A 57,671-nucleotide genomic window follows, 5' to 3' on the forward strand; every position below is an offset into this window, starting at 1 on the left:
GTTGCTCACGCCTTCACCGAACTGTTGCCAGCTTGAAGAAAAAGTGAGTTTTGTGAGCCACCTACCCGCCACAATGCAGGATCAAAATCACTTCAGGGACGTTGATAAGAAAGCCACTATATTAGGGAGACCCCGATGAAGAGATTTGCATCTTCCTTTTTCGCAGCGTGTCTATCGCTAGGCATAGGCGTGCCTGCCTTCACCGCAGGCGCAAATGCTGCCCAACCAACAACACTTATCGCCCCAGCTGTCAGCCCAGGTGCACAGGCTCCGGTCGAGAATGTTCAATATTACGATTATCGTGGAGAGCGCCGTGGATGGCGTGACCATCACCCGCATTATCGGGATGGATACAGGCCGCATTACCGGAATTGGGGACCTCCACCGCCACGCTACCGTCATCACCCACCGCGCTATCGCCCGGCACCAGTCTATCGCGGCGGCGGCAATGCGCATGTGCGCTGGTGCTATAATCGCTATCGGTCATATCGGGCTTATGACAATACATTCCAGCCCAATTATGGCCCGCGCCGCCAGTGCTATTCACCTTATATTTAAACAAAAAAGCCCCGGTAATCCGGGGCTTTTGCATAAGTATATGCCACGAAAATCAGGTTACGAAAGCACCGATCGAAGCTGCGACCAGACCGATGGCTACAGCGATCATCACACCATAGACGCGAGGCTTGTCGAAAAGCACGGCAAAAGCAGAAAACCAGCCAACCACCGCCGCACCCAGTGCGAAAAGAAAACCGGGTTTGTCACCATGGTAAAGATTGGCCGCCATCAGTGCACCGACGATCAGCGCACCAAAAACGATCATCAGCCCTGTGGCATAGCGTTCGTAATCGTCCATCTAAATTTCCTCGTTCCGATCACATCAAACACGCACCGGAAGATATCTTTCAATCATTTGGCCATTTGAAGACATGACTGTTGGTCGCGCTCATGGCGGTTGTTTCCACACAATCACTATTTGCTGCGTTCTTCAACCATTTCGCAACACCATCCGCAGCAATTGTTGCGAATTATGCTATATTACTCCTCATGGATTCGACCGGTATCAACATATTCGACACGCCTATCGGCCAGTGTGGCATCGCCTGGCAAGGCGGCAAAATTATCGGCGTCGAGATTGGCGATGCTGATGAGAAAGAAACGCGTTATCGGCTTCAGTCACGCTTTTCGGACACAGGAGCATCGACCCCACCCACCTATGTCAGTGAAGCGATAGACAAGGTTTGCCTACTGCTTGAGGGCGGAAGTCCTGATTTCTTGCAAACGCCGCTGGCGCTTGATGAGGTGCCGGAACTCCACCGAAAAGTCTATGAAATCCTTCTCGAGCTGAAGGCGGGTGAGACCATCACCTATGGCGCAATCGCACGCAGGCTTGGAGATGTCACTCTTTCGCAGGCAGTGGGCTATGCGCTTGGCAAAAATCCATTTCCGATCATTGTCCCCTGCCATCGGGTTTTAGGCTCGAATGGCAAGGTAGGCGGTTTTTCGGCTGCGGGAGGCACAGCAACCAAGCTGCGTTTGCTCAACATCGAACGTGCCAGAACATCATCTGAGCCGGATTTATTCGGTGGCCTGCCATTGCAGGCCGCTCCATTGGACTGAATAATCAGCCTTTGTTGGTTACGACATCGGCAGAAAAACGCAGTTCACGCATCGGGCGAACATATTGGGTAGCCGCATCGTATGTCGGATGGTTTTTATAAGCGAAAAGCGCTTCTTCATCCTTGAACTCGGCATAGACAACGAGATCAATCGCGTTGCCCATCGGATCGACCTTGGAATTCGGCAGAACCTCAAACACATCGGAATAAGGAATGGTACCCAGCTGCTCTAGGCCCTTGCGGACGACATCAATATCCTGATCTGGCTTGACGCTGAAGAAAACAATGTGGCGGATCACGTCTCGTCTCCAAAAATCGATGCGGCGTATCTACCCCATCTAGTCGACAAGCAAAACCACAAAACGCTTATGCCTGCGATTTAACGCGCCGCCAGGCGAATCCACCCTCCTGCGGCACCGAACCGCGACCGGGCTGATAATAGCCGGGCGTATCGACAAGTCGCTGCTCACCAAGGCGGCTTTGCGCCACCTTGTTGGTAACCTGAAGGCTGTCAAAACCGGTGCGCAGCATAAGTGCTGCCTGATCGATCAACACGTCGCCCGTTGCACGCAATTCACCCGCAAAACCTGCGCGACGCAGTATTTCTGCCTTTGAATAGGAACGCCCATCGTTGAAGGCTGGAAATTGCAGGGCAATCACCGGCAAGCCTGCGAGATGATCAAGCAATGGCTCAATCTTCTCACCCGAGGCCACAGACACACCGATGCGACGATTGGAAGAACGACGCAGTTCTGCATCAATCCCAAGCCAGACGGCGAGAGGAATGATAATTGCCGGCGCATCGCCTGCACTTTCCAGATCATCGGCAAAAATATATTCATCTTCTCGAAAGCCTTGCTCAGACCAGAGCTTCGTTTCAGGTGTTGTCTCACTCATTTCTGGTCCAAAGCTCCTAGATTACTTTCTTTCACGCGCATCTTACCCGAAAGCCGCTACACAGTTTTCGGGATGCGCTTTAGGCTATCAGCAAGGCCGGACAAATGGATGCCGCATTCGGTCTTTTCCGATCCTGCCCAACGTCCGGCACGCTGATCCTCATCATCGCTGACCGGACGCGTGCAGGGCATACAGCCGATTGACCGGTATCCCTGCTCTGTCAGTGGATGCACAGGAAGATCATGTGTTTTCGCATAGGAGCGCAAATCGTCCGCACTCATATGGGCAAGCGGGTTGATGCGAATACGCGGGCCAACTGATTCAAAAACCGGCAAAGCATTGCGGGTCGAGGCCTGAAACTGCTTCCGGCCCGTCATCCATGCACGATAGGGGGCGACCGCGCGCGCCATCGGTTCCACCTTGCGAATGAAGCAACAGCGGTCCTTATCGGTCATAGACAAAGCGCCGAACGGATCATCGGCTTTCACGTTTTCCTCAAGCGGCAGAATATCCTGCACATCGAGAAGACCCAGTCGATCCACGAGATCATGCCGATAGTCGAGCGTTGCGCGGAAATGCTTGCCGGTATCGAGAAACAGAACCGGCGTTGCCGGATCGATCTCAGAAATCATGTGCAGCAGCACAGCCGATTCAGCGCCAAACGATGAAACGACAGCGATGCGCCCATCAAAGAGTTCGCGCGTGCTCAGCGCAATCACCTCCTGCGGGGTGGAAGCGCCATGACTTCCCTCGAGCAGACGCGCTTGCGCCTCAACCCTCTGGTCTTCACTTAGATCGGAAGTGAGATCAGCTTCAGGCCGCACGGCTCACTTCTCCATAAAGCGCGCGTTTGAACGGCTCCATGCCGACCCTTCGATAGGCAGCAAGGAAAGTCTCTTCGTTGTTTTCGCGCAGACCGAGATAGGTATCGACAACGGTTTCAATGGCATCGACTACTTCTTCGGATGAAAATCCGCGTCCGGTAATGTCGCCAATCGACGTATGCTCATCGCCGGAGCCGCCAAGCGTGATCTGATAGAGTTCCTCACCCTTCTTCTCAACGCCAAGAATACCGATATGGCCGACATGATGATGGCCGCAGGCATTGATGCAACCGGAAATCTTGATCTTGAGATCACCAATTTCAAGCTGGCGCTGCTGGTCGCCAAAGCGTTCTGAAATGCGTTGCGCAACCGGGATCGACCGCGCATTGGCAAGCGCGCAATAATCGAGGCCCGGGCACGCAATGATATCGGTAATCAGACCGGCATTTGCCGTCACCAGACCATCCGATTGCAACAGATCATAAACCGCCGGAAGATCGGCCTTGGCCACATGCGGCAGAACCAGATTCTGCTCATGGCTGACGCGGATTTCATCGAAAGAATAAGTCTCGGCGATATCTGCCACCAGTTCCATCTGCTCCGCGCTAGCGTCGCCCGGAATCCCGCCGATGGGTTTTAGCGAAATCGTGACAACGGCATAATCCGGGTTCTTGTGTGGCGTAACATTGCGCTTGGTCCATGCCGCAAAATCAGCGTCGGATTTTTGCGTTACAGCCAAAATTTCCCAGCCTTCGGGACGCTGCGGCAGATCCGGCATCCGGAAATAGCTTTCGATAGCATCGATATCGCGCTGCGGCAGTTTCAGATCACCGTAACGGATCTGTTCCCACTCGGCATCAATTTCTTTCACCAGCGCGTCCACACCGGTTTCATGCACGAGGATCTTGATGCGCGCCTTATATTTGTTATCGCGACGTCCATAGAGATTATAGACGCGGACGATAGCTGTCACATAGGTCAGCATATCTTCGACAGGCAGAAAATCGCGGATTTTCTTGGCAACCATCGGCGTGCGCCCCTGCCCGCCGCCAATATAGACGGCAAGGCCGAGTTCACCCGCTTCATTCTTCTTAAGCTGCAAACCGATGTCATGCACCTGAATGGCCGCACGATCATGCTCGGAGCCGACAATCGCAATCTTGAACTTGCGCGGCAGATAGGAAAATTCCGGATGCAGCGACGACCACTGACGCAGAATTTCTGCAAAGGGGCGAGGATCGGCAACTTCGTCGGCGGCAGCACCCGCAAAATGATCAGCGGTCACATTACGAATGCAATTGCCGGAAGTCTGGATTGCGTGCATTTCGACTTCGGCGAGCTCTTCGAGAATTTGCGGCACATCTTTCAGCGCTGGCCAGTTGTATTGAATGTTCTGACGCGTCGTGAAATGGGCAAAACCCCGATCATAATCACGCGCAATGGAGCCAAGCTTGCGCAACTGGCGGCTCGACAATGTGCCGTAGGGGATCGCAACACGCAGCATATAGGCATGTAATTGCAGATAGAGACCGTTCATCAACCGCAGCGGCTTGAACTGGTCTTCCGTCAATTCGCCAGCAAGGCGACGCCCAACCTGATCCTTGAACTGTGCAACGCGGGCCGCAACAAAATCGCGGTCAAATTCATCATAACGATACATATTTACTTCCGATATTCAGATCAGGAGGCCTGCTTCAAAATTGATTGACCAAGCGTAATGATGGTCGGTCCGGACAATCGAATGCGTTCGCGCAACCGAATGGGATATAGCCCTTCGTCACGCTCTTCGACATCGATGACATTCACGTCGACAACCAGATTGGCTTTCGCAGCAACCTTGCCCGCTTCCTCAAGCGCGACTACCGCTTCCGCGTGGCGGGCAACAAGCGCACCATCAATGGTTTCCTGCCATGATCCGTCAGCGCCAAGCCACACAGCCTGTCCATCGATGAGCCGGTTTGCGGTAAGAACTTTTACAGCCATTTTCCCAATCCCTGATTAAGCAGCAACGGACACAGGCTTTCGAGCCAGTGCTTCAGCTTTATCGATAGCAGCGCCTGCAACAGCATCGCCGATGATAACCATCACCGGACCCAAGAGCTCTTTGCGCTCTTCCAGAGACGGCAGATCTTTCAATGTTCCATGGAACAGCCGCTTATCCTTGCGGCTCGCATTCTCAACAACCGCGACAGCCGTATCTTCATGCAGACCGGCAGAGATCAGACGGCTTGCGACCGAGGCCGCAACCGTTGCTCCCATATAAACGGCAATTGTTGCCCCGGAGACGGCAAGCTTGGCCCAGCCCGGCAGCACATCGCCTGCCATGTCGTGGCCCGTCGTAAACACCAGCGAGGAAGCAACACCACGCAAAGTCAGCGGCAGTTCCATATCGGCGGCGGCTGCGAAAGCAGACGTTATGCCCGGCACGATCTCAAAGCCGATGCCGGCTGAACGCAAGGCCGCCATTTCTTCGCCCGCACGGCCAAACACCAGCGGATCGCCTGCTTTGAGACGCACTACACGCTTGCCTTCGCGACCGAGCTTCACCAGCAGATCATTGATCTCGCTCTGGCTCTTGGAATGGCAACCCTTGCGCTTGCCAACCGAAAGACGCTCGGCATCACGACGACCCATGGCAATCACGCCTTCCGGCACGAGCGCGTCATGCACGATAACGTCGGCTTCCATCAGAACGCGATGCGCGCGCAGGGTCAGAAGGTCTTCTGCACCCGGACCAGCACCAACCAACCAGACATAACCCGCAGCATGTTCTCTTTGCTCGATTAATTCATTTGCAGCTTTGTATGCTGCTTCGCGATTTCCATTTTCAACAGCACGCGCTACGGATCCGGAGAAAAACCCACGCCAGAAGCTGCGGCGTGCCAAGCCTTTTGGCAAAAGCTTTTCGACCATCGGACGCCAGCTTTCGGCATAATGTGCAAGCTCACCAAGGCGGGGCGAGAAGGCCGCATCAATGCGCGCCCGCACCATCTGCGCCAGAACCGGGGCCGAACCTTCGGTGCCAATGGCAATTGCAATTGGTGCGCGGTTGACGATGGCAGGGGTCAGGAAATCGCAGAGTGCAGGACGGTCGACAACATTGACCGGAATTTTCTGCGCTTTGGCCGATGCTGCGATCACACGATCCTGATCTTCATCACCCGTGGCAACAAAAACCAGCTTCGCGCCTTCGAGAAGATCGGCGCTGAAAGATTGCGAAATATGTTGGGCGCTATGGCTTTCGATGAAGCTCGCCAAGGCTGGTTCGAGTTCTCGCGCAATGATGCGCAAACGAGCGGAGGTCTGGGCCACGAGCCGTGCTTTGTTGAGTGCTTCCTCGCCACCGCCGACAATAACCACCACCTCTTCCGAAACACGGAAGAAGGCGGGAAAATCAGCCAGAAGTCGTTGAGACGAAAGAGCCACAGCAGTATCCTTTTGAAGACTGCTGGCATTATCCCCGGACTGGCGAAATTTTATAAGAAACGGGCTTGCGTGCGCAAATCACGCGGAGCATCACTTTTTCTCAAAAAACAGATTTTGAGGATTTTAATTCCTAAAATCTGCAAATTATATCCCATAATTTTTGTAGGATTATTATTTGAGCGCCGTGCGTCCTATTGGACGCACAAAGGACGCTCAAACACTAAAAATGCGCATCGAGCTTTCCAAAAATCGATTCCGATTTTTGGGCCGATGCGTGGCTAGCGGTAATTTCCAGAAGTGAAAAATGCTGGCACATGCTTTGGCCAGCGACGTGGCAACACAGCCACGAGGTCAAAACGCAGAGACAGTTTCGCGTAATCCTTTTGCCGTTGCAGCCACATATCGGCAGCTGCCTCAATCCGGCGCATGGCCTGCGGCGTGACAGCAAGCTGCGCTGCTTCAACGCTTGTCCTTGCTTTGACTTCAACAATAAGAACAAGATTTCCGCGCCGCGCGATCAGATCAATTTCACCAAGCCGCGTGCGATACCGGCGTGCCACGATGCGAAAGCCTTTGAGCATGAGCGCAAAAGCGGCAAGACGCTCGGCACTGTGTCCGCGAAAGAAAGCCATACGCTTTTTCTCGCGAAACTCGCTGCTCATCAGCCCTGCGCCTTCAACTGCATCAAGCGCTGATATAGCACTGATTTCTGCCCGCCAGTCATCTTGGCGGCCTCGCCTGCAGCTTTTGATGGCGGCAATTCCTGCGATAATGACAGCAACAGCTTGTCGATATCCTCTTCGCTCTGCGGACCGGCTTCCCCTGTTGGCGGACCAACCAGCAACACGACTTCACCGCGAATACGATCTTCGCCATCAAATTGCTGTTTCAACTCACCGAGCGTCGCCGTTACGATGGTTTCATAGGCTTTGGTCAGCTCACGGCAAAGGGCTGCTTCACGCCCATCGCCAAAAACCTCAGCCATATCGGCCAGCGTTGTCGCCGTGCGGTTGGGCGATTCATAGAATACAAGCGTTGCTTCGATATTCTTGAGGCTTTCGAGCTTTGCAGTCTTCTGACCATGCTTGACCGGCAGAAAGCCGCAAAACATGAAAGCATCAGTCGGAAGTCCGGAAGCAGCGAGCGCCGCAAGAAGCGCAGACGCCCCGGGCACTGGCACCACACGAATGCCTGCCTCACGGGCCTCGCCAACAAGACGAAAGCCCGGATCGGACACAAGCGGTGTGCCCGCATCAGACACCAACGCCACGCTCTTTCCGCTTTCAAGGGCGGTGATCAGCTTTGCGCCTGCCTCGGCAGCATTATGCTCATGATAGCTGATCGGACGGCGCGAAATGCCATAACGATCCAGCAAAACGCGCGTCACACGCGTATCTTCACAGGCCACAATGTCGGCACTCGCAAGCACTTCCAGCCCGCGCAGTGTCATGTCGCCGAGATTGCCAATCGGGGTCGAGACGATATAGAGCGCAGGTTCGATCGGACGTGCACGCTGGGCGGTGCCACCGACAACAAATTCGCGTTTCTGTTCGTCCAAAAATTCACTCATTACCTGTCCTTATTGCCGCATGTCGTTATCGGGAAACCGGTTCCCACTTTCCCGCGACATGCGCTAAGCCGCCAGATCAGCCACCAGCGCATCAAGCACCAGCGCGCCATCTGGCGTTGCACGGATGAAGCTTCCATCCATTTTTTCGATCATGCCCGATGCGACCAGCCTTTCAAGGCGCTTGCGATCGATATCGTGGCCCGTCAAACGCTGATAACGCGCAAGATCAATGCCTTCGCGCAACCGCAATCCCATCATCAGAAACTCGTCGCCCTGCGGTTCACCGTCGAGATGCTCTTCCTCGACAATACCGTGGCCATGGGTTGCCACTTTTTCCAGCCATGTTTCAGGATGCTTCTCGGTCATAGTGACCGTGCGCAGGCCGTTTTCGACAAAACGTCCATGTGCGCCGGGACCAATCCCGACATATTGTCCATAGCGCCAGTAAACCAGATTGTGTTGCGATTCTCGCCCCGGCACGGCATGGTTTGAAATCTCATAGGCCGGAAGACCATGCTCCGCTGTGATCTTTTGCGTCTCTTCATAAAGAGCGGCAGCGTGATCCGGGTCCGGTGTGGTGAGCTTGCCCGCCTTCCAGAGATTATAGAATTGCGTGCCTTCTTCAATCGTCAGCTGGTACAGGGAGAGATGATCGGCGGCAAGACCGATGGCTTCTTTCAGCTCTTCGCGCCAGGCTTCAATGGTCTGATTGGGACGCGCGTAGATGAGATCGAACGACAGACGCGGGAAAATTTCACGCGCAAGCCGGATTGCCGCCTTGGCTTCTTCAACCGAATGCATACGACCCAGACGGCGCAGATCAGGATCGTTCAGCGCCTGGATGCCAAGCGAGACGCGATTGACGCCCGCTGCACGATAACCACGGAAACGATCAGCCTCCACGCTTGTCGGATTGGCTTCCAGTGTCACTTCAATATCGGGCGCGACAGTCCAGCGCGACGCAATACCATCAAGCAGACTGCCAACCGTCGAGGGCTGCATCAGCGACGGCGTACCGCCGCCCAAAAAGATGCTGGTGACGGTGCGCGGGCCTGTGCGGGCGCGCAATGTGTCCATCTCGCGGTTGAAAGCTTCCGCAAAGCGCGGCTGATCAACCGGCTGATGACGCACGTGGCTGTTGAAGTCGCAATAAGGACATTTTGCCAGACAGAACGGCCAGTGCAGATAAACGCCAAACGCCGTTTCTCCATCTGCACGCGCAATCGGCAGAATATTCGCTGAAGCGTCAGGTGGAGAAAAATGATGGTTCATCCGAGCGTATCCGAAACAACACCAAGCGCCTTTTCAGCAAAGAGCTTGAAGGCACGCGCACGATGCGAAAGCGCAGACGCATCGCCCGGCGTCCAGCCGTGCTTCTCGTCAGCAGTCATTTCACCAAAAGTCTTTTCATAGCCATCCGGCTTGAAGACCGGATCATAACCGAAGCCGATATCGCCACGCGGAGGCCAGATCAGCGTGCCTTCCACTTCGCCGCGATAATATTGTGCTTCGCCATCGGGCCATGCAAGGCAGATTACGGATACAAAGCGCGCCTTGCGCTCGGCAGGCGTGAGAGCACCCTTTTCCTGCAGAAGATCTTCGACCTTGCGCATCGCCATATTGAAATCGCGCGTGCCGTCTTTGGTCTCTGCCCAGTCAGCCGTGTAAACGCCCGGATCGCCATCCAGCGCATCAACCATCAGGCCGGAATCATCAGACAGAGACGGCAAACCAGTGCCCTTTGCCGCAGCGAGCGCTTTGATATAGGCGTTCTGCTCAAATGTCGTGCCGGTTTCTTCCGGCTCCGGCAGGCCGAGAGCTGCAACAGAACTGACCTCAAAGCCAAACGGGGCGAGCAGCCCGTCGAATTCGCGCAATTTGCCAGCATTGTGCGATGCGACGATCAGTTTGCCTTTTTCGAGGTTTCTCATTTCAGTTCTACCTTTTTACGCATGATCTTATCCGAAGTTGGCTTCCCACTTTTCGGGATCATGCTTTAGCTCCAAAGTTTCGGCTCGGCGAATTCCAGCGAATTGCCGGAGGGATCGCGAAAATAAATCGAACGCGCGCCATTGGGCCATTCGAAATCAGCCTCGATAGCAATATCGTGCTTTTCGAGATGGTTGCGCCAGTCATCGATCTCATGACGCGTGGCCGCAAAACACACGTGCCCCGGACCAGACGTTCCATGTGATGGAACCGGCAACGATCCGGATGCCACTGGTTTCAGCGTTTCTTCCGCTTTAAACAACAGCAAGATTCCGTCGCCACAGTGGAAGAATGCATTTCGTTCACTCACCTTGCCCACCGGCTCAAGCCCGATAATGTCGCGATAAAATTCAATCGCTTCGGCAACATCACGGACATAGAGCGCGGTTTCAAGAATGCGGGATGCTTGCACAGCTTCGGCCCTCTCGTGAATAAAAGAAGGCCCTAACTATCAGGCAAGAGCTGCTTTCTGCAACTCGACGAGCTGATTAATACCGTTGCGAGCAAGTTTCATGAGGGCTGCAAACTCTTCTTCAGAGAATGGTGTTCCTTCAGCCGTGCCCTGAATTTCTACAATGCCGCCCTTGCCGGTCATCACGAAATTGCTGTCGGTTTCAGCAGCCGAATCTTCAGCATAATCGAGATCAAGCACAGGCTGGCCTTCATAGATACCGCAGGAAATGGCCGCGATATGGTCTTTGAGCACTTTTTCAATGCGGATCATCTGGCGTGCTTCCATCCAACGCAGGCAATCATGCAGCGCAATGAAACCGCCAGTGATAGAAGCCGTACGCGTGCCACCGTCAGCCTGAATGACGTCGCAGTCAACCGTGATCTGATATTCGCCCAATGCCTGAAGATCAACGACAGCGCGCAATGAACGGCCAATCAGACGCTGAATTTCCTGCGTGCGACCACCCTGCTTGCCAGCCGCTGCTTCACGGCGCATACGATCGCCGGTGGAGCGTGGCAGCATGCCATATTCTGCGGTGACCCAGCCTTTGCCGGAATTGCGCATCCAGCCCGGCACCTTTTCCTCTAAGCTTGCCGTGCAAAGAACATGGGTGTCACCAAACTTCACAAGGCACGAACCTTCGGCGTGTTTGGAGACGCCGCGCTCAAAAGAGACGGCACGCATTTCATCAGCAGCGCGCTTGGATGGACGCATCGTATTTCCTCAATTCGTTTTTCGTTGCGGCTTTTTAGGCTTGTCGCGCTCGAATGGAAAGGAATTTCGCATGATCCTTCAAGAGAGATGTTGAGAGAAGTGTCATTATGAGCGCAAAGCCTTTGACGCGTTGGGTTGCTCGCTTATATTTATAGTCTGTAAATTCAAGGGTTCGCATTGAGACCATGATCAAGTCGCCGGAACATCAATTGCTTAATTCGCTTGACCAGCGGTCACGCGATATTTTCCGACTGATCGTTGACAGCTACCTCAATGATGGCGATCCGGTCGGCTCCCGCAACCTCTCGCGCCTGCTGCCGCACAGTCTTTCGCCCGCCACGATCCGTAATGTGATGAGCGATCTGGAGCAACTCGGCCTCATTTATGCTCCGCATATTTCTGCCGGACGCCTGCCGACACAGATTGGCCTGCGTTTCTTTGTCGATGCTTTCATGGAAGTGGGTGATCTGCGCCCTGATGAACGCTCTTCCATTGAAGCACAGGTGCGTTCAGCTGGCATGAACAATTCGGTCGAAAGCGTTCTGACAGAAGCCAGCCAGGTTCTCTCTGGCTTGTCGCGCGGTGCAGGCCTTGTGCTTGCCACAAAGACCGAGGGCGCGCTCAAACATATTGAATTCGTGCGTTTGGAGCCTACTCGCGCTCTGGCCGTTCTCGTGATGCAGAACGGGGATGTTGAAAACCGCGTTATCAATCTGCCGGTCGGAATTTCGACGTCGCAATTGGTCGAAGCATCAAACTTTCTCAATGCGCATATTCATGGATACACCCTGTCTGAAGCAAAATCTGAGTTGGAAAAGCTTTCGCAAGAGACACGACAGGAGCTCGACCAACTCTCACAAGAACTGGTAGAGCAAGGCATTGCTGTTTGGAGTGGTGCTGGTTCGGATCAGCCTGCCCGGCTTATCGTACGCGGTCGTGCCAATCTGCTTGAGAACATTCATGCACAGGACGACATTGAGCGGCTGCGCCATCTTTTTGATGACCTCGAAACCAAGGATGGTATGATCCAGCTGCTCGATCTGGCTGAATCGGGTTCTGGTGTGCGCATCTTTATCGGTTCCGAAAATAAATTATTTTCACTTTCGGGTTCATCGTTAGTGGTGGCACCCTATCGCGATAGTGAACAACGGGTGGTTGGTGCACTTGGCGTCATCGGCCCGACCCGACTTAATTACGCGCGTATCGTGCCAATGGTCGATTATACGGCACAAATCGTATCGCGATTGCTGCGTTAAGTTGTCAGACTTACCAAGGCCCGGAAATTAGACCTTGATTTTAACGCCGCGAAACTCGATATCCGGCCTAAACATATTTCAAGACGGAAGACACAAAATGGCTGATGAAAAAAACACACCTGAAACCCCCGATCTTGAGCAGCGCGATATCAACAATCCTCGTGATCGTGATGCGCTGAAGCGTGCTGCCGACGATTTTCTAAAAAGCCGCAAGGCTGAAGCCCGCGCTGAGGTCGAAAAAGATGAGGTTGATGCTGAGAACCTTGCTGCCAACACCATTGCAGCGCTCGAAGCAGACAATGCTGAACTGAAAGACCAGATGCTGCGTCTGGTTGCCGAAATGGAGAACCTGCGCAAACGCACCCAGCGTGATGTACAGGACGCTCGCACCTATGCAGTCACCAACTTTGCCCGTGACATGCTTTCAGTATCTGACAATTTGCGCCGCGCACAGGATGCGATTCCGGCAGATGCGCTGGAAAGTGACGCAAATCTGAAATCACTCGCCGAAGGCGTGGAAATGACCGAGCGCGCGATGCTGCAGGCATTGGAACGCCACGGCGTAACGAAGCTTGATCCGGAAGGTCAGAAGTTCGACCCGAACTTCCATCAGGCGATGTTTGAAGTTCCTAATCCGGAGCTGCCAAACAATACCGTCGTTCAGGTTGTTCAGGCAGGCTACGCGATTGGTGATCGTGTGCTGCGCCCGGCGATGGTCGGTGTTTCCAAGGGTGGCCCGAAGGTTGCAGCAGATACTACACCTGAGGGGAATGCCGAATAAAAAGACGCTTGGAGCAGCTCCGGTTAAACGGAGTCGTTGCAACCATTCCATCTTTTTGTTTTTACGCATTATCCTACGCAAAACCGCTTCGCACTTTTGCTGGAAATGCTTTGGTTCCAAACATCGGAGAAAGAGCGGCGAGCAGCCTCGCCGCTCTTTCTTTTTATGTTTATTCCTCAAATTTAAGTATAGGCTCAATAGAAGCCGGGAGGCCTGCGCGTGACGGTCTTTGATTTTGCAAATTTTGCAGGCGTTTTTGTTTTCGCTGCGACAGGCGCACTTGCTGCCTCGCGCCGTCAGCTCGATATTATCGGCTTCATCTTCCTTGCCAATATAACAGGCATCGGTGGGGGGACTATTCGCGATCTGCTTCTGGGTGCGCCAGTCTTCTGGGTTATTGAGCCTTTCTATCTGCTGGCAGGAACGTCAGCAGCAATGCTTGTTTACTTTACCGCACATCTTGTTGAATCGCGCTACCGGCTGCTGCTCTGGTTTGATGCTGTCGGCATGTCCGCCTATACGGTCGTAGGTGCAGCCAAAGGTCTGACACTCGGCTTCGGACCATCGGTTGCCATCGTCACTGGCATCTTCACCGCAACGCTTGGCGGTATTTTGCGCGATATGGTCGCGGGCGAACCGTCCGTGCTGATGCGGCGAGAAATCTATGTGAGTGCGGCACTTGCCGGAGCGTGTCTTTATGTGGTGCTGGAGCGTTTCGGGTTAGACCCGATATTCGCTGGCATTGCTGCAGCACTAACCGCCTTTGTCGTGCGCGGCGGTGCGCTTTATTTCGGCTGGAATCTGCCGGTTTACAAAAGCCGTCCCGGCCGCACCGAGGAAGAACTCAAGCGCGACCGGATTGTGCCATAACACGAATGTGTCCTGAGCCTAATGTGACGGATTTGAACCCGAAATTCGCTCCAAAACCTGCTTCAGAGTGCAACGAATTTCGGGTCGCCGTACTAGATAAGCGCGGCCTGAGCAGCAATAGCCTGAAGGTTGGCCAATGGGCGCGGGCCCATCTGCTGAATGATCATGCCTGCGGCCAGCGAGCCAAGACGTGCGCAATCTTCCAGCGAACGGTCATTGGTATAGCCATACAGGAAGCCAGCAGCATAAAGATCGCCAGCACCAGTCGTATCGATCAATTCCTGAATCTCAATCGCTGGAACTTCAAGAGTCTGATCTTCGGCGACGACTACTGCACCTTTTTCAGACCGCGTGATGATAGACAGCGCGCAATCCTTGCGGATCGCTGAGATCGCTTCATCCAGCGATTTGACCTGATAAAGTGACTTTGCCTCGTCTTCATTGGCAAACACGATATCGACCGTACCTTTACGCATCAGATCAAGAAACTCGTCGCGATAACGATCAACACAGAATGGATCGGACAACGTCATCGCAACCTTGCGGCCATGTTCATGAGCGATCTTGGAGGCCAAAACAATCGCTTCCTTGGCGCGTGGCGGATCCCACAGATAGCCTTCGAAATAGATGACTTTGGAATCTGCAACCTTGGAGGTTTCCACATCTTCCGGCCCGAGCTCAACACAGGCACCGAGATATGTGTTCATTGAACGCTCGCCATCGGGCGTTACGAAAATCATGGAACGAGCCGTTGGTGTCCCTTTTTCAAGTGGGCGCGTATCAAAGGCGACACCCTGGGCGCGAATATCATGCGCAAAAACCCGGCCAAGGTGGTCTGTTGCGACTTTGCCGAAATAGGCGGCGCGACCGCCAAAGCTTGCAACACCAGCCGCCGTATTACCCGCACTGCCACCCGACATTTCTGTAACCTGGCCTTTGATGCGGCTATAGAGCAGTTCAGCGCGGTCCCCGTCAATCAGGTTCATGGCACCCTTGATGATGCCATTTGTTTCAAGAAATGCATCTTCTGTGCGCGAAATAATATCGACAATGGCATTGCCAATGCAAAGTACGTCGAATGTAGCCATGAGCTGGTCTGGACTCCCCTTTGATCAGCTGCCAGCCTCCGTCAGACATGTTAAGATGGAACTGGCGGCAGAAATATCGGGGCCGGTTTAACGCTTTGTGGGTGCTTTGACCACCCACTTAGACTTTTGGACTGTGGGTTTGGGATATTGTGTAGCGCATTCCGCATTCCTATTTTTATGCCATGAGTTTGCAAAAAGTGGATAAAAATGATCCTTGAAGCGGCATTAAAAGCTTTAAAACGCCTTCCAACGCCGGAATTCCGCTCAGTTTTGTGGAAAACGCTCGGTCTGACGCTTTTGCTGCTGATCGGGCTATGGGTCACAATTCGTCAATTATTTTTTACCTTCGCATGGCCGTGGATGGAGCAAATCTTGCCAGGTATGCCCCAATGGGCAGGCTGGCTGGGCATAGTGGCGGCGATTGTTGCAGGACTTGGGCTGGCGCTTGTGCTTGCATTGATGATTGCGCCTGTAACAGCTCTTGTGGCCGGTATATTTCTTGATGATGTCGCGGACGTTGTCGAGCGCGAGGATTATCCGGGTGAGCCTAAAGGCACAGCCTTACCGCTTGGGCGCTCCGTCGTGACATCGCTCAAATTTTTAGGCGTCGTTATCCTCGGCAATATCATAGCGCTGTTTTTGCTCTTCATACCCGGCATCAATCTGATCGCCTTCTTTGTGATCAACGCCTATCTTCTGGGGCGGGAATTCTTCGAATTTGCCGCGATGCGCTATCGGTCGGAAGCCGACGCCAAAGCGCTGCGCTCACAATATAGTGTCACTGTCTTCGCAGCAGGACTGTTGATTGCAGGCTTTCTTGCGGTCCCGGTCGTCAATCTGCTCACACCGCTTTTTGCTGCAGCGATGATGATTCATCTGCACAAGGCGATTTCAGCAAAAGAGATTTTAAAATTGCGGCGGTAAAGGAATGAGTGCCGCCGGAACATCGCAGGTTTTTCCCGGATATTTGCAAATATCGGCGACGACACACTTCTCGCATTCAGGCTTGCGCGCCTTGCAGGTATAGCGCCCATGCAGAATAAGCCAGTGATGAGCGTGGAACAGGTATTCCTTAGGGATCACCCGCATCAGAATAGCTTCTACGGCATCTGGTGTTTTTCCCAGAGCAAGCCCCATACGATTGCCTATACGCAAAACATGGGTATCGACGGCCATGGTTGAATGTCCGAAAGCCATGCTCAGCACAACATTTGCGGTTTTGCGGCCAACACCCGGTAACTTCACCAGAGCATCGCGATCATCGGGGACTTCACCGCCATGATCGCGGATCAGTGCCTCGGACAGCAAAATGACGTTCTTCGCCTTGTTCCGCCAAAGCCCAATGGTACGGATGTAATTGCCGACTGTCTCCTCTCCCAGAGCCAGCATTTTTTGCGGCGTGTCAGCAATGGCGAAAAGCGCGCGGGTTGCCTTGTTCACGCCCTTGTCCGTCGCTTGTGCGGACAAGGCAACGGCCACCAACAGGGTGAAAGGATTAACATGCTCCAGCTCACCTTTGGGTTCCGGTCGCAAAATGGAAAAACGACGAAAAATCTCGCGAATCTCATCGGCCGTATAAAGTGTACCCGACACCCGGCGCTGACGACGAACTTGTGATGTCGCGGAGACATTCACGGGGGATTTGATTTTGGCGTTTTCCATTTTGTCTCTATACTGGCACTGGGCTTGGGAAAAAACTAAGCAGCTTGACGCAGCCCGGAGCAAACGTTCATGCAGCATCCCGATGGAGCAAATCCGGACAACTTCGATAAACCCGTCTTTGAGGCATTGCTCACCCCTTATCGCTCTTTGGGCCGGACAGGGTTTCGTATCCTCATGGCAGCGCTCATCAGTTGCTGGCTATTTGTTTGCATCCTGTTCTGGTCGATCGGAGCGTGGCCGATCATCGGCTTTTTTGGACTTGATGTGCTGGCGATCTATCTGGCTTTTCGCTGGAGTTACCGATCAGCCAATGCGCGTGAAGAAATATCCTTGTCGCGTGCAGCATTGCATATTCGCAAATATGCGCCTTCTGGCAACGTGACAGCGCATGAGTTTCATCCCTTCTGGTCACGTTTCAAAGTCGCGCGCGAGCCTGAATTCGGCATCACATCCATGCATGTGGAAAGCCGGGATAACCGGGTTCCTGTTGGTAGCTTCCTCAATCCAGAGGACCGGGAAAGCTTTGCAACTGCATTTCGCGAGGCACTTACGCGAGCCAGCCGTTAAACTTTCCCACATATGTTAACGGCTTTTGCCCCTCCCCCATCTGATTTACGATGTGACGACAGGAATCAGATTTCAGGTCTTGAAGTCGGGCTTTTCACAAGCCATATCAGTTGAGCGAAAGATACGCCGCAAGGGGTCTTTCCATAACCGGTCGCTTCAATAAGGACTGACGCAATGACGAGAATAACACCGTTTTCGAGCCCTTTACTGCTCGGATTCGACACTGTTGAAAAGACGCTGGAACGGATTGCGAAATCCGGTGAGGGCTACCCGCCCTATAATATTGAGCGCCTGCGCAGCGATACAGGATCTGAACGCCTACGAATTACACTTGCTGTTGCAGGTTTTGCCAGCGACGACCTCGAAGTCACGACCGAAGACAATCAGCTTGTCATCCGGGGACGCCAGACTGATGACACCGAGCGCGAGTTTTTGCACCGTGGTATTGCTGCGCGTCAGTTTCAGCGTGTCTTCGTTCTGGCCGATGGAATGCGGGTTGTATCCTGCGATCTGAAGAACGGCTTGCTCGCAATTGATCTCGACAGACCTGAACCCGAACGGCTGATCAAGCACATCAATATATCAGTCAGGGACTAAACTTGGTTCAGGTTCGGTTCAGTTAAATAACGCTATAGGAATTTATTAAGCTCTTAAGCGCCATGATCGCAAATGATATGCCGCGAAAACGGAGGCTACAATAATGAACAGACACATCCTCACAGACCATGAATTCGCGCATCTGGGTGAAGGCGAACTCGCCTATGTACGCAAGATCCGATCGGACGATCTCACCCGCACTTTCCCTGCGCTGCCGCCGATTGCTCCGGGTTTGGAAATCTGGGCACTGTTTGGCGCGAGCGGCGAACCGATTGTGTTGTCTGATGTTCGGGCCACCGCCCTGCAGGGCGCCCAAGAACACGAACTGCGGACGGTCACTTTGCAGTAGACCTGCCGAAGCGGCAACTCTAGTTAGAAGAAAACCGCCGTTCTTTTCGACCGGCGGTTTTTTAAATTCGAGATTCGTCAAACTCAGGCAGCGTTCGTGGCTGGCTGTGCCGTAAGAAACGAATAAAGAGCCTGCGGGTCATGCGTACCACGCAGCTTGGCCACTGTATCGGGATCGCGCAACATACGCGCAATACGGGACAGAGCTTTCAGGTGGTCAGCGCCCGCATTTTCCGGTGCCAGAAGCAGGAAAACGAGATCAACAGGCTGATCGTCCAGTGCTTCAAAATCCACTGGCGTTTCGAGGCGCGCAAAAATTCCGGCAATTTTTCCAATACTCGCCAGTTTACCGTGCGGAATGGCAATGCCATTCCCAACGCCGGTCGAACCAAGGCGTTCGCGCTGGAGAATCGTTTCAAAAACTTCACGCTCAGGGAGACCGGTCAGTTCCGCAGCCTTTTCAGACAGAATCTGCAAAAGCTGCTTTTTGGAGCTGGCTTTCAACGCAGGGATAATTGCCCCTGGTTGAATCAGATCACTAAGATCCATTCTCTCCGTTCCTTCTTCAATCAGACCAATTCAGGCCCGGTTTAGGGAAGCGCACGGCAGTATCCACAGCGTGCGCTTCAGGTTTGCCGTCAGGCGCGTGGCGCGGACTGGCGGGTCACAGTTGATGGATCAACCCAGCCAATATTTCCGTCCGCACGACGGTAGACGATATTAACTTCATCATTGCCTGCATTGCGGAAGACAAGAACCGGATTTTCAATCAGGTCGAGTTCCACAACTGCCGACGCGACCGAGAGGGTGCGAAGAGCAACAGACGATTCCGCAACAATAGTTGGCGCGTAATCCACCGGAAGGTCCTCCTCCTCTTCCGACAGCGGTGCCATAACACGATATGCCACATCATCATAGATCGCATTTGGTGCAGTGGCTGGACGCGATTTCAGGCGGCGCTTGTAACGGCGCAACCGGGTTTCAATCTTGTCAGCCGCCGCATCGAACGCAAGTTGCGGGTCCTGCGCATCTCCGGTGCTCTGAAGAGTAGCACCACTATCGAGATGCAAGGTGCAATCTGCGCTATAGCGCGATCCGGACTTGGTGACCGTTACCTGCCCGGAAAAGCCATGATCAAAATATTTGCCGACTGCATCATTAACCCGATCAATGATCCGGGTCGTAAAAGCTTCGCCGACGTCCATATGCTTTCCAGATACACGCAGAGTCATTTGGTACACCTCATTTGCGTTACACAACAGGACGTAGTCTAACCACATGGTGAGCGAAGCGCAAAGCCAACCAGCATCAAATATGCTTTTCGTCCTGTGCTTATTTTAGCTCCGCTTCACACATTCTGGAAAAGCATGTTGCGTGTCCCGGAATGTGTTCATCGCCTTGGCTGGTGGGTTGAATTTGACGTTTGAATCCCGGCCCACACATATGCTGTTTCAAACGTCAAATTCGAAAAACCCACTCGATACATATCGTTGCCCGTGGTCTTTTTGATTCCAACATTTGCTCAGCGCATGAAACGAGGGACAAAAATGTCGGAATCAGACCGCTAATCGGGTCGCTTCCCATTCATTGCCCGTGATGGTTCGCTGCACTTCGTTCTCTTATGTAACGCTGAAAACGCAGAAACGTTTCCCGAAATATTACCTTGCCTTTCGTTCAATCAGTCGGACATCGTAAACCGGCTTTTGCAGGTTCCTATCGTTATGCGAGCCGGGCTTCTATTGACTGAAACGTCAATTGTCAATTGCAACTGATGTCAGCCATTTCTTACCGGATTGATCACGCTAATCTTTAAAAAGCGGATTTCTGTAAAATCAGATTTGGCCGTGCAGGAAGTTTCAAAACAATTCCATCACGTTATAAAAGAACTTCCCGGTTGATTTCTCGCACCCGGCAATCAGAATTACCTTGCAAACAATCGGGCTTTTTTCTCACGCCTTCGCTGGACGGATGAAGCGATATTCATCGCTTCTCTGTATTTTGCGACTGTTCTGCGTGCAATATCCACACCGTCTTTTTTCAATGCTTCGACAATCGCGTCGTCAGACAAGACATCATCAGGCTTTTCCGCCTCAATCATCTGGCGGATACGATGGCGGACACTTTCGGAAGAATGCGCATCACCGCCCTCAGAAGAGGCAATGGACGCATTGAAAAAATAGCGCAGTTCAAACACACCACGCGAAGTTGCCATGAACTTATTGGCCGTCACGCGGCTGATGGTTGATTCATGCATCCCAACAGCATCCGCAACCGTGCGCAGATTCAATGGCTTGAGATGCGTAACGCCATCACGAAGAAAACCATCCTGTTGACGCACAATTTCCTGTGTCACCTTAAGAATTGTTCGCGCACGTTGATCAAGGCTTCGCACCAGCCAACTGGCCGACTGCATACAGTCAGACAGGAAAGCCTTCTCTTCCGCCTTCACTGTGGGACTGACTTCGGCATAATATTCGTTATTCACGATCAAGCGCGGCATTGCATCGGGGTTGAGCTCTATCGCCCAACCACCATCGCTCATCGGTGACACCAGCACATCAGGGGTAATCACGTCAGCAACCGAGACTTCAAACTGCGTGCCAGGCTTAGGATCAAGTGCCCTTATTTCTCCCAGCATATCGAGAAGATCAGACTGATCAACGCCACAAAGCTTTTTGAGGGCAACGAAGTCGCGGCGTGCGAGCAAGTCCAGATTGTCGATCAATACTGCCATTGCCGGATCATACCGATCTTTCAGACGAAGCTGAATCGCCAGACATTCGCGCAGATCACGTGCAAAAATGCCTGCCGGATCAAAGCTCTGGACCGCTTCCAGAACACGCTCGACCTCTAAGGGTTCAACCCCCAGATTTTGCGCAAGCAATGTTGTGTCAGCGCGCAGATAGCCACTTTCATCCAGCGCATCGGCCAGTGCTGTGGCGATAAAACGATCAATTGCATTGCTGAAGGACAAGGCAATTTGCTCTGCAACATGCTCACTCAATGACGGGCGACCTGCTGTCAGCTGATCAATATCATAGCTACCGCCCGAAGCAGCACTCTCTCCACCGCTGGTTTTCCATTGGGGATCAAGGATCGCACCGGTATCATCATTTCGACCCGGATCGTCGGGGAAAATATTTTCCAGAGAGCTATCAAAGGTCGATGACAAATTCTGCGCATCAGCAACTGTGTCGCTCTTAAACCAGTCTTCATCGGACGCCGCATCTGGCGCATCAAGGCTGTCACTGGCAGGCTCTGGCTCTGCAAAATCATCATTTGCGGCCTCTATTCTGTCGAGAAGCGGGTTTTTCTCGATCTCAATGTCGATAAACTGCTCCAGCTCGATATGCGTCATCTGCAACAGCTTGATGGACTGCATCAACTGCGGAGTCATCACCAGCGATTGCGTTTGACGAAAATCAAGCTTTGGCGACAGTGCCATTCGTTGCGTAACTCCCCCATTTCCCAGACAGCATTCTCGCTGACAAGCCGCATGTTCATGAATTGTTTTCAATTAAAGCGTGCAAGCCATCAAAACTGGTATGAACCTTGCTTGTCAATTCTGAATGTGCATTTTTTACTGAAAAGGGGAAAATAGTCGCAAAAATAACGCGACTAAGGAAACAGTCACAGCGTTCTATAAAGGAAAAAGGAAGGTGGTTTCCATAAGACTGCGGAAACCCGGAAAAATCAAAGTGTGAACTGATCGCCGAGATAGAGCCTGCGCACGTCAGGATTAGCGACAATTTCAGCCGGGCGACCATGGGTCAGTACCTGACCGGCATGGATAATATATGCACGATCAATCAGGCCGAGCGTTTCACGAACATTATGGTCGGTGATAAGCACACCAATGCCGCGGCTGGTCAAATGGCGCACAAGCTGCTGAATATCGGAAACCGCAATCGGGTCGACACCAGCGAAAGGCTCGTCCAGCAGCATGAAATTTGGACGCGAAGCAAGTGCCCGTGCAATTTCCAGACGTCGACGTTCACCACCCGACAACGAAATCGCAGCAGCCTTTCGCAGATGCGAAATGTGGAATTCCTCAAGCAGAGCGTCGAGTTCCATCGCACGCTTCTTGCGGTCCTTTTCGACAACTTCCAATACGGCCTTGATATTGTTCTCGACCGAAAGACCGCGGAAGATCGATGCTTCCTGAGGCAAATAGCCAATGCCGAGGCGCGAACGGCGATACATTGGCATCGACGTTACATCGAAACCATCAATTTCAATCGAACCGGCATCCGCTGGAACAAGACCTGTAACCATATAAAAGCAAGTGGTCTTACCGGCGCCATTTGGCCCAAGAATACCAACCGCTTCACCAGCACGAACACCAAAAGACACGCCGTTGACGACCTGACGCCCGCGATAGCTTTTGCAAAGCCCACGCGCCACCAGAGTACCCTTAAGACGATTTTCTTTGCCCGGCTGCGCCGGCATCATACCATCGACAGCCGATTCAGCAGCACTTTCAGAAACAACCATCGGCTGCTCGGCTTTCTTATTCCAGAACAATCCCACGCGCGCCCCGGTTAATTCGATTTGGGCGCGGCGCCGCCCTGCTGTTGATCCTTGGGCGACATGATAATCGAGACACGACCCTTGCTCTGTCCCTTGCAGCTTTCAAGGAAAGCCTTGCCTGTGCCCATGTTAGCCGTCAACTTGCAGCCGGTCGCGACGTTATCACCATCGGTAAGAACGACTTTCTGACCTTGCAGCACCATGACCTGACTCTTGCCGTCGTAAGTACCCGTATCGCCTGTCGCAATCTGGGTGCCAGACTTCAGATAAACTTTACCGCTGATTTCGAGACGATCAATTCCTGAACCGCTCAAACCTGCAGTTCCACCTGCCGGCTTTGTGCCGTCGCCCTGCGCATCCTTGTTATAAAAAACGATCATCTGACCAGACTTCAAAAGCGCATCACCCTGCACGACAGAGACATTTCCAGTGAAAATGGCCTTGCCTTCCTTATCGAGCATTTCGAGCTTATCGGCATCGATCTTGATCGGGTTCTTGCCATCAGAAAGCTTAAGGCTGCCGAACGGGACCTGCTGGCTATCCTGAGCCATAGCGGAAAGCGGTGCAACAATGAGACCGAGCGCCAAAGCTGCAAATCCCATCCGCAAAGAGCGGGTTTTCATGCCCTTGTTCATTTTGCCTGTCTCGCGTTCCATTGCTTTTACTTCCCCTAAAGACCCCATCCCGGGGCCAGGCCCAGCGCGATTTATATCCACCTGACGCATAAACCGTTCTGAAAGGCCGATCAACCTCTCAGAAGCACGCCTCAAGCCAGAATTAATGGCCCTGATCTTAAACATAACGCAGCCAGATAGGAATATCTGACTGCGTGTAAAACAGATCGCAATCACCCAAAAGCGCAGCACCTAAAGTGCGCCGCATTTTAGAAATTACCCGGCACGATCATTTTCAGGCGCTTTCTCACCTGAAACTGAATTACCGTCAATCACAACACGCACCTTGTTTTCAAAGATAAGCACCTTGCCGCTCTCCTTGATCTGCATGCTATCAGCACTGATCTGTGTGCTGCCATTGCGAATATCAACAGGCTTGTCTGTCGTCACCTGTCCGCTTTTGAGATTTACATCCGCATTACGCATGACGGCACGCAGGCCTTCATCGGTGATAACAGTAAAATCCTTATCAAGTTGCAAACGGCCATTCGCATTATCATAGACACCAGATGCCGCCTCAATTTTGGCACTGCCTCTAGCGCCAACAGGCAATTCAGCCGAAATGCCTTCCAGTGCAATAGATCCACTGTTTTTTGCATCCTGAACGGCTCTTGTTGCAATCATCGAATAGGGACGATTGTCTTTGGTGTAACCGTTAAGCTGCGGATTGCTCATGACGAGCTTCCCACTCTCGCCGCCATCATTCACCTCGACCTTGACCGGCGTCGCCGGCGTGGCAAGGAATGTATACCAGGAAAAAACTGCGCCAAGCGCAAGTGCTGCAACAGGTAGAGCTGTCTTGAGTACGCGCACGCGCACGGAATGGCGCTGCGCCGCCTTAAACATCGAGGCGGCCTTTTCAGACGCTCCAAAACGCATGCCCTCGACAGCGGATGCTGCGACAGCAGTGCCGTGCGAAACATGAATATGTGGTGTGTCAGCGCTCATAATACTCTTCAGCTACCCAACGATTTCTCAGTTTTGCTTTATGACATAACTGATTAAAAAATCTTCTCAGATGAATTTTTCGCCTGAGGCTATTGCGTTTTAATGTGTTTTATTTGGGGAGCCATAGCCCGACACTCAAGACAAATACACAACACAAAATACCGCACCTGCCATGAAAATTCGCAGGGACAACGCGTAAAAGGCATAAAAATCTGCGTTTTTAAGCCTTTAAGAACAGGCTCCGCCCCCGATCAAATCCTTGTTAACACAAATTTGGATTTTATTATAGCGGCAACCTTCAACAAGCTACCCTGTGCAAAATGCTTGCCGCGCAGCCCTGTTCCGGTTCATACATGCAATATATTGACTGCATTTTCAAAGTGGATGGACCGAATGGCTCAAGATGCCGAAGCCCTGATCGAAAGACGCAAACTGCGGCGAAAACTCACCGTCTGGCGCATAGCGTTTCTCCTTCTATTGGCAGTATTGATTGCCAGCATTGCCTCCTATTCCATGCGTGGCCCGAACTTCGCCGCACCCCACGTTGCGAAAGTGCGCATTGAAGGCACAATTTTTGAAAATGAGGAACTTCTCAAGCGCCTGAACAAAATTGCTGATGACGACAATGTGAAAGGCGTTATTCTTATTCTGGATTCGCCGGGTGGCACCACGGTCGGTGGAGAAACGATCTTTAATGCTGTTCGCAGGATATCCGAAAAGAAGCCAGTGGTTACGCAGGTCGGCACGCTGGCTGCTTCAGCCGGCTATATGATTGCGAGCGCGTCGGATCATATTATTGCGCATCAAACGTCAATCGTTGGATCAATTGGTGTGCTGTTCCAATATCCTGATCTGTCGAAACTGCTCGATACGATTGGGGTAAAGGTTGAAACGATCAAGTCCTCGCCGCTCAAGGCAGAGCCAAATTATTTCAGCCCGGCCAGCGAAGAAGCCAAGGCTATGATCCGCAGCATGATCATGGATTCCTATGACTGGTTCGTTGGGATTGTGCAGGAGCGCCGCTCGTTCACGCATGATCAGGCATTGGCGCTCGCCAACGGTGCTATCTTCACAGGACGACAGGCGCTTGAGAAAAAGCTGATCGATGGTCTTGGTGGAGAGCAGGAAGCGATCAACTGGCTGAGCAGCAAGGGCATATCCAAAGATTTGCCAACACTTGAGTGGAAGCCGGTCAGCAGCGACACCGGATTTTCGTTGCGTGATCTGATTATTCATGCCGGTGCGAGATTTCTGGGCTTGCCTCAGGAAGCCAATGGATTACTTAATGAAATCGCAAAGGATCGTATCTTCCTTGACGGGCTTCTTTCTGTTTGGCACGTTGACGGAGCGTCGGGTACCAAACCGGCAAATAATTGAGTCCTTTCGTCGGACAATATAGACACAGGGGTTTGAAGCCGTGATCAAATCAGAACTCGTTCAGATTATCGCCAGCCGTAATCCGCATCTTTTCCAGCGCGATGTTGAAAACATCGTTGGAGCGGTCTTTGATGAGATCACCAACGCCCTTGCTGACGGAAACCGCGTCGAGCTTCGTGGCTTTGGCGCTTTCTCCGTCAAGAACCGCCCTGCTCGCAGCGGACGCAATCCACGCACCGGCGACACAGTGGATGTTGAAGAAAAGTGGGTGCCATTCTTTAAAACTGGTAAAGAATTGCGTGACCGTCTTAATGGTGCCATCTGATCTGTCATGGTGGCAAAACGCGTCATAACGATCGTTATTCTGGTGCCGTTGGCGGTCATCCTGATCGCTCTTTCGGTTGCTAATCGCCAAACAATCGGCCTCACAATCGATCCGTTCAATCCCGGAAATCCGGCGCTGACCTATCAGGCACCGCTGTTTATCTGGCTATTCGGTGCGCTCATTCTCGGCGCACTGATCGGCGCTGCGGTGACATGGCTAACACAAGGAAAGCATCGTCGCCGGGGTCGCCACTATAAAAAGGAAGCCTCACAGCTTCTCGAACGCGCCGAATCGGCAGAAAAGCGCCACACATCAGGCGCCATATCCAAAATCTGAAAGCATCGGCCTGTTTTTCACTTTCGTTCCGGCACTATTTCGCCTACCTACAGGCCAAATAATAAACGGAGTTTCGGGTGAAGGCGCCAAAAGGAAAAGGCAAAAAGCCAACAGGCGGTAAAGAGCAGCGCGGTTCCGGCCGTGCGAAGCATGAAGAACCGCGTTCGGCGACCAGACAGGCACATAAGCCTGATGATAAGGGTTCGTTCTTCAAAAAACCGCGTCCGCAATTTTCCAAGGCTCCCGTAAAGCCCGCAGAAGAAAAGCATGTTGCCACGCCTCAGCGGGAGATAAAGCCGCTCAAAGGTGAGCGCCCCGGCCAACGTGCACCCGTCATTCTCGAAACAGAGCCATCTGACGATTATGCATTGCTCGACAGTGGCGACGGCCTCAAGCTTGAGCAATATGGTCCTTATCGGATCATTCGCCCGGAAGGTCAGGCAATCTGGCTACCGAGCCTTGCGAAAAGCGAATGGGACAAGGCTGATGCGGTTTTTACCGGCAACACCGACGAAGAAGGCATGGGACGCTGGGCTTTCCCGAAGCTGCCACTTGGTGAAACTCTGGGCGAAACATGGCCGATGCGGCATGACGGTATCGCGTTTCATGGCCGCTTCACATCGTTCCGTCATGTCGGCGTCTTCCCCGAACAGGCCGCGCACTGGTCCTATATGGACGAATTGATCCGCAACGCGGTCAAGTCGGGCCGCGCGGTAAAAGTGCTCAATCTGTTTGGCTATACTGGTGTAGCATCGCTCGTTGCAGCGCGTGCCGGTGCGGAAGTCACCCATGTTGACGCATCGAAAAAAGCAATCGTCTGGGCACGCGAAAATCAGGAAATGGCTGGTCTTTCCGACAAGCCGATCCGCTGGATTTGCGAAGATGCGATGAAGTTCGTCGCACGCGAAGAACGTCGCGGCAGCTTCTACGACATCATCCTGCTTGATCCACCCGCCTATGGTCGTGGTCCTAACGGAGAAGTCTGGCAGTTGTTTGAGCATCTGCCTGCAATGGTCGATACCTGTCGTTCCATTCTCACGCCAAATGCGCTGGCCGTCATTCTGACAGCCTATTCGATCCGCGCTTCCTTCTTCGCCATTCACGAGCTGGTGCGCGACCGTTTCACCGGTCTTGGCGGAACAGTCGAATCGGGCGAACTTATTCTTCGCGAACGTGCAAGCCAACGCGCACTTTCCACATCCATGTTCAGCCGCTGGGTAGCAAAATGAGCCGAAATGACGATTTCTCCAGAAGCGGCAACAATCAGACCGGATCGCGCGTGGGTCAGGTCAAGGAAGTCACCAGCCTCACCAATCCGATTGTCAAAGATTTGCGTTCCCTGGCGCTGAAGAAATTTCGCGATCAGCAGGGCGTGTTTCTGGCAGAAGGACTGAAGCTCGTCATCGATGCCTTTGAGCAGGACTGGCGCATCAAGACGCTGGTATTTGCCAAATCCGGCAAAGGCAACAAGATGGTTGAACAGGTTGCAGCACGCACCTTCGCCAAGGGTGGACTGGTGCTGGAAGTGACCGAAAAGATCATGGCTGCCATCACACGCCGCGATAACCCGCAGATGGTAGTCGGTGTTTTCGAGCAGCAATATCAGCAGCTTGCGAGCCTCAAGCCAAAAGGCAACGATGTGTACATCGCGCTCGACCGTGTGCGCGATCCAGGCAATCTGGGCACTGTCATCCGCACTGCCGATGCGGTTGGCGCGAAGGGTATCATCCTGATTGGTGATACCACTGACCCTTATTCGCTGGAAACCGTACGTGCCACCATGGGTTCGGTCTTCTCTATGCCTTTATACAAGACAACGGAAAGCGAATTTCTCAACTGGCGTAAAGGCTTTTCGGGTCTACTCGTGGGCACGCATCTCAAAGGTGCTGTCGATTACCGCACCATTCCTTATGCCAAAAAGCCGGTCATTCTGATGATGGGCAATGAGCAGCAGGGACTGCCAGACACACTCGCGGAAAGCTGTGACAAGCTCGCACGTATCCCGCAGGCAGGCCGCGCAGATTCGTTAAATCTGGCGATTGCAACCGGTGTCATGCTTTATGAAATTCGCCGCGAGGCACTCACTCTCGATGAAAGGTCCAGAGGATGAAGCGTCATGCGGTTTTGTCGTCGTTACTCGTTGTCATTATCGCAGTCCTGATCGATCAGGGTATCAAATATCTGGTCGAAACCCATATGGGCTATCACGAGCAGATTGATATTCTGCCGTTTCTTGCGCTTTTCCGTACACATAATGAAGGCATCGCCTTCTCGATGCTGGCATGGCTACACGACTGGGGACTGGTGGCTATCACCGCAGCCGTCATTCTTTTCGTGCTCTATCTCTGGTGGACCAATCCGGCCAATCGCGTCTTCGCCCGCTATGGATTTGCGCTTGTCGTCGGCGGCGCCATTGGCAATCTGATTGACCGCGTGATGAATGGCTATGTGGTCGATTATATCCTTTTTCACCTGCCTACATGGTCGTTTGCGGTCTTCAATCTTGCGGATGCTTTTATCACCATCGGCGCGGCGCTGATCATTCTGGAAGAGTTTCTTGGATGGCGGCGTGAACGAAAGGCCGTAAAATAGGCTGTTTCTTGCACGTAAAGCACAGCCCTTGATCGCAATGGCCCTTTGTCATAGTTTGTGTTTCAAATTTAACAGTTTTTTGAAGGGGATAAGTTCGGCTCAAACCATTTGACACATTGGTGACACGCTTCTGTCATCCTCGCGTAGCACTCAATGCTTATTGCTATGGCGGGTATGAAACAAATCATCCTTTACCGCAGCAAGCCATCAGGAATGCGTGAATAACAGGATCAGGAGCGAATCATCATGTCAACTCTGCTTGGAATGAGCCAGCAAATCATCGATGATACGATCATGTCGGGCATAGAAGCACAGCAGGCACTTTTTGAAACCAAGGGCGACCCAATAGTTCTGGGACGCATTGGTTCGCTTGAAGTCCGTCTTGCAAATTCCCGCGACGCCATAGAAGCGGCGCAGGAATTGCGCTTTCGCGTCTTCTTCGAAGAAATGGGTGCCCGCAAGGAAACCATAGAAGAAGTTGAACTGAGAGACGCAGACCGCTTCGACGCCATTTGCGATCATCTTCTTGTTTATGACACTGCCCTGCCTGTGCCCGAGCACAAACAGATCGTTGGCACCTATCGCCTGATGCGCAGCGAACAGGCCGAGAAAGCGCTCGGTTTTTATTCGGCAGACGAATATGACGTGCAGCGTCTCGCACTTTCGCGTCCCGACCTTAAGCTTCTCGAACTTGGCCGCTCTTGTGTAAAGGCGGAATATCGCTCCAAGCGCACGGTCGAGCTACTCTGGCAAGGTGCATGGGCCTATTGCCGTCGTCATTCGATTGACGTGATGTTTGGCTGTGCATCGTTCCATGGTGCCGTACCTGCCGCACATGCGCTGGGACTGTCGTTCCTGAATCAGAACTGCCGTGCAACGCCTGACTGGGATGTGCGCGCGCTGCCTCATCGCTATCAGCCCATGGACCTGATGCCAAAGGAAGCGATCAACACCAAGGTTGCACTGTTCTCAATGCCACCACTGGTGAAGGGCTACTTGCGTCTTGGTGCCATGATCGGTGATGGCGCAGTGATAGATGAAGCTTTCGGAACAACGGATGTTTTCATCATCCTCCCGATTGAGCGCATTTCCAGCCGTTACATTACCTATTACGGCGCGGACGCAAACAGGTTCGTATAAAACAAAAGGCGAAGCGCAAGCTTCGCCTTTTTACTATCACGCCCTGCCAGCCAATTCCTTCAGCTTATAAATCAGCTCGAGCGCTTCACGCGGCGTCAACTCATCCGGGCTGATTTCAGCCACGGCTTTGGCGAGTTCACTGTCTTTTGCGGCTGCCTGCGGCTTGGGTTTTTCCTGTTGCAGAACAACAGAAAACAGCGGCAGATCATCGATCAACTTGTCAGCCTTGCCCGATGTTTCACCCGCTTCGAGCTGATGCAGCACATCGCGCGCGCGATTGACGACAGCTTCCGGAAGACCTGCAAGGCGCGCAACCTGCACACCATAGGAACGGTCAGCCGCACCCTTTGCCACTTCATGCAGGAAGACGACATCATTGTCCCATTCCTTGACGCGCATGGTAACGTTGAACAACCGGTCGAGCTTTTCAGAAAGCGCCGTCATTTCATGGAAATGGGTGGCGAACAGTGCGCGGCAGCGGTTCTTCTCATGCAGATATTCAACAGCAGCCCAGGCGATGGAAAGCCCGTCAAAGGTTGCCGTGCCACGACCAATTTCATCAAGAATGACCAGCGAACGCTCGCCCGCCTGATTGAGAATGGCAGCGGTTTCAACCATTTCCACCATGAAAGTCGAACGGCCCCGCGCCAGATCATCAGACGCCCCAACGCGGCTGAAAAGCCTGTCCACGACACCGATCTGTGCGGAACCTGCAGGCACAAACGAGCCCATCTGCGCGAGAATGACAATCAAAGCGTTCTGGCGCAGGAAGGTCGATTTACCACCCATATTCGGGCCAGTGAGCAACCAGATCGCGCCATTCCCGCTGTCTGATTGCGGCGAGAGATCACAATTATTGGCCACAAACGGATTGGCCGCCTGACGGCGCAATGCCTGCTCGACAACCGGATGGCGACCAGCGACAATGTTAAACGACAAACTGTCATCAACCAGCGGACGGCAATAGCCTTGCTCTTCAGCAAGAATGGCAAGTGAGGCTGAAACGTCGAACACCGAAAGGGCGACGGCAGCCGCACGAATGCTATCGGCATGACTGACCGCTTCCGCCGTTAGTTCCTCAAAGATTGCCAGCTCAATGGAAAGCGCGCGATCAGCGGCATTGGCGATCTTGCTTTCCAGCTCGGCGAGTTCTGTGGTGGTGAAACGCATGGCATTGGCCATGGTCTGGCGATGGATAAAACGGCCCTTGGCTGCGTCCGTGTCAGTCATCGTGCCGGAATTATTGGCCGTCACTTCGATGAAATAACCTAGCACATTGTTGTGCTTGATTTTCAACGTTTTAATGCCGGTTTCCTCGATATAATCGGCCTGAAGTCCAGCAATGACGCGGCGTGACTGATCACGCAGCGCGCGCATTTCATCGAGTTCTGCATTATAGCCTTCGCGTACAAAACCGCCGTCGCGCTTCAAAAGCGGCATCTCGTCGGCAAGCGCGCGGTCGATGTGGGCCGCAAAGCTAACAGGCAATGTCTCAATTGCTTCGCGCGCATGTGCCAATTCATCCGGCAGAATGGTGCCTTCGAGAAGTGAGGCGATACCATTCGCCGCCTCAAAACCACGCTGCAAAGCACCAAGATCGCGCGGACCACCGCGACCAACTGCGAGACGCGAAAGCGCGCGCGGCATATCCGGCACGCCTTTCAACTCAAGTCGAAGCCCTTCGCAGAGCGATTGCTCACTCAGAAACCATGAAACGGCATCAAGGCGCAGCGCAATCGCCTTGGGATCGGTCAAGGGTGCCGTCAGGCGCTCTGCAAGTAAGCGCGCTCCGCCACCCGTCACCGTACGGTCGATGGCCTTGAGCAGACTGCCCTCGCGATTGCCCGACATGGTACGGGCAAGTTCGAGGCTTGCGCGGGTGGCCGGGTCAATGAAAATCGTGCCGCCTTCATGCTCGCGCTCTGGGCGCATCAAAGGCGGACGCTCGGCAATCTGTGTCTTTTCAATATAGGCAATTGCGCCGGAAATGGCGGACAGTTCCGAACGGCTGAACTGCCCGAAACCATCAAGCGTTGCGACATTGAAATAGCGCTGGATGCGCGCCTCGGCGGCACCGCTATCAAACAGCGTCGCAGGCTGTGGCATCACGGCCTTGCCGATCAGATCAAAGGTCGGGCGCAGATCAGCATCGTGAAACGCCGTGTCTGCGACAACCAATTCGCGTGGATCAACACGGGCAACATCGGCAAAAAGCCGATCTTCCGTTGTCTCCGCAACACGGAACGTGCCGGTGGAAATATCGATCCATGCGAGCGCCAGCGCACCGTCGCCTTTGGTACGGCCAAGCGCCATGAGGTAATTGGCTTCAGATGGATCGAGCAGCTTTTCTTCTGTGATCGTACCCGGTGTGACAAGCCGGATCACATCGCGCCGAACGACCGATTTCGAGCCACGCTTTTTGGCTTCCGCCGGATCTTCAATCTGTTCACAGACCGCAACACGATAACCTTTGGCGATCAGTCGCTGGAGATAATCATCAGAGGCATGAACCGGCACACCGCACATGGGGATGTCTTCTCCCAAATGCTTGCCGCGCTTGGTCAGCGTGATGCCCAATGCTTTGGACGCCTCAACCGCATCGTCAAAAAACAGTTCGTAAAAATCACCCATGCGGTAAAAAAGCAGCGAATCAACATTCGCAGCTTTGATCTCAATGTACTGTTCCATCATGGGCGTGAGGCGAACAGCGGTTTCCTGCGCGATATTTTCTCCCGCTTCCAACTGTTTTTCTTCGACCTTCGCTTCCATGCCAAACCTTCATTTATTGCGATTTAAATCCATTTAAAGACATAATAATATCCATATCATGCTTTTTCGGATCAATATCTATTCCAAAATGCGTTGTTTACACTCCCGCGGACTGGCGTTATCGAATTCGTCCCGCAGAAGAAACCGGAGGGAACATGCCAGTCTCGACGCCGAAGGGCAACACGCCAGAACGCACACCCACAGCCAGTGAGAAGGAAGCGCTCGACTTTCACGCTCACGGTCGCCCGGGCAAGCTGGAAATCAATCCCACCAAGCCAATGACCACGCAGCGCGACCTTTCGCTGGCCTATTCCCCGGGCGTCGCAGTACCCGTCAAGGCTATCGCGGAAAATCCCGCCACCGCCTATGATTATACGGCCAAGGGCAATCTGGTTGCAGTCATTTCCAACGGCACAGCTATTCTTGGCCTTGGCAATCTTGGCGCACTGGCTTCAAAGCCCGTCATGGAAGGCAAGGCAGTCCTCTTCAAGCGCTTTGCGGATGTCGATTCCATCGACCTGGAAGTCGATACGACGAATATTGATGAATTCATCAATGCCGTGCGTTATCTCGGCCCATCCTTCGGTGGCATAAATCTCGAAGATATCAAGGCACCAGACTGCTTCATCATCGAGCAGCGCCTGCGCGAAGTGATGGATATTCCGGTTTTCCATGATGACCAGCATGGCACCGCCATCATCGCCGCAGCCGGCATGATCAATGCTCTGCAACTGACGGGCCGCGACATCAAGAATACCAAGCTCGTCTGCAATGGCGCTGGCTCGGCAGGTATTGCCTGTATCGAACTCATCAAGGCCATCGGCTTCCCGTCCGAAAACGTAACCCTCTGCGATACCAAAGGCGTCGTCTATCAGGGCCGTGAAGAAGGTATGAACCAGTGGAAGTCGGCCCATGCCATCAAGACTTCCAAGCGCACGCTCGAAGACGCGATGAAAGATGCCGACATCTTCTTCGGCGTTTCGGCAAAGGGCGCACTGACCAAGGAAATGGTGCGTTCAATGGCGCCAAATCCAATCATCTTTGCCATGGCCAATCCAGACCCGGAAGTTACGCCGGAAGATGTCGCGGAAGTGCGTGACGATGCCATTGTTGCCACGGGCCGTTCGGACTATCCGAACCAGGTCAACAACGTGCTGGGCTTTCCGTATATTTTCCGTGGCGCACTCGATGTTCGTGCCACCACGATCAATGACGAGATGAAAATTGCAGCCGTCTATGCAATTGCGGAACTGGCACGTGAAGACGTACCGGATGACGTGGTTGCCGCTTATCAGGGCAGCCGTCCGCGCTTTGGTCCGCAATACATCATTCCGGTTCCGTTCGATCCGCGTTTGCTGGCAACCGTTTCGGCGGCTGTCGCAAAAGCGGCCATTGAAACCGGCGTTGCCGGGCGTGTGATTGAAGATATTGAAGCCTACAAGCAGGAACTGCTTGCCCGTCGCGATCCAATTGCCTCTACACTGCGCGGCATTTATGAGCGCGTGCGTCGTCAACCAAAGCGCATCGTCTTTGCCGAAGGCGAAGAAGAGCCGACAATGCGTGCCGCTGTTTCCTACGTCAATCAGGGGCTTGGTACTGCGATCCTCGTGGGCCGCGAAGAGCGTGTTGCAGAAACCGCCAAGGAAGCCGGTCTCGATCTCAATCGTCCGGGTATTGAAGTTATCAATGCGCGCCTGTCGAGTCGCAATTCCGTCTATGCGGATTACCTTTACGAGAAACTCCAGCGCAAGGGCTATCTGACGCGCGATTGCCATCGCCTTATCAACAATGACCGCAATCATTTTGCGGCCTGCATGGTTGCCCTTGGCGATGCAGACGGCATGGTGACGGGGATCACGCGTAACTATGCAACCGGCCTCGAAGATGTGCGGCGCGTGATCGATTCAAAGCCGGGTCATCGTCTGGTTGGTGTTTCCATTGCGCTCTGCCGTGGCCGCACCGTGTTCATCGCCGACACAGCAGTCCATGAAAAGCCAACCGCCGAAGAGCTCGCCGATATCGCTGTGGAAGCCGCTGGCATGGCACGCCGCATGGGCTATGTGCCGCGTGTTGCACTCACCGCATTTTCGACCTTTGGCCATATGGGCGGCGAAAGCGCAACACGTATTCAGGAAGCCGTGCGCATCCTCAATACGCGTCATGTCGATTTCGAGTTTGATGGCGAAATGAGTGCGGATGTTGCCCTCAATCCGAAGCTGATGGAACGCTATCCGTTTATCCGCTTGTCGGGTCCGGCCAATGTCATTGTCACGCCGGACAATCATTCGGCATCGATTGCAGCCAATATGCTGCAGGAACTGGGTGGCGCGACCATTATCGGCCCGCTGCTGGTTGGCCTCGACAAACCTGCGCAAATCGTCAGCATCGGCGCAAAAGATACCGACATCGTCAATATGGCAGCCATTGCGGCCTATAATGCTGGTAACTGATAAGACTGATAAAGACATCATAAAGGCCGGGCATTGCCCGGCCTTTTCTTTTGAATATTCATACAATTTAAAAACGGCTATAGGATAGTTCCGTCAGTTCCCTCCTACCTCTCGCGCTTTGCAAAGCACGAGAGGTAGATTCAACAATGCATAGCGTCCTTTGTGCGTCCAAACGGTTGCACGGCGCTGTGGCAAGCCGGACATACAAGCCGCATGAGCGCACACGACCTGAAGCTTGAAGAAATCGTCAATCCAGAGACATTGCGTCGCAAGATCAACGAGCTCGCGGATTCAGCCGACGAGAGTTATCAAAGCCTGCCCGTTCGCAAGGTCGTTTTACACGCGCTCAAGGATGCGCTCGTTCGCGGTCGGGGCGTTGCGGAAGACATGCTGATGAAGGATGGTGGTGGCACGCTTTGTGCCCGGCGTCTTTCTTATCTGATGGATACGCTGATCAGCGCATTGTTTGAGTTTGCCAGCACCAAAGCCTATCCGATGCAAAACCCATCCAAGGCCGAGAACATGGCGATTGTGGCGGTCGGCGGCTATGGGCGCGGCGGACTTGCGCCCGGTTCAGACATCGATCTGCTGTTTCTGCTGCCCTACAAGCAGACGCCATGGGGCGAGCAGGTCGCTGAATACATGCTCTACATGCTTTGGGATATGGGACTGAAGGTCGGCCATTCTACCCGCAATATCGACGAATGCATTCGTCTTTCGCGCGAAGATATGACGATCCGCACCGCCATTCTGGATGCACGTTTTATCATCGGCAATCGCGATCTGTTCAATGCGCTCAACACGCGTTTTGACGAAGAAGTGGTCAAGGACACCGGGCCCGAATTCATCCAGGCCAAGCTTGCCGAGCGTGACAATCGCCACAAGAAAGCAGGCGAAACCCGCTATCTGGTCGAGCCAAACGTCAAGGAAGGCAAAGGCGGACAGCGCGATCTGCATACGCTGTTCTGGATCGCCAAGTATTTCTACCGTGTCAAAAGCAAGGAAGAACTGGTCAAGCTAGGCGTGCTTTCGCGAGCGGAGTTGCGCCTGTTCAACAAGGCGGAAGATTTTCTCTGGGCCGTGCGTTGCCATATGCATTTTGCGACGCTGAAGGCGGAAGAGCGCCTTTCCTTCGACATCCAGCCGGAAATCGCGCAGCGTCTTGGGTATACCGCGCATCCCGGCCAGAACTATGTCGAACGCTTCATGAAGCATTACTTCCTCGTCGCCAAGGATGTCGGCGATCTGACCCGCATTCTTTGTGCGGCGCTGGAAGAGGAACAGGCCAAGCATGTGCCCGGCTTCAATCGCATCTTTTTGACGTTCTCCAACCGGAAGCGCAAACTGGCAGGCACGAAAGATTTTATCTCTGAGAACCATCGCATCAACATTGCCGATGCCGATGTGTTCAAACGCGATCCGGTCAATATCATCCGCATCTTCCATCTTGCCGATAAGCTCGGGCTGGAATTTCACCCCGATGCCATGCAACAGCTCACCCGCTCGTTGAAACTCATCAATGCGGAACTGCGTGATAACCCGGAAGCCAACAGGCTGTTTCTCGAAGTACTGACCTCCCCGCGCAATCCCGAGTTGATCCTACGCCGCATGAACGAATCCGGCGTGCTCGGAAAATTCATCCCGGATTTTGGCAAGATCGTCGCGATGATGCAGTTCAATATGTATCATCACTATACGGTCGATGAACATCTTCTGCGCTGCATTGCCGTGCTTTCCGAGATTGAACATGGCGAGTTGGAAAACGAGCATCCGCTGGCCAATCAGCTGATTTCAACGCTCAAACGCGACCGTAATCTTCTTTATGTGGCGATGCTTCTGCATGATATTGCCAAGGGACGACCCGAAGATCATTCGATTGCCGGCGCACGTATTGCTAAAAAACTTTGTCCGCGCTTCGGCCTTTCAAAATCGGAAACCGAAACCGTCGAATGGCTGGTGCGCGAACATCTGACCATGAGCATGATTGCGCAATCACGTGATCTCAATGATCGCAAAACGATTGTCGATTTTGCCGACACGGTTCAGACCATGGAGCGGCTGAAGCTTCTTCTGATCCTGACGGTCTGCGATATCAAGGGTGTGGGCCCCGGTGTTTGGAATGGCTGGAAAGGCCAGCTGTTGCGGACGCTGTTCTTTGAAACAGAATTGGTCCTCACGGGTGGCTTCTCCAAACTGCCGCGTGCGGATCGTGACCGGCAGGCACGCGCAGCGCTTGCCGAAAAGCTTGCCGATTGGCCACAAGCTGAGCGTGACGCCTATCTCGCCCTGCACTACACCAATTACTTCCTCACTGTGAGCCTTGATGATCAGGTGCGGCATGCGCATTTCATCCGCGAGGCGGACAAAAACGGACGTGCGCTGGCTACCATGGCCAAGCCGCATACTTTTGAAGCGGTGACTGAAATCACTGTTCTTGCCCCCGACCACCCCCGACTTCTTTCGATCATCACCGGTGCCTGTGCAGCGGCTGGTGGCAATATCGTCGATGCGCAGATTTTCACCACCGGCGACGGACGTGCACTTGATACGATCCTCATCAGCCGAGAATTTGATACCGATGAAGACGAGCGCCGCCGCGCGGAACGTGTGGGCAAGGTGATTGAGGACGTGCTATCCGGCAAGGCGCATCTTCCGGATGTGCTGGCCAAACGCACCAAGCCAAAACGCGGAGCGAAAGCTTTCCAAGTGGAGCCGCGTGTGGAGATCAACAACACTTTTTCCGACAAATTCACCGTCATTGAAGTGGAAGGTCTTGACCGGCCAGGCCTTTTATCGGAACTGACCGGCCTTATTTCTGACCTTTCCTTGGATATTGCTTCAGCGCATATCACGACCTTCGGCGAGAAGGTGATCGACAGTTTTTATGTAACGGATCTGGTAGGGCACAAGATTTCAAATGCAACCCGACAGGGCAATATCAGGCGTAAGCTTCTTGCTGTGCTGGGTGGCGAAAACGGCGCCAAGACCAATGGTCGCGCAGCAGCATAGGTTTTTCAATAAATGAGTTTGGTCAAAAAGTTCGCAACCGTTGCGTCTGGCACGCTGATGAGCCGCATTTTTGGCTTCACGCGCGAAATGTTCATGGCGGCAGCACTCGGCACCGGCCCGGTCGCGGATGCGTTCAATGCGGCTTTCCGTTTCCCCAACACATTCCGCAGATTGTTTGCGGAAGGCGCGTTTAACGCAGCCTTCGTACCTCTGTTTGCCAAGGAAATCGAAAAGAACGGCATGGATGGCGCACGCCGCTTTTCCGAAGAAGTGTTTGGCGTTCTTTTCACGGTGCTGCTTTTCATCACCATCATCATGGAACTCTCCATGCCGTTTATTGTGCGCACGGTCATTGCGCCGGGCTTCACCGATGATCCCGTAAAGTTTGATAATACGGTGCGGCTGGCAATCATCATGTTCCCCTATCTCGCCTGTATGTCGCTGGCTTCGATGATGGCGGGCATGCTCAATTCGCTGCATCGCTATTTTGCAGCGGCAATTGCACCGGTCTTTCTCAATATCATCCTGATCGCTGTTCTGGCTTTCGCATGGTGGCAGGGCTATGACGCGCTGGCTGTCGGCTATGCACTTTCATGGGGTGTAATGGCTGCAGGTCTTGTGCAGCTTGCCATCGTCTGGATCGACGTGCGCGTTGCGGGCATCAAAATCGGCTTCAAGCGCCCGCGCCTGACACCCGGCGTTAAACGCCTGCTTGTGCTGGCATTTCCTGCCGCCATCACCGGCGGTATCACGCAAATCAATCTGCTGATCAACACCAATATCGCATCGGGCATGGAAGGTGCCGTTTCCTCGCTCGTCTATGCCGACCGTATTTATCAATTGCCGCTTGGCGTCGTCGGGATCGCCGTTGCAACCGTGCTGCTGCCGGAATTGTCGCGCGCACTGCGCGGCGGGCACATGAAGGAAGCTTCGAACCTGCAAAATCGTTCGGTTGAGTTCACACTGTTTCTGACCCTTCCCGCAGCCGCCGCCCTTTTGGTGATGTCAGAACCAATCGTTCGTCTGCTGTTTGAACGCGGACAGTTCAGTGCAGAATCGACTCTTGTTGTTTCCAATATTCTCGCAATTTACGGCATCGGCCTTCCTGCTTTCGTGTTGATCAAAGCTTTCATTCCCGGCTTTTTTGCGCGTGAAGACACGCGGACACCGATGATCTTTGCCGCTATCTCGGTGGCGGTGAACATAACGCTGGCAATCACGCTGTTTTCACGCATGGGACCGAGCGGCATTGCGATTGCAGAAATTACAGCAGGCTGGGTCAATGCCGCATTGTTGTTTGCAACGCTGGTCAAGCGTGGCCACTGGGGCAACGATATCCCGCTTCTCACCCGTATTCCACGCCTGTTGATCGCAGCCGGTGTCATGGCCATAGGCATTCATTTTGCCATAGGATATTTTGCGCACGAACTCTCATCAGCAGCGCCTTTCAGCATTCGTGCCGGGACGGTAACAGTCATGGTTCTGGCTGCCATGCTTGTCTATTTTGCTCTGGCCTTCGGGCTTGGCGGCGCAAACACGGCAATGATCCGTCGTGGCATCAAGCGCGGGGGTGCGAAAAAGGAAGCTGGCACTGACACATAATTGTCCTTGAAAGCCGATTGTCGCTCTGCGAAAAGGCCTGTAATCAAACCCCTTCGCTCTCCACCGGCGAAGGCCAACATCAGGATAACATCATGAGCACGTTCAAGCCGCTTGTTTTCTCCGGCGTTCAACCGACCGGAAACCTTCACCTCGGTAATTATCTGGGTGCCATCAAGCGGTGGGTAGAGGTTCAGGAGACACAAGAATGTATCTACTGCGTGGTAGACATGCATGCCTTGACCGTCTCGCCCGATCCGCTCGAGCTGATCCAGTCCACCCGCGAAGTGACCGCCGCCTTCCTCGCCGCCGGTATCGATCCTAAGCGAAGCATCGTCTTCAACCAGAGCCGCGTGATGCAGCATGCCGAGCTTGCCTGGGTGTTCAACTGTGTGGCGCGCATCGGCTGGATGAGCCGCATGACGCAGTTTAAGGACAAGGCTGGCAAAGACCGCGAAAATGCTTCGCTTGGTCTGTTTGCCTATCCTAGCCTGATGGCGGCTGACATTCTGCTTTATCGCGCGACCCATGTTCCTGTTGGTGAAGACCAGAAACAGCATCTCGAACTGACGCGCGATATCGCGCAGAAGTTCAACAATGACTATTCTGACCGTATTGCGTCGCTGGGTATTGGCGTGGACATGCAGGTGGGGGATGAACAGGTTTCCGGTTTCTTCCCGCTGACAGAGCCGATGATTTCGGGTCCGGCCATGCGGATCATGTCGCTGCGTGACGGCACCAAGAAAATGTCGAAATCCGACCCGTCGGACCTGTCGCGCATCAACCTGATTGATGACGAAGAAACCATCAACAAGAAGATCCGCAAAGCCAAAACCGATTCCGATGGTCTGCCTTCGGAACTCGATGGCCTGACCGGTCGCCCGGAAGCAGACAATCTGGTCGGCGTCTATGCAGCGCTTTCGTCAAAATCGAAGGAAGATATTCTGCGCGAGTTTGGTGGACGCCAGTTCTCCGAATTCAAGGCAGCACTTGCTGATCTGGCGGTATCAAAGCTTTCGCCAATCACCCATGAAATGCGCCGTCTGGTGGCCGATCCTGCCTATATCGACAGCGTTCTCAAAGATGGTGGCGAACGAGCAGGCGTCATTGCAGAAGCAAACATGCGCCATGTGCGCGATATCATCGGCTGGCTGCAAGACTGATAAATAATACGGCGCTGCCTGCTTGCGGGCGGCGCTTTGCAATGCCACATTATCGCCATGGTATCAAAACGACTTAGCCGGGAAGCTGGCCACCGACGTAAGTTTCTTGCCGTTATTGACGAGACGCCCGAATGTGGACGTGCCGTTGCCTATGCTGCACGCCGCGCCAAAAATACCAACGGCGCACTTGTCATGCTTTTTGTCATAGACAATTCGGATTTTCAGCAGATTCTTGGCGTCGGGGAGATCATGCGTGCAGAGGCTGAAGAACGTGCCCGCTCTACGCTGGAAAAATTCGCGGCCAAACTACGTGAAGAACAGGGTATTGAGCCTGAGCTGATTATCCGGGAGGGCCGCATCTCAGACGAGCTGACAAGCCTTATCGAAGAAGATCAGGATATTGCTATTCTCGTACTTGCGGCAGGATCGGGCAATGAAGGCCCGGGCCCTCTCGTGCAATCTCTCGCCAATCGCGCCCAGTTCCAGATTCCGGTTACAGTCATTCCAGCCGGTCTTTCGGATGAAGACATTGATGCGGTGACATAATCACCCTATATTGATGATAGATTATGTAGGACCGTTCTTGGCAAAAGCTGCCTGCGCGCGTATCCATACTTACGAAAAGTTTCTGATAGTGAAAGCGGAGAACGGATATGTTCATCCAGACCGAGACTACGCCAAACCCGGCGACGCTCAAATTCCTGCCCGGCAAGGTCGTGATGCCTGAAGGTACAGCGGATTTCCGCGATGCCGCAAGCGCGGGTAATACATCGCCGCTTGCAGCCAAGCTTTTCGCCGTTCCCGGCGTTACCGGCGTTTTCTTTGGCTTTGATTTTATCACTGTAACCAAGGATGACGGCGAGTGGCAGCACCTGAAGCCAGCAATCCTCGGCACGATCATGGAACATTTCATGTCGGGCGCCGATGTTATGGCAGGCAATGCCACCTCCAGTGCAGGCGACGAGCACGGCGAAGAAGAATTCTTCGATGAAGCCGATGTTGAAATCGTTGAAACGATCAAGGAATTGATTGAAACCCGCGTTCGCCCTGCAGTTGCTCAGGACGGCGGCGACATTACTTTCCGTGGCTTTGAAAACGGTACCGTGTTTCTGCACATGAAAGGCGCATGTTCTGGCTGCCCGTCTTCAACAGCAACACTCAAGCACGGCATTCAGAATCTTCTGCGTCATTTCGTGCCTGAAGTTCAGCAGGTCGAGCAGATCTAAGCCAAAAAGAATCCAAACTAAAAGGCCGCCGAAAGGCGGCCTTTTTCATATCATGTCCTATCGGACAATAACCTTAGCGCCCTGTTCAGTACGCTCGTAAAGGTCAATAATGTCCTGATTCATCATGCGAACGCAGCCCGATGACATGGCCTTGCCAATCGACCACCACTCCGGCGTTCCATGAATGCGATATCCGGTGTCTCCACCCTTGTTGTAGAGATAGAGCGCGCGTGCACCGAGCGGGTTCTTCAAGCCCGGCCCCATACCGTTACGATATTTCGCCAATTCCGGCTGGCGCTTGATCATCGGCGCCGGCGGGGTCCAGGTTGGCCATTCGCGCTTCATGGCGACACGCGCCGTTCCCGACCAGCCGAAACCTTCACGGCCAACGCCGATGCCATAGCGCATCGCCTTGCCGTCTGGCAGCACAAGATAGAGAAATTTTTCGCCGGTTTCGACGATGATTGTGCCCGGTGCTTCACTTGTCTGATACTTGACGATCTGGCGGCGGTACTGCTGCGGTATCTTCTCATTCGGGATTGCTGGAATCGTATAACCGGCATCACTGACAGAAGAATAAGACGCTGTGTAGAACGTACCGCCAACTGTGGAGCAACCAGCAAGTGCACCACCAAGAAGAAGGGCTGCAGTCAGTTGCAAGACGCGAGACTTCATGAATTTCTCCCAGAGTGAGATAGACCATCATCAGGAGCGAATCGCTCATTCACCCGCAAACTTGAGGGAGTATTATTAACCAGCCGTTAACCGTAAATTGAAAAATCCATGGTTACGCCATTTTTTTGCCGCCTTTTCCAAAGTTTCAACACTGGAATGCCGCAGGTTTTCAGGCTTATTCGTTTGAAAGATGGGGTTTTTGGGCGCTAAAGTGCAACTATGCCAATCGTGATTCCCCATAAAGCGCACCCACTTTCTGACGGACGACAGTCCGAAAATGCCATGCTTGTCCGTCGCGGTGTACAGCGTCTGTTTCTAGAAATGGGGCTGGCAACTTTGCCGGAACTCTCACTTGCGTCCGGCAGACGCGCAGACCTGATTGCCGTCAGCCGCAAAAGCGAAATCTGGATCGTGGAGATTAAATCTTCAATCGAAGACTGGAAGGCTGATCGGAAGTGGCCAGACTATCGGCATTACTGTGATCGGCTGTTTTTTGCGACACATCCATCGGTGCCACGCGAAATCTTCCCGGAGGATTGCGGCTTCATTTTATCGGATGGTTATGGCGCGGAAATTCTGCGCGATGCGCCCGAGCATAAGCTGTCGGGCGCTACACGCAAAGCGCTGATGCTGCGCTTTGCAAGAGCAGGCGCTGCCCGTCTGACGATTGCAGAACTTGCCGGTCTCGATGTGCCCGAGACAGATATTGATTAACGCAACTCTCTAGCGCGGTGCGCGCTTGGCCAGAATACGCTGTAGCGTGCGGCGATGCATATTCAGACGGCGCGCGGTTTCAGACACGTTACGCTCGCACATCTCGTAAACGCGCTGAATATGCTCCCAGCGAACACGATCAGCCGACATCGGGTTTTCCGGCGGCGCGACCTTTTCGCCCGGACGGCGGGTGAGCGCTGCAAAAACTTCATCGGCGTCGGCAGGCTTGGAGAGATAATCGATTGCCCCAATCTTCACTGCATTTACAGCAGTTGCGATATTGCCATACCCCGTGAGAACGATCGCACGCGTATCGGTGCGGCGCGAACGAATGGCTTCGATCACATCAAGACCATTTCCGTCGCCAAGACGCATATCAACGACAGCGTAGGCGGGTGCTGCGGTTTTAGCCGCGGCGATTCCCTCTTCAACCGATTCCGCAGTTGTCACCTGAAAGCCACGACCTTCCATGGCCCGCGCCAGACGCTGCAAAAACGGTTTGTCATCATCAACCAGAAGGAGGGTGGGATCGTTGCCAATGGCTTCGGCGTCTTCCTGCTTCAAGTCATCCATGGGGTGCTTCCTGCCTGTATTTTTATTCTCTTATTGGTATCCCTGCGGCAAAAAGTCAAATAGCCATTGAATTATTGAAGCAATCTCATCAAACCAGACGGATCAAAAAAACATAAAGCATTGTGTTTAAATGCTATTTTGTAACATTCGCATTGAAAATCAAAGCCATGCTCTTCCCGAACAACGAAACTCTGAAAATATAACAATCACTAAATTCACATTATTTTCAGTTACTTACGGTAAATGCAGATCGCGACCATATCACTTTCACTTCTGCACCCTGGCCGGGATTCTTACGATTTTTAAAATTAATTTGCGCGCCGGAGCGTTCCAGCAGGGTTTTTGCGATAAAAAGTCCCAGCCCCAGACCCCCGCCACCATTATGTGAAGCATCGCGACTGCTCATATATGGCTCGCCGATTCGGTCAAGAATTTCCGGTTTGAAGCCTTCGCCATCGTCCTGAATTGTGACGCTGACGCTGTTATCGGTCCATCCCCATGTGACATTCACTTCGCTCTGCGCAAAATCGACGGCATTTTCCACCAGATTGCCAAGACCATAAAGAAGCCCGGGATTGCGGCGCACGACAGGCTCGGGCTTCGGACCTTCAACCTTGGAAACATTGAGTACGACACCAAAATTGCGATGGGGTTCGATGACTTCCTCAATGAGCGATGAGAACGGCAGTCGAGACATATGTTCTTCATTTTCCGAAGAAAGGCTTGTCAAGCGTAGCAGAATTTCACGGCATCGCGCGGCCTGTGATTGCAGCAATGCAATGTCATCAATCAGTGCCGGATCGCTGTCCGGCTTTTTCGAGTAGCTGCGCTGCATTTCCTTGACGACCAGCGTGATGGTCGCAAGCGGCGTGCCCAATTCGTGAGCCGCTGCTGCTGCCAGACCATCAAGCGCCGTCAGATGTTGCTCACGCTGCAAAATCAGTTCTGTTGCGGCCAGCGCATCGCCAAGCTGTCGCGTTTCTTCTGCGATACGATAAGCATAGACACCAGTGAAGCCTAAAGCGGAAACAATTGCGCACCAGATCCCCATTACAAAAAGCAGCGGCAGAGTGAGCGTTTCGCCCGGGTACCAAGGCAACGGCTTATGATAAAACATCAAAAATGATGTGCTGATTACGGCGAGCAGAGCGAGAACCAATGTGTGGCGTACAGACAGCGATGTCGCCGAAATGATGACCGGAGCAACCATAAGAATAATGAACGGATTCTGTACCCCACCCGTCAGATACAGCAATCCTGCAAGTTGCAGAATATCAAACGCCAATACGATACTTGCGGCGGTCGGGCTTAAACGGTGATTGGTCGGGAAGCGAAAAGCCAGATAGAGATTGAGCCATGCTGAACATGCAATCATCGCAAAACAGATGCCGACTGCGAAATTGAATTGCAGATAGAGCGCCACAAACATGACGGTCGCTGTTTGTCCTGCAATCGCCAGCCAGCGCAGACGCACCAATGTGGTCAGGCGCGGCTTTCGTGAAAGATTTGAAGCCCGATTATCAAATTCTGCGTGCATGATCACCCCTATCCGCCCCTTATGCGGCAAGGCGCTTATTCGCGCAAGCAGAACTGTGTCATCCAGTCGCAGGCTTTGGCGTGCATGACACCCAACGCCCTATTATGTGCGGATTTCCCGAGGTTTTCCTCATGGGCACCCCCCTACAATCAGTAATTGTGTCAATTCTGTGAAGGAATTATAACAACACTATCTGCAAAGCGATGGAGGGCGCCGCGTGATTATCTTCAGGGGGAAGATATCGTCCGGGCTTGGAAAACATTCCCAGCTCGTCATTCCTGGAAAACGACATCTGGATAATTCACCCAATGACTGGCCGGATCGTTTTGTATCCGGCTCATTGAACGTGCAGATCATGGAATATCCATCGATTCTGCAAGGCCGTCGCAAGCAGCTAAACGCGCTGGATCGCGGCCTCGTTCCGCCCAGCATCGTCATCCCGCAGCACGAAATTGCGAACAACAGTCTGCGCCGCAAGCTTTTCAAACCACGGCGTGGCACGGGGCAAGCATGGCGCGCGACGCTTCACGCACATTCCCGATCTATGAATGTATGGATTTTCCGGCGTATCGGATCGCATATGCATGACTGTCTCGAGCTGATCTCGGACAAGTGCATCCGTGACAACCTCAACATCCGTGATCAGGATGAGGTTCACGTCGTTCTACATTCGTGATCGGTATCAGGTGCCGCGTGGCTTTGCCCTTCGGGTGGCTTCGGCACTCGCCGGATCTTCCGGCCAGACATGGCGCGGGTAGCGGCCACGCATATCAGAGCGCACATCGGCCCATGAGCCTTGCCAGAAGCCCGGCAAATCACGCGTGATCTGTATCGGGCGGTGGGCGGGCGAAAGCAATTCCAGCAAAAGCGGTACTTTGCCATTGGCAATGGCCGGATGGATACCAAGGCCGAACAGCTCCTGCACGCGCACGGCCAGAACCGGCTCCTCCGTGTCATAGCGGATCGGAATATTCGAGCCGGTCGGCACTTCAAAATGCGTTGGTGCCAGTTGATCGACGAGGCGTTGCAGGTCAAACGGCACGAGGCTTATCAATCCGTTTTTCAGCACATGCGCCGGGATGCGGTCGAGTTGCGCCTCACCAGTGAGAAACGGCAGAAGCCAGTCGTCAAGGCGCGCAATAAGATTGTCGTCATCCATCGACGGCCATGGATCGCCAAGACCGCGATAAAGCCAGCCGAGACGACGACGCAGGATTTCAGCTTCTTTGCCCCATGGCAGGATTTGCAGTCCATGCTCGCGCACGGCAGCGATTACACCTTCATCGGCGCTCACGCCGGAAGGAGCGGCAAGCGGCTTTTCCGACAGGGCAATAGCACCAATGCGAACGGCTTCACGCGCACGCAAAGCGTTCTTTTCCGCGTCGTAGACGACCTGTCGGCCGCTTTCGATCTTGGTGCCAAGAGCAGTGCGGATTTCTGTTTCAGAGACTTCCGCCGCAGAAAGCACGCGTGCGCGGCCTGCTTTACCCGACATATCGGCCACCACCAGCCATTGCGCGCGGCTGAGGCTGATCGCCGGATCGACTTCGCCACCACGCCCATTGGCCAGCAGGAATTGCCCCGTTGTCCCACGCGCCTTAGCGATACGGTCTGGATAGGCGTCAATCAACATACGGCCAACACTTGATCCCGCTGCTTCGCCTTTGTTGGGCACATTTGCAGCCAGACGTTTCGCTAGTCCTTTGGCGCGCTGGGCGCGATCAGAACGGTCATTGCGAAACCGCGACATGCGCGTGTCGAGGTCGGTTTCATTGCCGCCAAGGCCGCGCTCGGTCAGAAGAACGGCAAGCTCTGCAGCGCGCAAGGCCTCGCCGCGTTTGCCCGCTTCCGCCACCATATGCGCCAGACGAGCAGGCAAGGCGAGCGAGCGCATAGCCTTGCCGTCTGCGGTCAGACGTCCAGCCTCATCAAGCGCACCAAGCCGGCTAAGCAATGCTTTGGCTTCTTTGAGCGCGGGCAACGGTGGTTTGTCGAGCAGCGAAAGCGTCGTAGGATCGGTCACGCCCCATGCAGCCGCATCGAGGACTAGGCCGGAAAGGTCGGCTTCCAGAATTTCGGGCGGCGAGAAAGCAGGAAGTGACGCCGTTTGCCCCTGATGCCAGAGGCGGATGGCGATGCCCGGCTCGGTACGACCGGCACGACCAGCGCGCTGATCCGCACTTGCGCGTGACGTGCGCACCGTTTCAAGGCGCGTGAGGCCCGTAGCAGGTTCATATTTTGGCAGGCGGGCAAGGCCAGAATCGATCACCACCCGCACACCGTCGATAGTGATGGAGGTTTCGGCAATCGAGGTCGCCAGCACCACCTTGCGATGACCTGCGGGAGCTGGCTTGATTGCCGCATCCTGATCACGGCCTTCCATGGCACCATAAAGCGGGGCCAGAATGATATTGGCAGGCAGCAACTTTTCCAGAATTCCTGCGGTACGTTCGATCTCGCCCTGACCGGGCAGAAAGGCGAGAATGCTGCCCGTTTCATCGGCCAGCGCTTCGCGAATGGCTTTCACCATCACGTCTTCAATGCGTTCGTCAGGCTTGCGCTCGCGATGGCGAATATCGACGGGGAAAGCGCGGCCTTCGCTCTCAATAATGGGTGCATCGCCCAAAAGGGAGGCCACACGCGCGCCATCCAGCGTTGCCGACATCACGAGAATCTTGAGATCGTCACGCAGAGCGGCCTGCACATCGAGCGCAAGCGCCAGACCAAAATCGACATCAAGGCTACGCTCATGAAACTCATCGAACAGAACGGCGGCAATGCCCTTGAGATCAGGGTCGTCGAGGATCATGCGGGCAAAAACGCCTTCAGTCACCACAAGGATTTTGGTTTTCGCCGAAACCTTGCTTTCAAGGCGCATACGATAGCCGACTGTTTCGCCCGGCTCTTCACCGAGCAACTGCGCCATGCGGCGCGCCGCTGCACGCGCTGCCAAACGACGAGGCTCCAGCAGCACAATCATGCCGTCGCCGCGCCAGATAGCATTTAAAAAATGCAGCGGCACCAGCGTCGTCTTACCCGCGCCGGGAGGCGCAACCAGAACTGCACTCGCATGATTGGCAAGCGCGGCGTCAAGTTGCGGGAGAATGCGGGTAACGGGAAGATCGGGCAGACTCGTCAAATGAAATTCCGTATTATAAAGGCGTTGCTTTGGTGCTTATCACACAAGGAGCGACGATGATCCATATCCGAAAATCCACACCTGCCGACGCCCCTGCCCTCACGGCGATCTGGCGCGCAAGCGTGCTGGCAACGCATGATTTTCTCAGCCGTGAAGACTTCAATGAGATCGAAAAGCTGGTCGCAGAGCAATATCTGCCAAATGTGGAAGTCGATGTCGTTGAATATGACGGCCAAGCGGTCGGCTTCATGGGCATGACCGATAACAATATCGACAGCCTGTTCATTTCGCCGGCTGAACGCGGTAAGGGTATTGGCAAACATATGATTGCGCACGCGAAAAAGCGCGGCACGCTGACCGTCGATGTGAATGAGCAGAACGCACAAGGCGTGGGCTTTTATCGCCATGTCGGTTTTGTTGCGACAGGTCGCTCGGAAACGGATGATCAGGGACGGCCTTATCCGCTCTTGCATCTCAAGCTTGAGGCCTACAGCAGCTCCAGTTAAGAGTGAACTGCTGTAACTGTTTGTTTTTACGCATTATCCGAAGCAAAACCGCTTCGCACTTTTGCTGGAAATGCTATAAACTCCGGTCCATGCCAATTGCGGAGAAAATCATTCTCGCAAAAGGCATTTCCGGAGCAATTGACATACTCCCCTATAGTATATAGGCTTCATGAAAATCGGGAGATTTCATGCCGCATTCACCGGAAGACAAAAAGCGCGCTTTGACGCGCCTGCGCCGCATCAAAGGCCAGGCCGAGGCACTGGAGCGCGCTGTGGAATCGGGCACGGAATGCGCCGCACTTTTGCAGCAGATCGCAGCCTTGCGTGGCGCGACCAACGGATTAATGGCGGAAGTACTGGAAAGCCATTTTCGAGAGACATTCGGCCAAAGTCGTTGTCAGTCTCGTGAGACGATAGCACGCGATGCGGTGGCAGATCCCGATGCAGAGATCGACGAAATCATGCGAATTTTGCGCACCTATCTGAAATAGGGCGCACGAATAGAAGGATTGCAAACATGAAGTCACGCGCAGCCGTTGCCTGGGAGGCAAAAAAGCCGCTCACCATCGAAACCGTTGAAATCGGCGGTCCCCGCGCGGGCGAAGTGCTGGTCGAAATCATGGCGACCGGCGTTTGCCACACCGATGCCTACACGCTTTCCGGCCTTGACTCAGAGGGCAAGTTCCCGGCCATTCTCGGCCATGAAGGTGCGGGCATCGTGCGCGAAGTGGGCGCTGGCGTAACGTCCGTTAAGCCGGGCGATCACGTGATCCCACTCTACACGCCGGAATGTCGCCAGTGCAAAACCTGCCTGTCGCAGCGTTCAAACCTCTGCACATCGATCCGCGCAACGCAGGGTCAGGGCCTCATGCCAGACCGCACAACCCGCTTTTCATGCGATGGCGGTGAAGTGTTCCATTATATGGGCTGCTCGACCTTCTCGAACTTCACCGTTCTGCCGGAAATCGCAGTCGCCAAGGTTCGCGAAGATGCGCCTTTCGACAAGATCTGCTATATCGGCTGCGGTGTTACCACCGGCATTGGCGCAGTTATTTATACGGCTAAGGTTCGTCCGGGTTCCAATGTTGTTGTGTTTGGTCTTGGCGGCATTGGTCTCAATGTCATTCAGGGCGCGCGTATGGTTGGGGCGGACAAGATCATCGGCGTCGACATCAATCCATCCAAGGTGGAAATGGCGAAGAAATTCGGCATGACCGACTTTATCAACCCGCGCGAAATCGGCAATGACAAGGTCGTGCAGGCCATTCAGGATCTGACCGATGGCGGCGCGGATTATTCTTTCGATGCTACCGGCAACACCGATGTCATGCGTCAGGCGCTCGAATGCTGCCATCGCGGCTGGGGTGAATCGATCATCATCGGCGTTGCGGAAGCGGGCAAGGAAATCGCCACGCGTCCATTCCAGCTCGTCACCGGACGCGTCTGGAAAGGCACTGCATTTGGTGGCGCTCGTGGTCGCACCGACGTTCCAAAGATCGTTGACTGGTACATGGAAGGCAAGATCGACATCGACAGCCTCATTACCCACACCATGCCGCTTGATGAAATCAACACGGCTTTCGACCTTATGCATGAAGGCAAGTCGATCCGTTCGGTGATTGTCTACTGATGCGTGAAAAGCTTTTCACCTCTCATTGGGATGAGATCGACAGCCTGACTCCGCGCGCGCTTTATGCGATGCTGAAGCTGCGCGTGGATGTTTTCGTGGTGGAGCAGAATTGCCCTTACCCCGAAATCGACGGCAAGGATTATGACGCGTTTCACTTACGCATTCTCGATGGTGCGGAACTCGCAGCGAGTTTGCGGGTTCTGCCACCAGAGAAGGAAGGAAAGCCGGTCAAAATCGGTCGGGTTGTCGTCGCAGCCGATTATCGTGGTGACAAGCTTGGTCATCGCATGATGAAAGAGGCGATTGCTTTTGCTCAGGACCGCTTTCCGGGCATTGCCATTGAGCTTGGCGGACAGAGCCATTTGCAGAAATTCTATGGCTCGTTCGGCTTTGTCGCGATTTCGGAAGAATATCTCGAAGATGGCATTCCGCATGTCGATATGCGGTTAGAACCGCAGGAAAGCGTTGTGTGATGTTTTTGCTCCGCCGCCATATGTCCTTTTATCTGGCAGCCATTGGCGGCGTAACAGCTTTCATCATTGCCTGGCTTCTAAAAAGCCCGCTTGCTCCGGTCATCGGGGCAAACTGTTTTTTTGTGCTCTATCTTGCTTTGGCGCTGTGTGCATTGCCAAAACTGACGGCAGCATACCTCAAAAAACATGCCGCCACGGCAGATGAACCAATATGGATCATCTTTCTGGTGACATTTGCGACTGTTGTTGTGGCGGTCGTGTCACTGTTCATTCTCGTCAATCAGAAGCCCGAAGCCGATATGCTCTCCCTCGTTGTGACGCTGACTGCTGTTCCGCTTGGCTGGTTTACGATCCATATGATGACGGCCATCCATTACGCCCATATGTACTGGCAACCCACAGAGCCTGCGGGAAAAGATGCGGCGCGCGCCAGCAAACATTGTGGCGGCTTTGCCTTTCCAGAAACGGCGGAGCCATCCGGTTGGGATTTCGCATATTACGCCTTCGTCATCGGCATGACGGCACAGACGTCGGACACCAATGTCACGACCACAGCAATGCGCAAAGTAACGCTTCTGCACAGCGTCGTGTCATTCTTTTTCAATACGGTCCTTGTTGCGGCGACAGTGAATGTCGTGGTCGCACTCGGCAGCGGATAAACAGCAGGAACTCTCATGGAAACGATTTCGACCGCAAAATGCTTTGGTGGAACACAGGGCGTTTATCGCCATAAGAGCGAGACCAATCAGTGCGATATGACCTTTGCCGTTTTCCTGCCGCCGCAGGCAAAGGATGGCCCGGTGCCGGTGCTCTGGTATCTTTCCGGCCTCACCTGCACCCATCAGAATGTGATGGACAAGGGCGAATATCGCCGCCTTGCAGCAGAACTTGGAATTGCCGTTATTTGCCCAGATACCAGCCCACGCGGTGATGACGTGCCGGATGAACCTGATAACTGGCAGTTCGGCAAGGGTGCAGGCTTTTATGTCGATGCCACGCAAGAGCCATTTGCCAAAAACTATCAGATGTATAGCTACATCACCAAGGAACTGACCGATCTGGTGACAGACAAATTTCCGCTCGACATGGCGCGTCAGGCCATCACTGGTCATTCGATGGGCGGACATGGTGCGCTGACCATAGCACTGAAAAACCCGGATCGTTTCAAGTCGGCATCAGCTTTCGCACCGATTGTCCAGCCTTCAAAGGCGGGCTGGTCGAAGCCTGCGCTGGAAAAATATCTGGGCGCAGAAGAACGTGCATGGCGTGCCTATGACGCGACGCTGCTCATTGAAGACGGCTACCGTTTTCCCGAATTTCTGGTCGATCAGGGTGAAGCTGATGGCTTCCTTCATGAAGGCCTGCGTCCATGGCTATTGGAAGAAGCCTGCACAAAGGCTGGCATCCCGCTCACGCTCAATATGCGAGAAGGCTATGACCATTCCTATTTCTTCATCTCGTCCTTCATGGATGACCATCTAAAATGGCATTCCGAGAGGTTGAAGCGTTGATTAGCGCTTCATCACCTTCATCGGCAGACCGCCCTGCGGCTGGGTGGTGAGTTTCTGCACCGGCCATGGCATTGTGGTTTCCAGGACGTCAAAGCGACGGCCATCAAGCAAGGTTGCAAGCGCAATCACCGCTTCCTGAAGCGCGAAACTCGCACCGATGCAGACACGTGGACCAGCACCAAAGGGCAGATATTGAAAGCGGTCGAGTTTGTCGCGGTTTTCGGGCCAGAAGCGTTCCGGCATGAAGGCATCCGGCTGCTCCCAGTAAAGCCTGTGACGATGGATTACCCATGGCATAACCAGCACCGCTGTTCCTTTGGCAATTTTCAGATCGCCATAGGTGTCATCCGATGCAGCCTCGCGATTGATTGACGGCGCTGGCGGATAAAGTCGCATCGCCTCCTCAAAAGCGGCACGCGTGAAGGGCAGTTTTGCCAGCCATTCCTGCGGCGGCAGGTCATTGCCGCCATCCGCAAAGAACGCATCGATCTCAGCCTCAACACGCTCGCGTTCCTGCGGTGCCTTTGCAAGCAGATAAAGCGTCCAGCCGAGCGCCCGGGCTGTCGTTTCATGCCCGGCGCCGATGAATGTGATGATATTATCTTCAATTTCCGAGCGGCTCAGACCGTCCGGTCCTTCGGCACGTAAAAGCAGGGTCAGGAAATCGTTGGGGACCTCTTCGCCTTTCTCCATACGTGCCTTGCGCAGAGCAATCGTGTCGGACACCAGTTCGCGGAAGAAGCCAAGAGACTGGTTGCCACGAAGGCGCGTGAAGCGCGGCAGCCATTCGGGCAAGCCAAGAAGATCGAATGGATCGACGCGGCCCATGGTTTCAAAAAGCTTGTCGATCTGGTGCGCAAAATCATTGGGATCACCGGCGATTTCGCCAGAGAACAGCGTTTCAGCCAGAATGTCATAGGTGAGCAGCGTCATGTCGTGGGCGACATCGGTGATGATGCCATTGGTCTTGTATCGCTCGACAAACTGCAGCGAGCGGTTTCGCATGGCGCTCGCAAAACCGCCGATATGGCGCGGGGTGAAAACCGGCGCCATCGCCTTGCGCGAACGCTTCCAGACCTGACCTTCGGCGGTCAATAATCCATCACGTAAGATAGGACGCAGCACGCGCTGACGGATGGCGGACATGGGATAATTGGCGGCATGATCGACCAGCACATGACGGATAAGGCCCGGATCGTTGGCAATGATGGTTTTGATGCCAAGCCAGCTTACAGAAACCCAACGCTCGTTATAGGAAGGCTCGCCCCATAATTCGAGCGGGTTCTTGTAAACCACGCGCATCATCTCAAAGCGTCCAACCGGCTTTTCGCGCGGGCGCGGCGCAGGCGGTACAAACGGTTGAGCTGGATCTTTCATGGCAATTGTGGTTTTCATCAAGTGCTCCTTTTGATCGAGAACACCCCCGTCGAACAAGATATAGGCTTCAATTGTGGCAGTTCCACAGACCACCCAACACTCCGGCTCATCATCTTCCACCAAATGAGCGGAATCCCCGGTAAATTTGGCCCCAAAATTTGGAAAAATCGCCGTTAACGCCTATATTAAAGCCATGTTTGTCGTGTGATTCGACAGGGTTTTTATTGCTGCAATTGCGGCAGACTTTAAGGTTGCCTTCGCGGCGCATTTTCGAAAGATTTTCATGAGCGAGACACCAGAGATGAATTCCGTAGCCGCCGCCGAATATGGCGCGGATTCCATTCGTGTTCTGAAAGGCCTCGACGCAGTTCGCAAGCGTCCAGGCATGTATATCGGTGACACGGATGACGGCTCGGGCCTGCATCATATGGTCTACGAAGTCGTGGACAACGCCATCGACGAAGCGCTGGCCGGACATGCAACGCTTGTCACCGTCACGCTGAATGCCGACGGCTCGTGTACTGTGACCGACAACGGCCGCGGTATTCCGACTGACATTCACAAAGAAGAAGGCGTTTCGGCTGCCGAAGTCATCATGACCCAGCTCCATGCCGGCGGCAAGTTCGACCAGAATTCATATAAGGTTTCCGGTGGCCTGCACGGCGTGGGTGTGTCGGTTGTGAACGCATTGTCGATCTGGCTGAAGCTGAAAATCCGGCGCGCCGGCAAAATCCATGAAATGGCCTTTACGCACGGGGTAGCTGATGCTCCGCTTGCGGTCATTGGTGATGCAGGCAGCGATACAGGCACCGAAGTCAGCTTCCTGCCTTCGCCTGATACGTTTACCATGGTCGAGTTTGATTATGATACGCTCGAGCGCCGTCTGCGCGAACTGGCGTTCCTCAACTCCGGCGTCCGCATCAAACTGACAGACCGTCGCCACGCCGATATTCGCGAACAGGAACTTCACTATGAAGGTGGTGTGGTTGAGTTCGTAAAATATATCGACAAGGGCAAGAAATCCCTTCTGGACGAGCCGATCTATATCCGCAGCGAAAAAGATGGCATGACCGTTGAAGTCGCCATGTGGTGGAACGATTCCTACCATGAAAAAGTGCTGTGCTTCACCAACAACATCCCGCAGCGCGATGGTGGTACGCATCTGGCCGGTTTCCGTGGCGCGCTGACCCGTCAGGTGACGGGTTATGCCGATGCATCCGGCATGACCAAGAAAGAAAAGGTCAGCCTGACCGGTGATGATTGCCGTGAAGGTCTGACGGCTGTGCTTTCGGTCAAGGTTCCTGATCCAAAGTTTTCATCGCAGACCAAGGACAAGCTGGTTTCCTCGGAGGTCCGTCCTGTCGTTGAAAGCCTCGTCAATGAAGCGCTTTCAACATGGCTCGAAGAACATCCTTCAGGCGGCAAGACCATTGTTGAAAAGGTCATTCAGGCCGCCGCAGCCCGCGAAGCAGCCCGCAAGGCACGCGACATCACACGCAAGAGCAATCTGAGTGTGACATCGCTTCCCGGCAAGCTGGCTGACTGTCAGGAACGCGATCCTGCAAAGTCAGAAATCTTCATCGTCGAGGGTGACTCTGCTGGTGGTTCGGCCAAGAGCGGTCGTTCACGCCAGAACCAGGCTATTCTGCCGCTGCGCGGCAAGATCCTCAACGTGGAACGCGTCCGCTTTGACCGCATGATCTCATCCGATCAGGTCGGCACGCTGATCACAGCTCTTGGCACGTCGATCGGCAAGGATGAATCGCACGGCTTCAATCCTGACAAGCTGCGCTACCACAAGATCATCATTATGACGGATGCTGACGTCGACGGCGCGCATATTCGGACGCTGCTGTTGACCTTCTTCTTCCGTCAAATGCCGGAGCTGATCGAGCGCGGTCATATCTATATCGCGCAGCCGCCCCTCTATAAGGTATCGCGTGGCAAGTCCTCGCAATATATCAAGAACGAAGCTGCTTTCGAAGACTTCCTTATCGAAACCGGCCTTGAAGAAGCGGCTCTTGAAATGGGCAGCGGTGAAGTGCGCGCCGGACCTGACCTTCGATCAGTCGTCGACGATGCACGCACACTGCGTCAGCTTCTTTCGGGCCTTCATACGCGTTATGATCGTCGTGTTGTGGAACAGGCCGCGATTGCAGGCCTTCTTAACCCGAATGCGACCGCTAACGATGCTGCGTCGCAGGCTTCCGCCGATATCGTTGCCAAGCGTCTCGACATGATCTCGGAAGAAACCGAGCGTGGCTGGACCGCCCATGTGACGGAAGACGGCGGCTATCGCTTCGAGCGCATGGTGCGTGGCGTGAAGGATGTTGCCATTCTCGACATGGCTCTGCTCGGCTCTGCAGATGCGCGCCAGATCGACCGTGTGGCTTCGCGTCTGTCGGAAGTTTTCGCTGAGCCGCCGGTTCTGCGCCGTAAAGACAAGGTCGAAACACTTTCCGGCCCGATGGCGCTGCTTGATGCGATTTTCGCTACAGGCCGCAAGGGTCTGACATTGCAGCGTTATAAAGGCTTGGGCGAAATGAATGCGGAACAGCTTTGGGAAACCACGCTCGATCCAAATGTGCGTTCGCTTTTGCAAGTCAAGGTGACGGACGCGACCGATGCCGATTCGCTCTTCTCCCGCCTGATGGGTGACGAAGTTGAGCCACGCCGCGAGTTCATTCAGGAAAATGCACTGAGCGTCGCCAATCTCGACGTTTAAGATATAGGCCC

At 53.8% G+C, this 57,671-nt stretch carries 58 protein-coding genes; 31 read left to right on the top strand and 27 right to left on the bottom strand.

Annotation, left to right across the window (positions count from 1 at the left end):
• Positions 1-135 precede the first annotated feature (135 nt).
• On the top strand, positions 136-558 hold the full coding sequence (locus H5024_RS00255; protein WP_187543444.1) for a BA14K family protein: 423 nt from the start codon (positions 136-138) through the stop codon (positions 556-558).
• A 52-nt stretch (positions 559-610) separates the two neighbouring features.
• Here H5024_RS00255 and H5024_RS00260 read toward each other — a convergent pair whose 3' ends face one another.
• On the bottom strand, positions 611-856 hold the full coding sequence (locus H5024_RS00260) for a hypothetical protein (RefSeq protein WP_007873334.1): 246 nt from the start codon (positions 854-856) through the stop codon (positions 611-613).
• Between the two features lie 191 nt (positions 857-1,047).
• On the opposite strand from H5024_RS00260, the gene H5024_RS00265 reads away from it, so the two are divergent.
• Complete coding sequence (locus tag H5024_RS00265) at positions 1,048-1,620, top strand: methylated-DNA--[protein]-cysteine S-methyltransferase (protein WP_187546461.1); 573 nt, start codon at positions 1,048-1,050, stop codon at positions 1,618-1,620.
• 4 nt (positions 1,621-1,624) lie between these two features.
• On the opposite strand, the gene H5024_RS00270 is transcribed toward H5024_RS00265, so the two are convergent.
• The 12 genes from H5024_RS00270 to rph form a co-directional block, all read right to left on the bottom strand.
• Complete coding sequence (locus tag H5024_RS00270) at positions 1,625-1,918, bottom strand: Dabb family protein (RefSeq protein ID WP_187543445.1); 294 nt, start codon at positions 1,916-1,918, stop codon at positions 1,625-1,627.
• A gap of 67 nt (positions 1,919-1,985) precedes the next feature.
• The gene (locus H5024_RS00275) at positions 1,986-2,516 is read right to left on the bottom strand and encodes a DUF934 domain-containing protein (RefSeq protein WP_187543446.1); all 531 of its coding nucleotides are present in this window, start codon (positions 2,514-2,516) and stop codon (positions 1,986-1,988) included.
• Between the two features lie 56 nt (positions 2,517-2,572).
• Positions 2,573-3,340, bottom strand: a complete 768-nt coding sequence (locus H5024_RS00280) for a phosphoadenylyl-sulfate reductase (protein WP_187543447.1) — start codon at positions 3,338-3,340, stop codon at positions 2,573-2,575.
• Entirely contained in the window at positions 3,330-5,000 is a 1,671-nt protein-coding gene (locus H5024_RS00285) for a nitrite/sulfite reductase (protein ID WP_187543448.1), read from the bottom strand. Before H5024_RS00285 ends, H5024_RS00280 begins: the two co-directional genes overlap by 11 nt.
• A gap of 20 nt (positions 5,001-5,020) precedes the next feature.
• Positions 5,021-5,323, bottom strand: a complete 303-nt coding sequence (locus H5024_RS00290; protein WP_187543449.1) for a DUF2849 domain-containing protein — start codon at positions 5,321-5,323, stop codon at positions 5,021-5,023.
• A 15-nt stretch (positions 5,324-5,338) separates the two neighbouring features.
• Positions 5,339-6,766 carry a siroheme synthase CysG gene (gene cysG, locus H5024_RS00295; RefSeq protein WP_187543450.1) on the bottom strand — a complete coding sequence of 476 codons (1,428 nt, stop codon included), beginning with the start codon at positions 6,764-6,766 and terminating at the stop codon, positions 5,339-5,341.
• 278 nt (positions 6,767-7,044) lie between these two features.
• Entirely contained in the window at positions 7,045-7,428 is a 384-nt protein-coding gene (locus tag H5024_RS00300) for a YraN family protein (protein WP_187543451.1), read from the bottom strand.
• Positions 7,428-8,336, bottom strand: coding sequence for a 16S rRNA (cytidine(1402)-2'-O)-methyltransferase (gene rsmI, locus H5024_RS00305; RefSeq protein ID WP_187543452.1), 909 nt, complete (start codon positions 8,334-8,336; stop codon positions 7,428-7,430). Before rsmI ends, H5024_RS00300 begins: the two co-directional genes overlap by 1 nt.
• A gap of 63 nt (positions 8,337-8,399) precedes the next feature.
• Positions 8,400-9,608 carry a radical SAM family heme chaperone HemW gene (hemW, locus tag H5024_RS00310; RefSeq protein ID WP_187543453.1) on the bottom strand — a complete coding sequence of 403 codons (1,209 nt, stop codon included), beginning with the start codon at positions 9,606-9,608 and terminating at the stop codon, positions 8,400-8,402.
• Complete coding sequence (rdgB, locus tag H5024_RS00315) at positions 9,605-10,267, bottom strand: RdgB/HAM1 family non-canonical purine NTP pyrophosphatase (protein ID WP_187543454.1); 663 nt, start codon at positions 10,265-10,267, stop codon at positions 9,605-9,607. Before rdgB ends, hemW begins: the two co-directional genes overlap by 4 nt.
• Positions 10,268-10,332: 65 nt before the next feature.
• Entirely contained in the window at positions 10,333-10,737 is a 405-nt protein-coding gene (locus tag H5024_RS00320) for a VOC family protein (protein WP_187543455.1), read from the bottom strand.
• A gap of 39 nt (positions 10,738-10,776) precedes the next feature.
• Positions 10,777-11,493: a ribonuclease PH gene (gene rph, locus H5024_RS00325; protein WP_187543456.1), complete on the bottom strand. Its 717-nt coding sequence runs from the start codon at positions 11,491-11,493 to the stop codon at positions 10,777-10,779.
• A gap of 185 nt (positions 11,494-11,678) precedes the next feature.
• On the opposite strand from rph, the gene hrcA reads away from it, so the two are divergent.
• The 3 genes from hrcA to H5024_RS00340 all read left to right on the top strand — a co-directional run bounded on the left by hrcA (position 11,679) and on the right by H5024_RS00340 (position 14,400).
• Positions 11,679-12,749: a heat-inducible transcriptional repressor HrcA gene (gene hrcA, locus H5024_RS00330; RefSeq protein WP_187543457.1), complete on the top strand. Its 1,071-nt coding sequence runs from the start codon at positions 11,679-11,681 to the stop codon at positions 12,747-12,749.
• 97 nt (positions 12,750-12,846) lie between these two features.
• Positions 12,847-13,530: a nucleotide exchange factor GrpE gene (grpE, locus tag H5024_RS00335; protein ID WP_187543458.1), complete on the top strand. Its 684-nt coding sequence runs from the start codon at positions 12,847-12,849 to the stop codon at positions 13,528-13,530.
• Between the two features lie 219 nt (positions 13,531-13,749).
• The gene (locus tag H5024_RS00340; protein ID WP_187543459.1) at positions 13,750-14,400 is read left to right on the top strand and encodes a trimeric intracellular cation channel family protein; all 651 of its coding nucleotides are present in this window, start codon (positions 13,750-13,752) and stop codon (positions 14,398-14,400) included.
• 92 nt (positions 14,401-14,492) lie between these two features.
• Here the strand turns inward: H5024_RS00340 and H5024_RS00345 are convergent, their stop codons facing one another.
• Positions 14,493-15,488: an adenosine kinase gene (locus H5024_RS00345; RefSeq protein WP_187543460.1), complete on the bottom strand. Its 996-nt coding sequence runs from the start codon at positions 15,486-15,488 to the stop codon at positions 14,493-14,495.
• Positions 15,489-15,695: 207 nt separating this feature from the next.
• Between H5024_RS00345 and H5024_RS00350 the strand changes: the two genes are divergently transcribed.
• Complete coding sequence (locus H5024_RS00350; protein WP_187543461.1) at positions 15,696-16,412, top strand: sulfate transporter family protein; 717 nt, start codon at positions 15,696-15,698, stop codon at positions 16,410-16,412.
• Here H5024_RS00350 and nth read toward each other — a convergent pair.
• Complete coding sequence (gene nth / locus H5024_RS00355; protein WP_187543462.1) at positions 16,395-17,150, bottom strand: endonuclease III; 756 nt, start codon at positions 17,148-17,150, stop codon at positions 16,395-16,397. The two genes, H5024_RS00350 and nth, sit on opposite strands and share 18 nt — an antisense overlap.
• 69 nt (positions 17,151-17,219) lie before the next feature.
• On the opposite strand from nth, the gene H5024_RS00360 reads away from it, so the two are divergent.
• The 3 genes from H5024_RS00360 (at position 17,220) to H5024_RS00370 (ending at position 18,663) form a co-directional block, all read left to right on the top strand.
• Positions 17,220-17,717 (top strand): DUF2244 domain-containing protein, encoded by a 498-nt coding sequence (locus tag H5024_RS00360; protein ID WP_187543463.1) that lies wholly within the window; start codon positions 17,220-17,222, stop codon positions 17,715-17,717.
• Between the two features lie 174 nt (positions 17,718-17,891).
• A complete protein-coding gene (locus tag H5024_RS00365) occupies positions 17,892-18,314 on the top strand; it encodes an Hsp20 family protein (RefSeq protein ID WP_187543464.1) in 423 nt (140 codons plus the stop codon).
• 103 nt (positions 18,315-18,417) lie between these two features.
• Positions 18,418-18,663 (top strand): DUF1150 family protein, encoded by a 246-nt coding sequence (locus tag H5024_RS00370; RefSeq protein WP_187543465.1) that lies wholly within the window; start codon positions 18,418-18,420, stop codon positions 18,661-18,663.
• Positions 18,664-18,746: 83 nt separating this feature from the next.
• Here the strand turns inward: H5024_RS00370 and ptsN are convergent, their stop codons facing one another.
• The 6 genes from ptsN to lptC all read right to left on the bottom strand — a co-directional run bounded on the left by ptsN (position 18,747) and on the right by lptC (position 24,814).
• On the bottom strand, positions 18,747-19,211 hold the full coding sequence (gene ptsN / locus H5024_RS00375) for a PTS IIA-like nitrogen regulatory protein PtsN (RefSeq protein ID WP_187543466.1): 465 nt from the start codon (positions 19,209-19,211) through the stop codon (positions 18,747-18,749).
• 89 nt (positions 19,212-19,300) lie between these two features.
• Positions 19,301-19,894: a ribosome-associated translation inhibitor RaiA gene (raiA, locus tag H5024_RS00380; protein WP_187543467.1), complete on the bottom strand. Its 594-nt coding sequence runs from the start codon at positions 19,892-19,894 to the stop codon at positions 19,301-19,303.
• Positions 19,895-20,583: 689 nt separating this feature from the next.
• Positions 20,584-22,107, bottom strand: a complete 1,524-nt coding sequence (gene rpoN / locus H5024_RS00385) for an RNA polymerase factor sigma-54 (RefSeq protein WP_187543468.1) — start codon at positions 22,105-22,107, stop codon at positions 20,584-20,586.
• Between the two features lie 248 nt (positions 22,108-22,355).
• Entirely contained in the window at positions 22,356-23,111 is a 756-nt protein-coding gene (gene lptB / locus H5024_RS00390; protein WP_210309622.1) for an LPS export ABC transporter ATP-binding protein, read from the bottom strand.
• Between the two features lie 92 nt (positions 23,112-23,203).
• Positions 23,204-23,848, bottom strand: coding sequence for an LptA/OstA family protein (locus tag H5024_RS00395; protein WP_187543470.1), 645 nt, complete (start codon positions 23,846-23,848; stop codon positions 23,204-23,206).
• Positions 23,849-24,082: 234 nt separating this feature from the next.
• Positions 24,083-24,814 (bottom strand): LPS export ABC transporter periplasmic protein LptC, encoded by a 732-nt coding sequence (gene lptC / locus H5024_RS00400; protein WP_187543471.1) that lies wholly within the window; start codon positions 24,812-24,814, stop codon positions 24,083-24,085.
• 393 nt (positions 24,815-25,207) lie between these two features.
• Between lptC and sppA the strand changes: the two genes are divergently transcribed.
• From sppA to H5024_RS00435, 7 genes are all read left to right on the top strand, one after another.
• Positions 25,208-26,191: a signal peptide peptidase SppA gene (gene sppA, locus H5024_RS00405; RefSeq protein WP_187543472.1), complete on the top strand. Its 984-nt coding sequence runs from the start codon at positions 25,208-25,210 to the stop codon at positions 26,189-26,191.
• Positions 26,192-26,231: 40 nt separating this feature from the next.
• Positions 26,232-26,516 carry an integration host factor subunit beta gene (locus H5024_RS00410; RefSeq protein ID WP_187543473.1) on the top strand — a complete coding sequence of 95 codons (285 nt, stop codon included), beginning with the start codon at positions 26,232-26,234 and terminating at the stop codon, positions 26,514-26,516.
• Between the two features lie 6 nt (positions 26,517-26,522).
• On the top strand, positions 26,523-26,852 hold the full coding sequence (locus H5024_RS00415; protein WP_187543474.1) for a LapA family protein: 330 nt from the start codon (positions 26,523-26,525) through the stop codon (positions 26,850-26,852).
• 77 nt (positions 26,853-26,929) lie between these two features.
• Positions 26,930-28,081 (top strand): class I SAM-dependent methyltransferase, encoded by a 1,152-nt coding sequence (locus H5024_RS00420; RefSeq protein ID WP_187543475.1) that lies wholly within the window; start codon positions 26,930-26,932, stop codon positions 28,079-28,081.
• The gene (locus H5024_RS00425) at positions 28,078-28,962 is read left to right on the top strand and encodes an RNA methyltransferase (RefSeq protein ID WP_187543476.1); all 885 of its coding nucleotides are present in this window, start codon (positions 28,078-28,080) and stop codon (positions 28,960-28,962) included. The genes H5024_RS00420 and H5024_RS00425 overlap by 4 nt, the downstream gene beginning before the upstream one ends.
• Positions 28,959-29,444, top strand: a complete 486-nt coding sequence (lspA, locus tag H5024_RS00430) for a signal peptidase II (RefSeq protein WP_187543477.1) — start codon at positions 28,959-28,961, stop codon at positions 29,442-29,444. Before H5024_RS00425 ends, lspA begins: the two co-directional genes overlap by 4 nt.
• 246 nt (positions 29,445-29,690) lie before the next feature.
• On the top strand, positions 29,691-30,584 hold the full coding sequence (locus H5024_RS00435; RefSeq protein WP_187543478.1) for a GNAT family N-acetyltransferase: 894 nt from the start codon (positions 29,691-29,693) through the stop codon (positions 30,582-30,584).
• A gap of 36 nt (positions 30,585-30,620) precedes the next feature.
• Here the strand turns inward: H5024_RS00435 and mutS are convergent, their stop codons facing one another.
• Positions 30,621-33,353 (bottom strand): DNA mismatch repair protein MutS, encoded by a 2,733-nt coding sequence (gene mutS, locus H5024_RS00440; RefSeq protein WP_187543479.1) that lies wholly within the window; start codon positions 33,351-33,353, stop codon positions 30,621-30,623.
• A gap of 155 nt (positions 33,354-33,508) precedes the next feature.
• Here mutS and H5024_RS00445 point away from each other — a divergent pair, with 155 nt between their 5' ends.
• From H5024_RS00445 to H5024_RS00470, 6 genes are all read left to right on the top strand, one after another.
• On the top strand, positions 33,509-35,803 hold the full coding sequence (locus tag H5024_RS00445) for an NADP-dependent malic enzyme (RefSeq protein WP_187543480.1): 2,295 nt from the start codon (positions 33,509-33,511) through the stop codon (positions 35,801-35,803).
• Between the two features lie 213 nt (positions 35,804-36,016).
• Positions 36,017-38,812 carry a [protein-PII] uridylyltransferase gene (locus H5024_RS00450; RefSeq protein WP_187543481.1) on the top strand — a complete coding sequence of 932 codons (2,796 nt, stop codon included), beginning with the start codon at positions 36,017-36,019 and terminating at the stop codon, positions 38,810-38,812.
• 12 nt (positions 38,813-38,824) lie between these two features.
• Positions 38,825-40,414, top strand: coding sequence for a murein biosynthesis integral membrane protein MurJ (gene murJ, locus H5024_RS00455; RefSeq protein WP_187543482.1), 1,590 nt, complete (start codon positions 38,825-38,827; stop codon positions 40,412-40,414).
• A gap of 92 nt (positions 40,415-40,506) precedes the next feature.
• Positions 40,507-41,574, top strand: a complete 1,068-nt coding sequence (gene trpS / locus H5024_RS00460; protein WP_187543483.1) for a tryptophan--tRNA ligase — start codon at positions 40,507-40,509, stop codon at positions 41,572-41,574.
• Between the two features lie 57 nt (positions 41,575-41,631).
• A complete protein-coding gene (locus tag H5024_RS00465; protein WP_187546464.1) occupies positions 41,632-42,120 on the top strand; it encodes a universal stress protein in 489 nt (162 codons plus the stop codon).
• A 107-nt stretch (positions 42,121-42,227) separates the two neighbouring features.
• Positions 42,228-42,800 (top strand): NifU family protein, encoded by a 573-nt coding sequence (locus H5024_RS00470; protein ID WP_187543484.1) that lies wholly within the window; start codon positions 42,228-42,230, stop codon positions 42,798-42,800.
• A 57-nt stretch (positions 42,801-42,857) separates the two neighbouring features.
• Here the strand turns inward: H5024_RS00470 and H5024_RS00475 are convergent, their stop codons facing one another.
• The gene (locus H5024_RS00475) at positions 42,858-43,475 is read right to left on the bottom strand and encodes a L,D-transpeptidase (RefSeq protein WP_187543485.1); all 618 of its coding nucleotides are present in this window, start codon (positions 43,473-43,475) and stop codon (positions 42,858-42,860) included.
• Between the two features lie 219 nt (positions 43,476-43,694).
• On the opposite strand from H5024_RS00475, the gene H5024_RS00480 reads away from it, so the two are divergent.
• On the top strand, positions 43,695-44,189 hold the full coding sequence (locus H5024_RS00480) for an MmcB family DNA repair protein (protein WP_187543486.1): 495 nt from the start codon (positions 43,695-43,697) through the stop codon (positions 44,187-44,189).
• A 9-nt stretch (positions 44,190-44,198) separates the two neighbouring features.
• Here the strand turns inward: H5024_RS00480 and regA are convergent, their stop codons facing one another.
• Both regA and H5024_RS00490 read right to left on the bottom strand, forming a co-directional pair.
• A complete protein-coding gene (gene regA, locus H5024_RS00485) occupies positions 44,199-44,762 on the bottom strand; it encodes a global response regulator transcription factor RegA (protein ID WP_187543487.1) in 564 nt (187 codons plus the stop codon).
• A gap of 226 nt (positions 44,763-44,988) precedes the next feature.
• Positions 44,989-46,299 (bottom strand): ActS/PrrB/RegB family redox-sensitive histidine kinase, encoded by a 1,311-nt coding sequence (locus H5024_RS00490; RefSeq protein WP_187543488.1) that lies wholly within the window; start codon positions 46,297-46,299, stop codon positions 44,989-44,991.
• Between the two features lie 217 nt (positions 46,300-46,516).
• Here H5024_RS00490 and H5024_RS00495 point away from each other — a divergent pair, with 217 nt between their 5' ends.
• Positions 46,517-46,975 (top strand): hypothetical protein, encoded by a 459-nt coding sequence (locus tag H5024_RS00495; RefSeq protein ID WP_187543489.1) that lies wholly within the window; start codon positions 46,517-46,519, stop codon positions 46,973-46,975.
• 6 nt (positions 46,976-46,981) lie between these two features.
• On the opposite strand, the gene hrpB is transcribed toward H5024_RS00495, so the two are convergent.
• A complete protein-coding gene (gene hrpB, locus H5024_RS00500) occupies positions 46,982-49,438 on the bottom strand; it encodes an ATP-dependent helicase HrpB (RefSeq protein ID WP_187543490.1) in 2,457 nt (818 codons plus the stop codon).
• Between the two features lie 56 nt (positions 49,439-49,494).
• Here hrpB and H5024_RS00505 point away from each other — a divergent pair, with 56 nt between their 5' ends.
• The 6 genes from H5024_RS00505 (at position 49,495) to fghA (ending at position 53,558) form a co-directional block, all read left to right on the top strand.
• Positions 49,495-49,944 (top strand): acetyltransferase, encoded by a 450-nt coding sequence (locus H5024_RS00505; RefSeq protein ID WP_187543491.1) that lies wholly within the window; start codon positions 49,495-49,497, stop codon positions 49,942-49,944.
• Positions 49,945-50,132: 188 nt separating this feature from the next.
• Positions 50,133-50,435 (top strand): metal/formaldehyde-sensitive transcriptional repressor, encoded by a 303-nt coding sequence (locus tag H5024_RS00510; RefSeq protein WP_187543492.1) that lies wholly within the window; start codon positions 50,133-50,135, stop codon positions 50,433-50,435.
• A 26-nt stretch (positions 50,436-50,461) separates the two neighbouring features.
• A complete protein-coding gene (locus H5024_RS00515) occupies positions 50,462-51,574 on the top strand; it encodes an S-(hydroxymethyl)glutathione dehydrogenase/class III alcohol dehydrogenase (RefSeq protein WP_187543493.1) in 1,113 nt (370 codons plus the stop codon).
• On the top strand, positions 51,574-52,047 hold the full coding sequence (locus tag H5024_RS00520; RefSeq protein ID WP_187543494.1) for a GNAT family N-acetyltransferase: 474 nt from the start codon (positions 51,574-51,576) through the stop codon (positions 52,045-52,047). Before H5024_RS00515 ends, H5024_RS00520 begins: the two co-directional genes overlap by 1 nt.
• A complete protein-coding gene (locus tag H5024_RS00525) occupies positions 52,047-52,706 on the top strand; it encodes a DUF1345 domain-containing protein (protein ID WP_187546467.1) in 660 nt (219 codons plus the stop codon). The genes H5024_RS00520 and H5024_RS00525 overlap by 1 nt, the downstream gene beginning before the upstream one ends.
• A gap of 15 nt (positions 52,707-52,721) precedes the next feature.
• Positions 52,722-53,558: an S-formylglutathione hydrolase gene (gene fghA, locus H5024_RS00530; RefSeq protein WP_187543495.1), complete on the top strand. Its 837-nt coding sequence runs from the start codon at positions 52,722-52,724 to the stop codon at positions 53,556-53,558.
• Here the strand turns inward: fghA and H5024_RS00535 are convergent, their stop codons facing one another.
• Positions 53,559-54,953, bottom strand: coding sequence for a cytochrome P450 (locus H5024_RS00535; RefSeq protein ID WP_247875193.1), 1,395 nt, complete (start codon positions 54,951-54,953; stop codon positions 53,559-53,561). It abuts the gene before it with no gap.
• A 265-nt stretch (positions 54,954-55,218) separates the two neighbouring features.
• Here H5024_RS00535 and gyrB point away from each other — a divergent pair, with 265 nt between their 5' ends.
• Positions 55,219-57,660: a DNA topoisomerase (ATP-hydrolyzing) subunit B gene (gene gyrB / locus H5024_RS00540; protein WP_187543496.1), complete on the top strand. Its 2,442-nt coding sequence runs from the start codon at positions 55,219-55,221 to the stop codon at positions 57,658-57,660.
• Positions 57,661-57,671 lie beyond the last annotated feature (11 nt).

Origin of the sequence: Ochrobactrum sp. Marseille-Q0166 (assembly GCF_014397025.1) — a bacterium.
Taxonomy (GTDB): domain Bacteria; phylum Pseudomonadota; class Alphaproteobacteria; order Rhizobiales; family Rhizobiaceae; genus Brucella.

Coding starts and splice junctions, on each gene's coding strand:
- H5024_RS00285 (WP_187543448.1), bottom strand. CDS start 5,000: ATGTATCGTTATGATGAATTTGACCGCGATTTTGTTGCGGCCCGCGTT.
- rsmI (WP_187543452.1), bottom strand. CDS start 8,336: ATGAGTGAATTTTTGGACGAACAGAAACGCGAATTTGTTGTCGGTGGC.
- lspA (WP_187543477.1), top strand. CDS start 28,959: ATGAAGCGTCATGCGGTTTTGTCGTCGTTACTCGTTGTCATTATCGCA.
- H5024_RS00350 (WP_187543461.1), top strand. CDS start 15,696: ATGATCCTTGAAGCGGCATTAAAAGCTTTAAAACGCCTTCCAACGCCG.
- H5024_RS00465 (WP_187546464.1), top strand. CDS start 41,632: ATGGTATCAAAACGACTTAGCCGGGAAGCTGGCCACCGACGTAAGTTT.
- H5024_RS00290 (WP_187543449.1), bottom strand. CDS start 5,323: ATGGCTGTAAAAGTTCTTACCGCAAACCGGCTCATCGATGGACAGGCT.
- H5024_RS00480 (WP_187543486.1), top strand. CDS start 43,695: ATGCCAATCGTGATTCCCCATAAAGCGCACCCACTTTCTGACGGACGA.
- ptsN (WP_187543466.1), bottom strand. CDS start 19,211: ATGGATCTTAGTGATCTGATTCAACCAGGGGCAATTATCCCTGCGTTG.
- raiA (WP_187543467.1), bottom strand. CDS start 19,894: ATGACTCTGCGTGTATCTGGAAAGCATATGGACGTCGGCGAAGCTTTT.
- H5024_RS00450 (WP_187543481.1), top strand. CDS start 36,017: ATGAGCGCACACGACCTGAAGCTTGAAGAAATCGTCAATCCAGAGACA.
- H5024_RS00505 (WP_187543491.1), top strand. CDS start 49,495: ATGATCCATATCCGAAAATCCACACCTGCCGACGCCCCTGCCCTCACG.
- hrcA (WP_187543457.1), top strand. CDS start 11,679: ATGATCAAGTCGCCGGAACATCAATTGCTTAATTCGCTTGACCAGCGG.
- grpE (WP_187543458.1), top strand. CDS start 12,847: ATGGCTGATGAAAAAAACACACCTGAAACCCCCGATCTTGAGCAGCGC.
- hemW (WP_187543453.1), bottom strand. CDS start 9,608: ATGAACCATCATTTTTCTCCACCTGACGCTTCAGCGAATATTCTGCCG.
- H5024_RS00525 (WP_187546467.1), top strand. CDS start 52,047: ATGTTTTTGCTCCGCCGCCATATGTCCTTTTATCTGGCAGCCATTGGC.
- regA (WP_187543487.1), bottom strand. CDS start 44,762: ATGGATGACTTGAAGCAGGAAGACGCCGAAGCCATTGGCAACGATCCC.
- rpoN (WP_187543468.1), bottom strand. CDS start 22,107: ATGGCACTGTCGCCAAAGCTTGATTTTCGTCAAACGCAATCGCTGGTG.
- H5024_RS00255 (WP_187543444.1), top strand. CDS start 136: ATGAAGAGATTTGCATCTTCCTTTTTCGCAGCGTGTCTATCGCTAGGC.
- fghA (WP_187543495.1), top strand. CDS start 52,722: ATGGAAACGATTTCGACCGCAAAATGCTTTGGTGGAACACAGGGCGTT.
- mutS (WP_187543479.1), bottom strand. CDS start 33,353: ATGGAAGCGAAGGTCGAAGAAAAACAGTTGGAAGCGGGAGAAAATATC.
- H5024_RS00415 (WP_187543474.1), top strand. CDS start 26,523: ATGGTGGCAAAACGCGTCATAACGATCGTTATTCTGGTGCCGTTGGCG.
- gyrB (WP_187543496.1), top strand. CDS start 55,219: ATGAGCGAGACACCAGAGATGAATTCCGTAGCCGCCGCCGAATATGGC.
- lptC (WP_187543471.1), bottom strand. CDS start 24,814: ATGAGCGCTGACACACCACATATTCATGTTTCGCACGGCACTGCTGTC.
- H5024_RS00365 (WP_187543464.1), top strand. CDS start 17,892: ATGACGAGAATAACACCGTTTTCGAGCCCTTTACTGCTCGGATTCGAC.
- H5024_RS00515 (WP_187543493.1), top strand. CDS start 50,462: ATGAAGTCACGCGCAGCCGTTGCCTGGGAGGCAAAAAAGCCGCTCACC.
- H5024_RS00535 (WP_247875193.1), bottom strand. CDS start 54,953: ATGAAAACCACAATTGCCATGAAAGATCCAGCTCAACCGTTTGTACCG.
- H5024_RS00300 (WP_187543451.1), bottom strand. CDS start 7,428: ATGAGCAGCGAGTTTCGCGAGAAAAAGCGTATGGCTTTCTTTCGCGGA.
- H5024_RS00490 (WP_187543488.1), bottom strand. CDS start 46,299: ATGCACGCAGAATTTGATAATCGGGCTTCAAATCTTTCACGAAAGCCG.
- rph (WP_187543456.1), bottom strand. CDS start 11,493: ATGCGTCCATCCAAGCGCGCTGCTGATGAAATGCGTGCCGTCTCTTTT.
- H5024_RS00395 (WP_187543470.1), bottom strand. CDS start 23,848: ATGGAACGCGAGACAGGCAAAATGAACAAGGGCATGAAAACCCGCTCT.
- sppA (WP_187543472.1), top strand. CDS start 25,208: ATGGCTCAAGATGCCGAAGCCCTGATCGAAAGACGCAAACTGCGGCGA.
- H5024_RS00275 (WP_187543446.1), bottom strand. CDS start 2,516: ATGAGTGAGACAACACCTGAAACGAAGCTCTGGTCTGAGCAAGGCTTT.
- H5024_RS00425 (WP_187543476.1), top strand. CDS start 28,078: ATGAGCCGAAATGACGATTTCTCCAGAAGCGGCAACAATCAGACCGGA.
- murJ (WP_187543482.1), top strand. CDS start 38,825: ATGAGTTTGGTCAAAAAGTTCGCAACCGTTGCGTCTGGCACGCTGATG.
- lptB (WP_210309622.1), bottom strand. CDS start 23,111: ATGCCGGCGCAGCCGGGCAAAGAAAATCGTCTTAAGGGTACTCTGGTG.
- H5024_RS00470 (WP_187543484.1), top strand. CDS start 42,228: ATGTTCATCCAGACCGAGACTACGCCAAACCCGGCGACGCTCAAATTC.
- rdgB (WP_187543454.1), bottom strand. CDS start 10,267: ATGAGAAACCTCGAAAAAGGCAAACTGATCGTCGCATCGCACAATGCT.
- H5024_RS00520 (WP_187543494.1), top strand. CDS start 51,574: ATGCGTGAAAAGCTTTTCACCTCTCATTGGGATGAGATCGACAGCCTG.
- H5024_RS00445 (WP_187543480.1), top strand. CDS start 33,509: ATGCCAGTCTCGACGCCGAAGGGCAACACGCCAGAACGCACACCCACA.
- trpS (WP_187543483.1), top strand. CDS start 40,507: ATGAGCACGTTCAAGCCGCTTGTTTTCTCCGGCGTTCAACCGACCGGA.
- H5024_RS00475 (WP_187543485.1), bottom strand. CDS start 43,475: ATGAAGTCTCGCGTCTTGCAACTGACTGCAGCCCTTCTTCTTGGTGGT.
- H5024_RS00435 (WP_187543478.1), top strand. CDS start 29,691: ATGTCAACTCTGCTTGGAATGAGCCAGCAAATCATCGATGATACGATC.
- H5024_RS00260 (WP_007873334.1), bottom strand. CDS start 856: ATGGACGATTACGAACGCTATGCCACAGGGCTGATGATCGTTTTTGGT.
- H5024_RS00370 (WP_187543465.1), top strand. CDS start 18,418: ATGAACAGACACATCCTCACAGACCATGAATTCGCGCATCTGGGTGAA.
- H5024_RS00345 (WP_187543460.1), bottom strand. CDS start 15,488: ATGGCTACATTCGACGTACTTTGCATTGGCAATGCCATTGTCGATATT.
- H5024_RS00360 (WP_187543463.1), top strand. CDS start 17,220: ATGCAGCATCCCGATGGAGCAAATCCGGACAACTTCGATAAACCCGTC.
- nth (WP_187543462.1), bottom strand. CDS start 17,150: ATGGAAAACGCCAAAATCAAATCCCCCGTGAATGTCTCCGCGACATCA.
- H5024_RS00265 (WP_187546461.1), top strand. CDS start 1,048: ATGGATTCGACCGGTATCAACATATTCGACACGCCTATCGGCCAGTGT.
- H5024_RS00510 (WP_187543492.1), top strand. CDS start 50,133: ATGCCGCATTCACCGGAAGACAAAAAGCGCGCTTTGACGCGCCTGCGC.